This window comes from Arthrobacter sp. Edens01 (assembly GCF_001307035.1).
Taxonomy (GTDB): Bacteria; Actinomycetota; Actinomycetes; order Actinomycetales; family Micrococcaceae; genus Arthrobacter_B.
This window is the reverse complement of the sequence record NZ_LKIU01000005.1, coordinates 309,896-367,566: the sequence shown is the minus strand read 5'-3', so window position 1 is coordinate 367,566 and position 57,671 is coordinate 309,896. Positions and strand designations below refer to the sequence as shown.

General features: G+C 66.5%; 46 protein-coding genes (1 of these 46 cut by a window edge). 16 read left to right on the top strand and 30 right to left on the bottom strand.

Going from position 1 to position 57,671, the window contains the following annotated elements; translation table 11 throughout:
• Positions 1-70 precede the first annotated feature (70 nt).
• Positions 71-517 (bottom strand): TraR/DksA family transcriptional regulator, encoded by a 447-nt coding sequence (locus AO716_RS07810; protein WP_082413430.1) that lies wholly within the window; start codon positions 515-517, stop codon positions 71-73.
• Positions 518-831: 314 nt separating this feature from the next.
• Between AO716_RS07810 and AO716_RS07805 the strand changes: the two genes are divergently transcribed.
• On the top strand, positions 832-1,080 hold the full coding sequence (locus AO716_RS07805) for a hypothetical protein (RefSeq protein ID WP_055240367.1): 249 nt from the start codon (positions 832-834) through the stop codon (positions 1,078-1,080).
• A gap of 35 nt (positions 1,081-1,115) precedes the next feature.
• On the opposite strand, the gene AO716_RS07800 is transcribed toward AO716_RS07805, so the two are convergent.
• From AO716_RS07800 to AO716_RS07780, 5 genes are read right to left on the bottom strand one after another with little or no spacing between them, the layout of a single operon-like run.
• Positions 1,116-1,784: an ABC transporter ATP-binding protein gene (locus AO716_RS07800; RefSeq protein WP_055240366.1), complete on the bottom strand. Its 669-nt coding sequence runs from the start codon at positions 1,782-1,784 to the stop codon at positions 1,116-1,118.
• Positions 1,774-2,676 carry an ABC transporter ATP-binding protein gene (locus AO716_RS07795; RefSeq protein ID WP_055240365.1) on the bottom strand — a complete coding sequence of 301 codons (903 nt, stop codon included), beginning with the start codon at positions 2,674-2,676 and terminating at the stop codon, positions 1,774-1,776. The genes AO716_RS07800 and AO716_RS07795 overlap by 11 nt, the downstream gene beginning before the upstream one ends.
• Positions 2,673-3,539: an ABC transporter permease gene (locus AO716_RS07790; RefSeq protein ID WP_082413429.1), complete on the bottom strand. Its 867-nt coding sequence runs from the start codon at positions 3,537-3,539 to the stop codon at positions 2,673-2,675. Before AO716_RS07790 ends, AO716_RS07795 begins: the two co-directional genes overlap by 4 nt.
• Complete coding sequence (locus AO716_RS07785) at positions 3,532-4,551, bottom strand: ABC transporter permease (RefSeq protein ID WP_235472034.1); 1,020 nt, start codon at positions 4,549-4,551, stop codon at positions 3,532-3,534. The genes AO716_RS07790 and AO716_RS07785 overlap by 8 nt, the downstream gene beginning before the upstream one ends.
• Before the next feature lie 3 nt (positions 4,552-4,554).
• Positions 4,555-6,156, bottom strand: a complete 1,602-nt coding sequence (locus AO716_RS07780) for an ABC transporter substrate-binding protein (RefSeq protein WP_055240364.1) — start codon at positions 6,154-6,156, stop codon at positions 4,555-4,557.
• A 148-nt stretch (positions 6,157-6,304) separates the two neighbouring features.
• On the opposite strand from AO716_RS07780, the gene AO716_RS07775 reads away from it, so the two are divergent.
• Positions 6,305-6,682, top strand: a complete 378-nt coding sequence (locus AO716_RS07775) for an ArsR/SmtB family transcription factor (RefSeq protein WP_055240363.1) — start codon at positions 6,305-6,307, stop codon at positions 6,680-6,682.
• Here AO716_RS07775 and AO716_RS07770 read toward each other — a convergent pair.
• Together AO716_RS07770 and ligA are read right to left on the bottom strand one after the other, a co-directional pair.
• Positions 6,679-7,479, bottom strand: a complete 801-nt coding sequence (locus AO716_RS07770) for an inositol monophosphatase family protein (protein ID WP_055240362.1) — start codon at positions 7,477-7,479, stop codon at positions 6,679-6,681. The two genes, AO716_RS07775 and AO716_RS07770, sit on opposite strands and share 4 nt — an antisense overlap.
• Entirely contained in the window at positions 7,476-9,722 is a 2,247-nt protein-coding gene (ligA, locus tag AO716_RS07765; protein WP_055240361.1) for an NAD-dependent DNA ligase LigA, read from the bottom strand. Before ligA ends, AO716_RS07770 begins: the two co-directional genes overlap by 4 nt.
• Before the next feature lie 174 nt (positions 9,723-9,896).
• Here ligA and AO716_RS07760 point away from each other — a divergent pair, with 174 nt between their 5' ends.
• A complete protein-coding gene (locus AO716_RS07760) occupies positions 9,897-10,340 on the top strand; it encodes a YciI family protein (protein ID WP_055240360.1) in 444 nt (147 codons plus the stop codon).
• Positions 10,341-10,344: 4 nt separating this feature from the next.
• Complete coding sequence (locus tag AO716_RS07755) at positions 10,345-11,634, top strand: RNA polymerase sigma factor (protein ID WP_082413428.1); 1,290 nt, start codon at positions 10,345-10,347, stop codon at positions 11,632-11,634.
• Here AO716_RS07755 and AO716_RS17255 read toward each other — a convergent pair.
• The 7 genes from AO716_RS17255 to AO716_RS07720 form a co-directional block, all read right to left on the bottom strand.
• The gene (locus AO716_RS17255) at positions 11,631-11,858 is read right to left on the bottom strand and encodes a hypothetical protein (protein WP_152969909.1); all 228 of its coding nucleotides are present in this window, start codon (positions 11,856-11,858) and stop codon (positions 11,631-11,633) included. The two genes, AO716_RS07755 and AO716_RS17255, sit on opposite strands and share 4 nt — an antisense overlap.
• 289 nt (positions 11,859-12,147) lie before the next feature.
• The gene (locus AO716_RS07745) at positions 12,148-13,026 is read right to left on the bottom strand and encodes a hypothetical protein (protein WP_152969908.1); all 879 of its coding nucleotides are present in this window, start codon (positions 13,024-13,026) and stop codon (positions 12,148-12,150) included.
• 679 nt (positions 13,027-13,705) lie between these two features.
• Positions 13,706-14,188: a hypothetical protein gene (locus AO716_RS17250; protein WP_152969907.1), complete on the bottom strand. Its 483-nt coding sequence runs from the start codon at positions 14,186-14,188 to the stop codon at positions 13,706-13,708.
• Between the two features lie 2 nt (positions 14,189-14,190).
• Positions 14,191-17,046 (bottom strand): hypothetical protein, encoded by a 2,856-nt coding sequence (locus tag AO716_RS07735; RefSeq protein WP_055240356.1) that lies wholly within the window; start codon positions 17,044-17,046, stop codon positions 14,191-14,193.
• Between the two features lie 52 nt (positions 17,047-17,098).
• On the bottom strand, positions 17,099-17,482 hold the full coding sequence (locus tag AO716_RS07730) for a DUF6507 family protein (RefSeq protein ID WP_055240355.1): 384 nt from the start codon (positions 17,480-17,482) through the stop codon (positions 17,099-17,101).
• A 3-nt stretch (positions 17,483-17,485) separates the two neighbouring features.
• The gene (locus tag AO716_RS07725) at positions 17,486-17,791 is read right to left on the bottom strand and encodes a pore-forming ESAT-6 family protein (protein ID WP_055240354.1); all 306 of its coding nucleotides are present in this window, start codon (positions 17,789-17,791) and stop codon (positions 17,486-17,488) included.
• A gap of 38 nt (positions 17,792-17,829) precedes the next feature.
• Entirely contained in the window at positions 17,830-18,165 is a 336-nt protein-coding gene (locus AO716_RS07720; protein ID WP_055240353.1) for a hypothetical protein, read from the bottom strand.
• A 233-nt stretch (positions 18,166-18,398) separates the two neighbouring features.
• On the opposite strand from AO716_RS07720, the gene AO716_RS07715 reads away from it, so the two are divergent.
• The 6 genes from AO716_RS07715 to AO716_RS07690 are packed head-to-tail and all read left to right on the top strand — an operon-like array spanning position 18,399 to position 26,584.
• A complete protein-coding gene (locus AO716_RS07715) occupies positions 18,399-18,803 on the top strand; it encodes a hypothetical protein (protein WP_055240352.1) in 405 nt (134 codons plus the stop codon).
• Positions 18,779-20,125 (top strand): type VII secretion integral membrane protein EccD, encoded by a 1,347-nt coding sequence (eccD, locus tag AO716_RS07710; protein ID WP_055240351.1) that lies wholly within the window; start codon positions 18,779-18,781, stop codon positions 20,123-20,125. The genes AO716_RS07715 and eccD overlap by 25 nt, the downstream gene beginning before the upstream one ends.
• Positions 20,126-21,154, top strand: a complete 1,029-nt coding sequence (locus tag AO716_RS07705) for a MinD/ParA family protein (RefSeq protein ID WP_055240350.1) — start codon at positions 20,126-20,128, stop codon at positions 21,152-21,154.
• Complete coding sequence (gene eccCa, locus AO716_RS07700; protein WP_055240349.1) at positions 21,151-25,152, top strand: type VII secretion protein EccCa; 4,002 nt, start codon at positions 21,151-21,153, stop codon at positions 25,150-25,152. The genes AO716_RS07705 and eccCa overlap by 4 nt, the downstream gene beginning before the upstream one ends.
• Positions 25,149-25,562 (top strand): hypothetical protein, encoded by a 414-nt coding sequence (locus tag AO716_RS07695; RefSeq protein WP_152969906.1) that lies wholly within the window; start codon positions 25,149-25,151, stop codon positions 25,560-25,562. The genes eccCa and AO716_RS07695 overlap by 4 nt, the downstream gene beginning before the upstream one ends.
• Entirely contained in the window at positions 25,562-26,584 is a 1,023-nt protein-coding gene (locus tag AO716_RS07690) for a DUF6177 family protein (RefSeq protein WP_055240347.1), read from the top strand. The genes AO716_RS07695 and AO716_RS07690 overlap by 1 nt, the downstream gene beginning before the upstream one ends.
• On the opposite strand, the gene AO716_RS07685 is transcribed toward AO716_RS07690, so the two are convergent.
• From AO716_RS07685 to AO716_RS17015, 14 genes are all read right to left on the bottom strand, one after another.
• Complete coding sequence (locus AO716_RS07685; RefSeq protein WP_055240346.1) at positions 26,581-27,594, bottom strand: RDD family protein; 1,014 nt, start codon at positions 27,592-27,594, stop codon at positions 26,581-26,583. The genes AO716_RS07690 and AO716_RS07685 overlap by 4 nt on opposite strands.
• A gap of 60 nt (positions 27,595-27,654) precedes the next feature.
• Complete coding sequence (locus tag AO716_RS07680) at positions 27,655-28,359, bottom strand: hypothetical protein (RefSeq protein ID WP_055240345.1); 705 nt, start codon at positions 28,357-28,359, stop codon at positions 27,655-27,657.
• Between the two features lie 126 nt (positions 28,360-28,485).
• Complete coding sequence (locus tag AO716_RS07675) at positions 28,486-30,093, bottom strand: serine/threonine-protein kinase (RefSeq protein WP_055240344.1); 1,608 nt, start codon at positions 30,091-30,093, stop codon at positions 28,486-28,488.
• A complete protein-coding gene (locus tag AO716_RS07670) occupies positions 30,090-31,505 on the bottom strand; it encodes an FHA domain-containing protein (protein ID WP_055240343.1) in 1,416 nt (471 codons plus the stop codon). Before AO716_RS07670 ends, AO716_RS07675 begins: the two co-directional genes overlap by 4 nt.
• On the bottom strand, positions 31,505-32,389 hold the full coding sequence (locus AO716_RS07665) for a PP2C family protein-serine/threonine phosphatase (RefSeq protein WP_082413427.1): 885 nt from the start codon (positions 32,387-32,389) through the stop codon (positions 31,505-31,507). The genes AO716_RS07670 and AO716_RS07665 overlap by 1 nt, the downstream gene beginning before the upstream one ends.
• Before the next feature lie 56 nt (positions 32,390-32,445).
• Complete coding sequence (locus tag AO716_RS07660; RefSeq protein ID WP_055240342.1) at positions 32,446-34,923, bottom strand: transglutaminase-like domain-containing protein; 2,478 nt, start codon at positions 34,921-34,923, stop codon at positions 32,446-32,448.
• Positions 34,920-36,110: a DUF58 domain-containing protein gene (locus AO716_RS07655; protein ID WP_235472099.1), complete on the bottom strand. Its 1,191-nt coding sequence runs from the start codon at positions 36,108-36,110 to the stop codon at positions 34,920-34,922. Before AO716_RS07655 ends, AO716_RS07660 begins: the two co-directional genes overlap by 4 nt.
• A gap of 19 nt (positions 36,111-36,129) precedes the next feature.
• Positions 36,130-37,101 (bottom strand): AAA family ATPase, encoded by a 972-nt coding sequence (locus AO716_RS07650; protein WP_055240340.1) that lies wholly within the window; start codon positions 37,099-37,101, stop codon positions 36,130-36,132.
• A gap of 46 nt (positions 37,102-37,147) precedes the next feature.
• Positions 37,148-43,249: an Ig-like domain-containing protein gene (locus tag AO716_RS07645; RefSeq protein WP_055240339.1), complete on the bottom strand. Its 6,102-nt coding sequence runs from the start codon at positions 43,247-43,249 to the stop codon at positions 37,148-37,150.
• 1,140 nt (positions 43,250-44,389) lie between these two features.
• Entirely contained in the window at positions 44,390-45,454 is a 1,065-nt protein-coding gene (locus AO716_RS07640) for an adenylate/guanylate cyclase domain-containing protein (RefSeq protein ID WP_229780353.1), read from the bottom strand.
• A 70-nt stretch (positions 45,455-45,524) separates the two neighbouring features.
• On the bottom strand, positions 45,525-46,088 hold the full coding sequence (locus AO716_RS07635) for a PH domain-containing protein (RefSeq protein ID WP_055240338.1): 564 nt from the start codon (positions 46,086-46,088) through the stop codon (positions 45,525-45,527).
• A gap of 28 nt (positions 46,089-46,116) precedes the next feature.
• Positions 46,117-47,004 carry a biotin--[acetyl-CoA-carboxylase] ligase gene (locus tag AO716_RS07630; RefSeq protein WP_055240337.1) on the bottom strand — a complete coding sequence of 296 codons (888 nt, stop codon included), beginning with the start codon at positions 47,002-47,004 and terminating at the stop codon, positions 46,117-46,119.
• A gap of 62 nt (positions 47,005-47,066) precedes the next feature.
• On the bottom strand, positions 47,067-47,918 hold the full coding sequence (locus tag AO716_RS07625; RefSeq protein ID WP_055240336.1) for an SDR family oxidoreductase: 852 nt from the start codon (positions 47,916-47,918) through the stop codon (positions 47,067-47,069).
• Positions 47,919-48,409: 491 nt separating this feature from the next.
• On the bottom strand, positions 48,410-48,727 hold the full coding sequence (locus tag AO716_RS17015) for a hypothetical protein (RefSeq protein ID WP_160317919.1): 318 nt from the start codon (positions 48,725-48,727) through the stop codon (positions 48,410-48,412).
• A gap of 696 nt (positions 48,728-49,423) precedes the next feature.
• Between AO716_RS17015 and AO716_RS07615 the strand changes: the two genes are divergently transcribed.
• From AO716_RS07615 to AO716_RS07595, 5 genes are all read left to right on the top strand, one after another.
• Positions 49,424-51,019, top strand: coding sequence for an acyl-CoA carboxylase subunit beta (locus AO716_RS07615; protein WP_055240335.1), 1,596 nt, complete (start codon positions 49,424-49,426; stop codon positions 51,017-51,019).
• Positions 51,016-51,288: an acyl-CoA carboxylase subunit epsilon gene (locus tag AO716_RS07610; RefSeq protein ID WP_235472033.1), complete on the top strand. Its 273-nt coding sequence runs from the start codon at positions 51,016-51,018 to the stop codon at positions 51,286-51,288. Before AO716_RS07615 ends, AO716_RS07610 begins: the two co-directional genes overlap by 4 nt.
• A 69-nt stretch (positions 51,289-51,357) precedes the next feature.
• The gene (locus tag AO716_RS07605; RefSeq protein WP_055242002.1) at positions 51,358-53,025 is read left to right on the top strand and encodes a DUF885 domain-containing protein; all 1,668 of its coding nucleotides are present in this window, start codon (positions 51,358-51,360) and stop codon (positions 53,023-53,025) included.
• A gap of 231 nt (positions 53,026-53,256) precedes the next feature.
• Positions 53,257-54,702 (top strand): dicarboxylate/amino acid:cation symporter, encoded by a 1,446-nt coding sequence (locus AO716_RS07600; protein WP_055240334.1) that lies wholly within the window; start codon positions 53,257-53,259, stop codon positions 54,700-54,702.
• 88 nt (positions 54,703-54,790) lie between these two features.
• A complete protein-coding gene (locus tag AO716_RS07595; RefSeq protein ID WP_055240333.1) occupies positions 54,791-55,414 on the top strand; it encodes a Maf family protein in 624 nt (207 codons plus the stop codon).
• 395 nt (positions 55,415-55,809) lie between these two features.
• On the opposite strand, the gene AO716_RS07590 is transcribed toward AO716_RS07595, so the two are convergent.
• Entirely contained in the window at positions 55,810-56,763 is a 954-nt protein-coding gene (locus AO716_RS07590; RefSeq protein ID WP_235472032.1) for an endonuclease domain-containing protein, read from the bottom strand.
• A 191-nt stretch (positions 56,764-56,954) separates the two neighbouring features.
• Between AO716_RS07590 and AO716_RS07585 the strand changes: the two genes are divergently transcribed.
• A protein-coding gene (locus AO716_RS07585; RefSeq protein WP_055240332.1) for an acetyl/propionyl/methylcrotonyl-CoA carboxylase subunit alpha crosses the window boundary here: on the top strand, positions 56,955-57,671 show its start. It continues 1,068 nt past the right edge of the window; the window shows 717 of its 1,785 coding nt (coding positions 1-717); the start codon lies at positions 56,955-56,957; its stop codon lies off the right edge, out of view.

The following is a 57,671-nucleotide window of genomic DNA, read 5'->3' as shown; positions in this document are numbered from 1 at the left end:
GCCGCAGGAGCACCTTCCCCGCCGGTGGTGACGGTCGGCACATCCTCGCCGGTGGCTGGATCCCGAGCGGTCAGCGACGCCTGGCAGCGGCTGCACAGGCTACGCAGAAGCGGGCCTCGGGCCGGATTTCCAGGCGGGCTTCAGGGATCGGTTCCCCGCAGCGTTCGCAGATACCGTACGCACCGTCGTCCAGCCGCACCCGCGCGTCGAGAAGCTCAACGAGTGACGCTTCCAGTGCGGCCAGCATGGAGACTTCGTTAGCCCGCTCCACGGAGACCGTGGTGCCTTCGGGATCGTGCTCGTCATCCGCCGGGGTGTCCTTCGCTGCGGCGGTGACTTCCCTAATGTCCGCCAGGACTGTGTCTATCTTGGCGCGGGCAGAATCGATGTGATCGTCGATGATGGCAGCGAAGCGGGCGGTGTCCAGGTCTTTGGGCGTTTGGGGCTTCGGTTCCTGGACACGCGTGGTGACCGCTGGTGCCAGTTTGCGCGATGCCGCTGTGACTTTACGTGGCATGGTGCGTCCTCCCGGTGTCCATGGATCTCGCTGAGTTCCATCAATTATCCGCGCGGGACCCACGAAAACCTGCACCTGCAGAGCGCGCTTTCCTCAGGGCTTAATCCTCCGGCTGTGGGGCGTGACGCCTGTTCCGGGAGGGGAATTTGGGGCGAAGGCTCAAGTTTGGCTCAACTCCTGCTCAAGGAATCCACAATTCTTTTCCTAAGCCTGAATCGGCTTTGATCCCCACCCCCGCCGGAAGCATTTGAGCGCTATTCTCACAGCACCGTTCCAGCTTGTTCCGGAACGAAGGTCTAGCACTGGGGGTAGGCATGCAGAATGAAATCAGGCTCGCGCCGGGAATGATTGTGCGCTGCGAGAAGGGCATCAGTTCCGTGCGGCTGCGGGTCATGGGAGCTTCACGCTGCGACTGCAGCAAGATGGGCGTCATTGTCCAGGTCATGGAAGACGCCGTGGTGGACAACTTCCACTACTGGAAAGGCCACGTCATTGTGATGGACCGGGACAAGATCACGGTGGATTCAAAAACCGCCGTGCCGTCCTGGACCGGCGCTTACTAAGCCGGTGGCCCGCGGGGCCGGGATGCCCCTGTAGCTCATCGTTCCCCGGAAGCAGCAGACAGCGCCGCCAGGCTGGTAACGGAAGTGCACCACGCCTCAAGGAGCGGACGGTCATGGCTCAGGGCCAGGACCCCCATGCCGCGGGACTCAACCTCGCTGCTGATGACGCGAACCAGCGACGCAGTGGTGGCGGCGTCCAGCATTGCGGTCGCTTCGTCGCAGATCAGATAACCGGGCTCTGCCGCCAGTGACCGCGCCAGGCACGCCCGCTGGAGCTGTCCATCGGAAACCTCGCTGGGGTACCTGTCCAACAGGTCCGGGGTCAGCTGCACCTGCGCGGCGAGTTGCTCGACGCGGCGTGCCCTCCCGCCCCGGCTTGTTCGCCCTGCCCCTTCCGCGATGATCTGCCGCAGCGTCAGCCTGGGACTGCAGGAGGCCCGCGGAGACTGAAAGAGCATCGCGATGCCGCAGCCGTGTCCTTTCTGTTTCCAGGGCCGCTGCACCGGTTGTCCGTTGCACGTCACCGTTCCCTCCCCCGCCGGCAGGAGGCCGGCCAGGATACGGGCCAGCGTGGTCTTGCCGCTGCCCGAGGGCCCCGTGAGGCCGATCTGCCCTCCGGCCGGGACGCTGATGGTGACGTTGCGCAGGACAGGCGTGCCGCCGTAGCTGAATCCGGCGTTCACCGCGCTCAGTTCAGCGGGCATAGCCGGCCTCCGCTGCCGCCGCGAGCCGCTCGGCGTAGCTGTACTCCGGGGGAAGGTCCGTCAGCTCCGGGGAGGTGCCGGGCATCGCCTGAAGTCCGTTGGCGGGCAGGGCTGCGAGCAGATCCCGCGAGTACGGATGGGACGGAAGCTCCAGGACTTCGGACGCCGGGCCGGACTCCACGATGCGCCCGGCATACATGACCGAGACTTCGTCCGCAGTGCCTGAATCGGCCAGGCGCTGCAGATCGTGGGTAATGAGGACGACGGCGGCGCCGGCGTCGGCGACGCGGCGCAGCAGCCCCAGCGTCAGCTGTGCCAGGTCAGGGTCCAGGCCGGAAACCGGTTCGTCGGCCAGCAGGACGTCCGGACCGCCGGCCAGGGCAAAGGCGATGGCTGCCCGCTGCAGCATGCCGCCGCTGAGCTCGTGTGGAAACGCGTCCAGCGCCTGCGCCTCCAGGTTCACCTGCGCCAGCAGATCCTGCGGGTTCCTGGCTCCGCCCAGTTCGCGGACCGTTTCCCCAAGCTGGGATCCGACGGTCCGCACGGGTGTCAGGTAGGTGGCCGGAGACTGGGGAACATAGCCGATGACCCGCCCGCGCAGTTTGGCCGCACGGGCGGCTCCGTCCCGCCCCGCCGTCAGCGGGGTCCGGGTGCCGGAGGCATCCACATAGTCCAGCTCACCGGCGGCCATCGTTCCCGGCGGCAGCATGCCGAGGACGGCGGAGGCGAAGGTAGTCTTCCCGCAGCCGGATTCACCAACAAGGGCATGCACCCCGCCCCGGTATGCGCTGAAGGCCACGTCGGTGGCTGCGTGGACCCAGCCTGTGCCCCGCCGCGTGCGGCTGGGAATGCGTACGGTGTGCCCCTCGGCGCGGATCGCGATGCTGTTCATTGTCTTCCTTCCGTCCGGGAGAGGAGTCCTTTCCCGCAGGCGGCCACAGCCAGGGTGGTAACCAGCAGGAGCAGTGCCGGGAAAACCAGGGCCCACCAGCCGCCGAGCATCACTTCCGACTGCGCTTCCTTCAGAAGCGTTCCCAGGGATGCCTGGTCCGGAGACAGGCCCAGCCCCAGGAAAGAGAGCGTGGACTCGTGCCAGATGGCGTGCGGGAGCAGCATGACAGTGGCCACTACCCCCTGTGCCAGCGTCCCGGGAAGGAAATGCCGCCGCAGTACCTCTCGCCGGGTCGACCCAAGGAGGTAGGCAGCCTCCACGTATTCCCGGCTGCGCAGGGACAGGACCTCGGCGCGGACAATCCTCGCGACCTGCGTCCAGTGCGTGAGCGCAATGGAGGCGATGATGGCTGTCACGGAGCCGCGGAACATCGCAACAATGACCACCCCCAGCAGCAGGTGGGGCACAGCGTTGATGCCATCGACCACCCGCATGACGATTCGGTCCGTCCGGCCGCCGAGCGCCGCCGACACGGCCCCTATCAGCATCCCGAGTCCCATCGAGGCAAGCGCACAGAGAACAGCGATGAGCAGTGAGACACGCAGCCCGGAGGCAAGCCGGATGAAGAGGTCGCGGCCCGCGTGGTCGGTTCCGAAGGGGTGGGCGGCCGACGGCGGCAGCCGGGCGGAGCTGAAATCGGTCAGCTTTTCGTCCGTGCCGGCAAGCATCGGAACAAAGACGGCGTAGGACGCAATCAGCACCAGGACAGCCACACCCAGGATCGTGCCGGCTGCACGGAGTCCCCGCCTCCGGACGGCGGGGCCGGTGAGACGGAGATCTGCAGCTTCCACGGTGCTAGACATCGGCGGACACCCTCGGATCAATCCAGACATACAGCAGGTCTGCGACCAGCGAACCGGCGAGCACTGCTGCGGTTGTCAGCACCGTCAAGGCCGCCAGCAGCGCGAAGTCCAGGGCCTGCGCCGAGGAAACCACCGCTGCCGCCAGCCCCGGCCAGGAGAACACCGTCTCCACCAGCACCGCCCCCACGATGACTTCCGGCAGCCGGGTGCCGAGGACGGCGATGAACGGAGCGAGGGCGGCAGGCATGACGTGCCGGCGGACGACGGTCCTTTCGGACAGTCCGCGCAGCAGGGCTCCGCGCACGGCGTCGGATGCGAGCGCCTCCCTGGTGGAAGCCCGCAGGGAAAGTGCCAGCCAGGGAAGCTGTGAAAGCGCCGTAGCCGTAACGGGGAGGATCATATGGCGCAGCACCTGCCCGGCAGTTGGCTCCGTGCCCGGATCGCTCAGCCCTCCCCCGGGCAGGAGCCCCAGGCCCAGGGCGAAAACCATAAGCAGCCCCAGCGAGATCACGAACGGCGGCAGCCCCTGGAGCAGGGTTGCCGCCGCTGCCGTGATCCGATCCAGGAGACCGCCCGGGCGGCGGGCGCACCGGGCAGCCAGCAGCAGCGAACCGACGGCTGCCAGGAGCAGGCCGGTTCCCGCGACCAGCAGCGTCCAGGGCAGCCGTTCAGAAATCACGGACGCCACCGGCTGGCGGAACACACGGGAGTAGCCAAGGTCTCCTGACAGCGCGGATGTCACCCAGTGCCACCAGGCCTGGATCCACGAGGTGCCCAGCCCGAGGGATTCGGACAGCACCTCGCGCTGTTCCGCGGAGGTCTGTGCAAAGCGGTCTCCCAGGTACGCGGCAAGCGGATCGAAGGGCGAGATGCTGGCGAGCAGGAAAACGAGAAGGGAGACGCCCACGGCCACCGGCACGCCCAGGCCCAGACGCCTCAGGACGATCACCCGCGTCTGGCGCAGGCGCCTGCGCCGTCGCGCCGGCCGGGACGCGGCTTCGATGCCCGGCACGGGTTAGTCCCGCGTCCAGTGGCGGAGACTCCACCAGAAGCCCCAGCCGACGTCGTGGGCGTGTGGTTCCAGCACGGTCTGGACGTTGTTCCAGCCCTGGTCTTCCTGGACGTAGTTGTGGTCGATGAAGGCCAGCATCACGTAGCCGGGATCCTGGATGTAGAGGTCCTGGACGGCCAAATAGTGCTTCGTGCGTTCGTCCGCGTCCAGGCTGCTGCGCGCGGCCTCAAGGTGGGTGTCCATTTCCGGGCTTCCGGTGCCGCCGGGATTGGCAAAGGGCGAGCCGCCCTCAAGCGGGCTGTGGAGGGTTTCGAAGAGCTGTGTGTCCAGGTCATATGGCTTGTCGCCGCCGCCGAGCAGGATGCCCACTTCTCCGCGCCGCTCCTCGATGACGTTCCAGTCCGTGCCGAGAAGCGTGACGTCTACACCGAGTTCGGACATGTTCGAGGCAAACGCGAGCGCAAGGTCCCGCCGCAGTGTGTCAGTGGCGTTGTAGGCAACCTCAAACCCGGCGCGCTCTCCGTCCCTGGTCCGGATGCCGTCTTCGCCGCGCAGCCAGCCTGCATCGTCCAGCAGCTGACCGGCTGCCTCGGGATCGTAATCGAACACCGCGTCCGGGTCGAAGGCTTCCCCGTAAATGTCAGCCACCGGAGTATGGGCGGGTTTGCCGCGCCCGCCCAGGACATGGTTCACCATGCCCTGGCGGTCAGCAGCCATGTTCATGGCCATAACTGCGGCCGGGTCAGTGGCAAAGACACTGTCCGCCGGCAGCGACAGCCCACGCCAGTCGGCCGTCTTGACGGCCTCGTAAATGTATCCGGACTTGCCCTCATACTGGGCTGCCAGCAGCGGCGGCAGGACCGTACCGTCGATTTCCCCGGACTGGAGCCGCTGGGCCCGCGAATTGTCATCCGGGACGTGGATGATGGTGACGGTTTCAACTTCGGGAGCGCCGTTCCAGTGATCCTCATTGGCCGTAAGGACCGCTTCGCCCGGGCGGAGCGACGTGAGCCTGTACGGTCCGGTTCCCACTGGATCCGTGTTGAGGGTGGACTCTGCCGCCAGTCCCGGAGTCAGCCGTTCCGACGGTGCAATCCCCAGCAGCAGCCGGCTGGGGAAGCCCGCATAGGGGTATTTCAGGGTGAAGGTGACCGTGCCGTCCTCAGAGGCTTCGACATCCTGGAGCATGTCAAAGGACGTTGCCAGTTCGGATGCCGACGCCGGATCTACGACGGCGCGGTAGGTCGCCGCGACGTCCCCGGCGTCCAGGTCCGTGCCGTCGGTGAACTTCACCCCGGAGCGGACGTGGACTGTCCACTGCGTTCCTTCGGCGTTACTCTCCGGCATGCCTTCCGCGAGCCACGGCGCGAGCTCCGGAAGCGCCGAAGACCCGTCCTGGGGAGACAGGCGCAGCAGGCCGTCGTAGATCTGTGACTGACCGCTGTCTCCGTGACCGCCAACCGGGTTGAACTGTCCGGGTTCGTTTGCATCCGCCAGGATGATTCCGGTGGTCTCCCCCGGTGAGCCGCTGCAGCCGGCCACAACTCCGCAGACCAGTATGGTGCCGGCCGCCAAGGTCCTGCTCTGATGCTTTCCTGCTGGCATAGGGAAACCCCTCAACGTATGCATACGTGTGCAGCTATTGGTGGATCAATTCTCGATTCCTGCGCCGGGCACAGCTAGGGTTCAGGCATCGAAGGGGCGCTTCAAACCGAAATTGGTTTCGCAGCCGCAATCTGTAAGGGAAGGGTTCATGGGATCCGCTACCGGCAAGGCTCCAGAAGACTCCGCAGCGCGCGCACTGGACGCAGTGGACGTTGCGGCGTGGTGTACCCGGTTCGAGTTGATCTCAGATCCCACGAGACTGCAGCTGCTGCTCTGCCTGCATTTCAGTCCCGGCATCACCGTGACCCGGCTGGCAGCTGCTTCGGGGGTTTCCCAGACGGTGGTAAGCCAGTCCCTGCGCCGGCTGCGGGACAGGGAATGGGTCCAGGCGGCCAAGGTGGGGCGTGAACACCGCTACCGGATTGTGGACGATTCCCTTCACCAGTTGCTGCACGTCATTGGGGCGCCGCATTCGGACCACAGCGATCAGCATTCACGCACACACGGCGTGCCGGGGCCTGCCTAAGCGGGCGGCACCAGCCAGGCCGTGGTCACGGCTGCCAGCCGCTCGGCGTCGTCCATTTTTCGGTCCGGCGAGCCGGGACGGCGAACCGTCAGGCCCGCTTCCTCGGCGATAAGCGCGCCGGCGGCGAAGTCGTGCTCGTTCAGTCCCCGCTCCACATAGGCGTCCAGTGTTCCGTCAGCCACCATGCACAGGTCCAGTGCCGCCGAGCCGAGCCGGCGCACGTCAGCGTAGCCGTCCATCAGGTCCGCGAGCGCTGCATACTGTTCGGTGCGCACCTCCGGTTCGTAGGAAAAGCCCGTGCCCAGCAGCTTGCCCGTCCGTTCGGGGTCCGGGCCGTGGAGCCGGCGCAGGCTCCCGTGCTCGGCCAGCCACGCGCCATGGCCCTTCGCTGCCCAGTAGACGCGCACCAGCGCCGGTGCGTGGACTACCCCGGCCAGCCACCCGCCGTCGGCGTTCACCGCGGCCACCGACGTGGCGTAGAAGGGAATGTTGCGGATGAAGTTGGTGGTTCCATCCAGCGGGTCCACCGACCAGCGGATGCCGGAGGGATCCTCGGGAACGCTGGCTTCCAGCTCTTCCCCGGTGACCGTGTCAAAGGGACGCATCCGGTTGATCACGTCCCGGACGGCGTACTCGGCCTCGGTGTCATAGGCGGTAACCCAGTCTCCGGAGGCTCCCTTGTTCTCGACGTGCAGCCCTGCCTCCGACCGTTTGGCCAGCACAGCGGCTCCGGCGGCGGCTGCCTGCCGGGCGACGTCGAGCAGTTCCAGCGGGTCAGGGGCGGGTGCTTCGGTCATGGCGTGGTTTCCTCGTCCTCTGCATTGTCTTCTGCGTTGTCCGCTGAATCCGAGTCCAGCGGTCCGCTTTCCAGCAATTGGCGGAACCCGTCTTCGTCGAGTACGGGAACTCCCAGCGACTCTGCCTTGTCCAGCTTGGTGCCGGCGTTCTCCCCCGCCACCAGATAGTCGGTCTTCTTCGAAACGGAGCCGGAGGCCTTGCCGCCGCGGGTGATGATCGCTTCCTTGGCTTCGTCGCGGCTGAAGTTCGGCAGGGTGCCGGTGACGACGATTGTGAGGCCTTCCAGGGTGCGGGGCTGGGATTCGTCCCGTTCATCAGCCATTCGGACGCCCGCACGGGCCCAGGAATCGACGATTTCAACGTGCCAGTCTTCGGCGAACCATTCCTCCAGCGCCGCGGCGATGGTCGGGCCCACGCCGTCCACGTGCGCGAGCTGCTCTTCGGTGGCTGCCCGGATGTTCTCCATGGAGCCGAACGCAGTTGCAAGGGCGCGTGCCGCCGTCGGGCCCACATGCCGGATGGACAGTGCCACCAGGACCCGCCAGAGCGGCTGGGACTTGGCCTTTTCAAGTTCTTCGAAAAGCTTACGGGTGTTGGCCGACGGCTCGGACGGCTTTTTGGCGGTTCCCTTGGTGTAGAAGTACGGAACCAACTCGGTACCGACTACTACGCCCTTGGTGCGTTTGGGCCGTTCGATCCGGACGTCGGCCAGGTCTTCGACCTTGAGATCGAACAGACCGGCCTCGCTGGTCAGCGGCGGGTTTTCGGGTTCGGCGGGCGAGGTCAGTGCGATGGCCGCTTCCCAGCCCAGGGCTTCAATATCGAACGCACCGCGGCCGGCCAGGTGGAACACACGCTCGCGCAGCTGGGACGGGCAGGAGCGGGCGTTGGGGCAGCGGATGTCGACGTCGCCCTCCTTCGCCGGCTTCAGCTCGGTGCCGCAGGAGGGGCAGTGGGTGGGCATCACGAAGTCGCGTTCGGAACCGTCGCGGAGTGCGGCGACGGGTCCCACGATTTCGGGAATGACGTCGCCTGCCTTGCGCAGCACCACGGTGTCGCCGATCTTCACGCCCTTGGCCTTCACCACGTCCTGGTTGTGCAGGGTGGCCATCTCCACGGTAGACCCGGCCACCTTTACCGGCTCCATGATGCCGTAAGGGGTGACCCGGCCGGTGCGGCCCACGTTGACCCGGATGTCCAGCAGCTTGGTGTTCACTTCCTCCGGCGGGTACTTGTACGCCACGGACCAGCGCGGCACCCGGGAGGTGTGGCCGAGCGCGCGCTGCAGCGCGAAGTCGTCCACCTTGACCACAATGCCGTCGATCTCATGGGCCAGGTCGTGCCGGTGTTCGCCGTTGACGGCAATGAACCCCAGGACCTCGTCATAGGTGTCCAGCACCTTGTAATAGGGCGAGGTGGGCAGGCCCCAGGCCTTGAGCAGCTCGTAGGTTTCGGACTGGCTGGCGGCTCCGAGGCCTTCCCGGGCGCCGATGCCGTGCACGTACATGCTCAGCGGGCGTTCCGCGGTGACTTTCGGGTCTTTCTGCCGCAGCGACCCGGCGGCAGCGTTGCGCGGATTCGCGAACGGCGCCTTCCCGGCGTCGACCATTTTCTCGTTGAGGCGGGTGAACTCCTTGGAAGGGATGAACACCTCGCCGCGGATTTCGACCTCGGAGGGAAGGTCCTCGCCCTCAAGGCGGCGCGGGATGGAGGCAATCGTGAGCACGTTGTGGGTGATGTCCTCACCGGTGGTGCCGTCGCCTCGGGTGGCGGCCCGGACCAGCTCGCCGTTGCGGTACAGCAGGTTCACCGCCAGGCCGTCGATCTTCAGTTCGGTCAGCCACCGGACCTTCGACCCCGGCGCGATGGACGCGATGGAGGCCTCGGCCCGCTTCACCCAGGCATCGAGCTCATCCAGCGAGAAGACATCTTCCAGGCTGTACATCCGGGAGAGGTGTTCCACCGGCGCGAACGCCGCGGATACTTCGCCGCCGACTTCCTGGGTGGGGGAATCGTTGGTCACCAGTTCGGGGTGGAGTGCCTCGAGCTTCTCGAGCCTGCGGTACAACTCGTCGAACTCGGCGTCGGAGACCAGCGGGGCGTCCTCGTTGTAGTACGCGAAGCGGTACTTCCGGACCTGGTCGGAAAGGGTCTCGTACTCTTCGCGCAGGCTGTCGCTGGGAGGGGTGTCCGTGCTGACGGCGTCGACGGCTTCTTCGGGGGATGTCTTGGCTGTGCTCACCTACCCAATCTTGCCGTATGTACGACGGCGGCGGGAGCTATGCGGGACCTGCCGGCTGCCGCGCGTCCCCGGCTCGAGAAATAAATTCCCAATGGCTGTCGATATCCGTGCGGCCCGTTCGACGGCATAGTAGGAGCAGCACGGAGCGCTCCCCCTAGAGATCAGGAGAATGCCATGAAATACATGATGATTATGCGGACCACTGATTCGGCCGTTGAAGCTTCCAAGGACATGCCGTTTGAAGAAATCATCAACGCCATGGGCGCCTACAACGAGTCGATGATCAACGCCGGCGTCCTGCTGGCTGGCGAAGGGCTGGCTGAAGCGACGGAGGACGCCAACTTCCTGGTGGACTTCGCCCAGGATCCCCCGCTGATCACCGACGGGCCGTATGGAGAGACCCACGAACTTTTCAACGGATTCTGGATCATCCAGGCTTCCTCAAAGGAGGAAGCTGTGGAGTGGGCCAGCCGGTGCCCGCTTGGCCCAGGCGCGAAGCTGGAAGTCCGGCGGGTAACCGATGCCTCTGACTTTGAGGACTTCGCTGACAACGAGTACATCCAGAAGGAAGAAGGCTGGCGCGAGCAGGAAGAGAAGCTGCGCGCAGAGAACCCCTAGCGCCATGGCGGATGCAGGTAGCGGGGTCCCGGCGGATGAAGAGACGGCTGGTGAGGAAGCGGCGGCCGCGGCAGTCCGCCACCGGATAGACGCCGTTTGGCGGATTGACGGTGCCGGGATTGTCGCGGCCCTGGCCCGTGCCACCGGGGATCTGGGTCTGGCGGAGGACGTTGCCCAGGAAGCAGCGGCTGAGGCGCTGGCCTCCTGGCCAGCTGGGGGCGTGCCGCGGAACCCGGCTGCGTGGTTGACCTCCGTCGCCAAGCGCCGCGCGATTGATGCCTGGCGGCGGGCGGAGCGTCTCGAGGAGCATTACGCGGATCTCGGCAGGGAGCTCCGGGACGAAGCCGCCCCGGCGTGGGATCCGCTGCCGGACGACGTCCTGAAGCTGGTTTTTGTTGCCTGTCATCCGGTGCTGTCCCGGGAAGGGCAGGTCGCGTTGACCCTTCGGATTGTGGGCGGACTGTCCACCGGGGAGATTGCCCGGCTGTTCCTGCTTCCGGTGGCCACGGTCCAGCAGCGGATCGTCCGGGCAAAGAAGACGCTGGCAGCGGCAAATGTGCCATTCGGTGTTCCGGAACCGAATGAATGGCGCGACCGGCTCGGCGGGGTGCTCGCGGTGATCTACCTCCTGTTCACGGAGGGATACGCTGCGTCCGCCGGACAGTCGTGGATGCGCCAGGACCTGGCAGCAGAGGCACTGCGGCTGGGGCGGCTGCTGTCCCGGCTCGTTCCGCAGGAGCCTGAGGCGCTCGCTTTGGTGGCCCTGATGGAGTTCCAGGCATCGAGGTTCCGTGCCCGAACCCGCGCGGACGGGTCCCCAGTGCTGCTCGACGAGCAGGACCGCACGCTGTGGGACCGAGCACAGATTGAGCGCGGAAGGGCTGCCATGGCCCAAGCTGATGCTCTGGGGCGGGGCCGCGGAAACTATGCGCTGCAGGCCGCGATCGCGCAGTGCCATGCAGTTGCCCCGAGTGTCGAGGGTACGAACTGGCGGCGGATCGTGCTGCTGTATGAGGCTTTGGGCCGGCTGTCACCGTCTCCTGTGGTGGAGCTCAACCGTGCGGTGGCGGTATCCATGGCGACCGGTCCGGCAACAGCTCTGGAGATGGTGAACCGGCTTGCTGCCACGGGTGCGCTCCGCGGCTCGCATCTGCTGCCCAGCGTGCGGGGTGAGCTGCTGTCCCGCCTCGGCCGGGTCGAAGAGGCACGGACTGAATTCAGTGCTGCTGCTGCGCTGGCGCGCAATGACCGGGAGCGGGAGGTTTTAGAGGGCCGCGCCGCTGGAATGCCTTAGCGCATCAGCAGATCGTGCTCGGTCAGAACGACGTCCGATAGGTCTTCCCAACGAAACTCTCCGTGGTACTCACCCGGTCCGGCGATAGTGATTTCCGGGATCTCTCCGCGGCGGATCTGGTCCTCTTTCGGGCCGCCATCGACAAAGGCATACACCGTCCCCTCGCGGTATTTTTGGATGCCTACCCCGAGCCCTTGCCAAGTTGCTAGCACTGAGATGTCCACCAACCGGTCCAACTCTCTTTCAGAGACTATCCGGGTCCAGGACAAGGGCCTGCCCCTGTCATCCGCATCATCAGACGGCTGCCACTGTTCCCCCGGGGATTCTTCGGCAGGCGTATAAAGAAACAAGCGTCCATGACCCAATGAGTTGGCCCGAAACCACTCACCCTGCAAGACGCCGTACATTCCCGGGACCCGCATTCCGTTGGGCAAGTATCGCTGTGCGCGCCGGTACTCTGGCTCGGGTGTCCTCTCCTCGCCTGTATCGGGAAGAGGTGGTACCAGCCGTAATCTAGTCACCGGGCCACCCCCGGAACGCCAGGGACGGCAACCGATTCTGGACCACCTGAACATCCTGCACCTGGGAGGCCGGCACCACTGTCCAATACACCCCGGCATCAGCCTTATTCAGCCCCAACGCCTCAGCCCGGTCCGCGTTATGCCCCGTATAGAACAACCGGTACACCTGCCCATCCTCCCCCTGGGCGGCATCCGTAATCCGGAACGGCTCACCCTGCCACGAACACGTCGCCAACAGCTCATAGAAGTCCTGGATCTCCCCCAGCCCCACCGTCCGGCGCCAGACCCCCTTCGGGGTCTGCTCAAAACCCTCCACCCCAGGATCCGACGCAGCCGCCACTTCAACGGACCGGCCTTCATTCACCAAATCAGCACGGAACACCTGCCCCTGCCACACCGCCGACCAGCCCATAATGTGCGAGGGGGTATGCGCACCAGGCCGGGAAATCCCCGAGGTATCGGACACACCCCAGCCGGTCGCCACCTCAAAATAGACCGCAATCAGTTCCTCGGGCTGCCCGGCCCGGATCCTCCACAGCTCAGCTCCCGGCGGAAGCGCACACTCATCCAGGAAATACACCGGCACCACACCACCGGACCACCCCGCGAACCCCGTCCCAGTAAACGGCGGACGGTCCACAAACTCCGGACCCGCAGCATCATGCACATAAACGGACAACGGCACCTGGAACCGCAGCACATCAACATACCCGGCACTCCGGTCCCACGGCGACCCCGGGAAATCCAGGCCATGAACGGCAAACAAGTCCTCCGGCGTCCGCGCATTCACCGCATCCCCGGCGTTCACCACAAACCCCGAAACCGTGTCCCGGTTACCACCCACCAGGAACTCAACCTGCGCCGGACTCAAAGCCTTCTGCAAAAAAACCAAATTCAGTCTCCCCCTTGTCATTGCCCCGCCCTCTCGCAGGGAGCACCTAGCCGGCATCCTTACGCCAGCGCACTACGGATTTGATGTCGTGGACCATCTCAGCGGGTAGCCAACCAAAAACACCTTGGCGAGACACACGTTCACTCTCAATGAAGGTTTGAAAGCCATGGTGTTCCATAAGGTCCATTTTTTCTTCGGTCCAGAAACCCCTGTCGGCTACTAGCGCCAGGTTCCCGTCAGCATCTTCCCCGACGATTTTCTACCTCTTTCACTGGCCTTAACTCACCGGAAGTTCGGATTGCGTGGATATCTTTCACTTCGTCGGGTCGGAACACCCAGCGTGTACGCGACTGCAGGCCTGGCAAAATCGTTTGGTTGGTCATGCTTCGTCCACCCGGACCCGGGGCTTTCACCTCCTTCTTGGACCAGATAGATAAGCCCGCGTATTGGTTCCGTCGACCGAAGTTCATATACGCGCCCATTCCAGGTGCCGTACTTGCCGGAGAGCCTTGTTCCATCGCTTGTCCACATGACTAGAGGCTAATCCACTTTCGTTTCAGGGCATCGTAGATACCAACCAGCGCCTCTCTGCCTTCCCTCCGCCCCGTCCCGCAATGGCATATTTCTTCGATTTGCAGTTCCGGGGTATGGATAGAGACTACTTGGAACCGCTTCTCTGATGGACCTCAGACTTGATATTGTGAACCATTTGTGCGGGAATCCACCCAAAAACTCCTTGGCGCCCCACAGGCTCACTATCCATGAACGTCTGAAAGTCGTATTTCTCCATCAAATCCATTTTTTCTTCCATGGAGAACCCTCCATCAGCCACAACCGCGAGGCAGCCTTTATCGTCCTCGGCAATAATTTCCACGGGTCGTCCAGGCCCTAACTCACCAAGAACACGCACGGAATGAATATCCGTGACCTCATTCGACGGAACTCTACGACGATGGGAGAATGGAGTTCTAGCAAAGCGATTAGGCAGGACTTGGGTATGCCAATCCGAGCCCGGCGAATCTCCGCCATCCTTTACCAGGGTCAATGTGCCATTCTGTGGGCGTATTGACCAAAGCTCTATTTCCTGTCCATTCCATGTCCCGTAGTTACCCGTAAGTTTTGTTCCATCCTTTTTCCACATATCTACAGGCTAATCCAACCACGCATGTCATCGAAAACGCCTACAAGCACTTCGTTGCCCTGTCTATCGATCCTCCACATTTCAGCACCGTTCTGCATTGGGACGCCACCATCTACCTTCAGTTCCGGGATAAGGGGAGTGTGTTCCACCCGGCTGGTGGGTGTGCCCCACCCGTTGTTCGGCCATTCAGCAGAATCACGCCGCGGGTGCCCGTCCTCGTGGATGAGGGCCGTCTCCCGTTCCCAGTCCGTATCCTGCAGCTCCCAGTCCCGAGTCGTGGAACTCCCAGCCGCTGCCCGTTCGGCTTCTCCAGTACGGTCCCGGCGCAGCTCCTCAACCCTGGCGTGGTTGGAACCATCGGGGATGACTATCTTTCCCCCGTTTTCCGCGTCGACAGAAAACCGCACGGCATAAACTTCCTGCGTTTCACCTGCCTTGAACGGCATGTTTACTGGTTGAATGGCAACACCGTCCCTATCGAGATACTTGTAGTCCAACCGCAGTCCGAGAATGATCTCGTCGACGGTTCGCAGGCCAGCTGTATCCGAGGCCTGGGAGATGAAACTTCCCATGGTGCCAGGGTAAGTGTCCGTACCAGCCATCACTTTGGCAGCGTCCTCGGCGGTCAAGATCTTCTGGAACGGCTGGCTCGTGTCACCACTGCCCAGCAGATGCCGGACGTCGTGCACCAGGATTGCCTGTGCATCGGTCAGGTCGTAGTAGTAGCGAGTCGGGATTCCCCGCAGTGCGTTCTCCAGCGGGCCGGCACCGGGGCGAACAGGTCCGCGGGTCTCGCCGTCGAAAGCCTTCTCCAGCAGGTCAGCAACCTGTGTCTCCACCACATGCGGCGGCAACTTACTGTCAGAACCGCGCAGCCCGTCCAGGGCCTGGAACTCGGACGGCGGAAGATGGGTCGCAAGGAAATCGTCGGTGTTCTTCCACGTCGCGGGATCCAGGGAACGCTGCAGCTGCGCAATCTGGTCGTTCCGGGTCGAGACAGTATGCGTGCGGTCCCCGAGGTCCACCTTCTCGACCCGGCCTTCAGCGTCGTAGTGCACAACGGGTTTGGGCGCAGGTGCATCCATGGCATCCGGCCCCTCAGCTGACGCGGACGAATCTGCGTCACCGTTCCGCGGGCCGCTGGCAGCGTCGTCAACCGCTGCAGCACCAGGCCGCACATCGTCGGCATCGCCCTTCGCACCCGGGCGGGCGTCGTCGACGTCCACGTGAGCCGCTGGAGCAGACGTTTCCGTGGTCCTGCCCGACGGCGTGTGGTCCTCCGGCACTGCATGCCCGGGCTTACCCGACGACGGCTCAGCACCACCAGTACCGTTGCCGCGCACCGGGGCATCCGGTGCGGATGACCGGCTAGTACCGGAGGACTCCGGCGCGTTCGTGCGCACCGGGGCATCCGGCGTCGTCGTCGAATGCGGGACCGTGGAACCGGCACCCGAACCGGCACCGGTGCGGGCCGGTGGAGTGTCGGGTGTGAAGGCCACGACGCGGGGGCCCGCCCCGCCGGCACCGGCCAGCGCCGGAGTCCCGAACCGGCCGTGGCCGGCGTTGGCCAGCACGGTATCCACCTTGTTCAGGGCTGAGTTCAGTGCCGCCCGGCCTGAGTCCAGCGCTGACTTGCTCGAATCGATCACGAACTGATCCGCCGCCTGCCACGCATCTCCGACCTTGCCGACGGTCACCCGGGAGGTATCCACCACCGTGGTGATGGCATTGATCTTGAACGCCTGCGCGGCGTCGGTGACCTTCACCGTCACCCCGGCCACCTTGCCGATACCGGTGGCATTCACCACGGCCGAGACCTTGCCCGAGGCATTGGCTACATCGCCGATCTTCCCCGCCACGGAACCGACCTTCGCCGTTGCACCGGCACCAGCCGTCAGCAGGATCGACGCCAGGTCGAACGACGTCGCACCGGCAGCGTATGCAGGATCGGTCTGCCACTCATCCCAGTGGATGGCAGCCTTGCCAACAGCCAGCAGTTCATCCCCCGCCTGCTGAACACGGTCACTGTTGCCACTGGCGTGCAGGGCAATCTGGACAACAGGGCTGGTCATGATGGCCAGGTTGACCGCGAGGTTACCCAGGCCCTTCCAGGTCTGTTCGAAGGCCTCCGCACCGCCGAGCCCAACCATGTTGCCGAGCCCCGTGACTGTGCCGGTTACGCCGCTCCAAACACCCTTGCCAAAGGAGGCAACGCCGTCCCAGGCGTCCCGGTACCAGGGTTTGTCCCATTCGGTGGGCTGTCCCCACGGAACGTTGCCCCCCACCGCTGCGGCGTCGAGCTGTTCCCCGCTAAAGCCGAACTCCACTTCACCGGTCCCGGCGCCTTCTTCGGTGGTCAGCACATACTTCGGGCCGCCGTAGATCGCGCTGATCGCGTTGGCGCAGACGCGCTGGGCTTCCTGCAGATCCGAATACAGGCGGTTGAGATCGCCGATGATGTTCTGCTCGGCCTGGATCAGGCCTTCGTCGTCATCCCAGTCGTCCTGGCTCCGGCCACGGGTACGGGAAAAGAAGTTGGCAGCGTCGGCTTTAACCGCGTCCAGCCGCAGCTTTAGGGCATCCACGGTGTCCGCGTAGGCAAGGACAGCTGTATCGACGGTGCCAACGTCCGAATCGAGATCTGCGGCGGAGGACGTAACCGGGCGGAAGGCGTTGAACACTACTTCGGAACCGGCAATGTCATAAACATCCGGTGACTGCAGATGTCCCCAGGCAGTAGCGGATTCCTCAGCGGTGTCCACGACGTCGCCGACGGCGCTCACCAGAGCCGCGGCCGCTGCGCGGATCACTTCCGGATCCGGCAGCACAGCCTCGAACGCTGCGATGTCGATGCTCAATGGTTTCCCCCGGTTTGAACTGGATACGAGTGCTGCTGGGCCTGCGGCTGGCCTAGACGGCCTGCGGTCCAGGCCCGTAGTGGGCTGCAGGTTCCGGCGCCGGCGGCGGAGCGTCCGCCGCAGACTGTGCGGCACGCATGGACGCTTCGCGGGCATCGGCGGCCATCTGCGCGTCGGATTCGAGCAGGATGGCCAACACGTTGTTGACCGCGTTCACGGCGTTCGAGGAGCGTCCGGCAATGTTCGTGAAGGCCGGGTTGATCAGCTTCTCTGTGAGGGCTCCCAGTTCAGCGGCCACCGGCTCAGCCATGCAGGCCGTGGCCAGCTCACTGATCTTCTCCCCCACGGCAGCGAATTCGGCACCGTATTCCTCCAGCAGGGGTGCTACCTGCTGGAGGACTCCCGATACGGCGCCGGGGTTGACGTTGTAGCTCACCGGCTAGCCAATGTTCTGGACAGCGCTCCTGGCGCGGGAGCCGGCGCTGGACGCGGTCTGGTCGTTGAGGTTCAGCGTCTGCTTGACCAGGGCAATGATGTTGCGGGTCTCGTTGGCGGCGTTGCGGAAGCGGTTCTCCACCGCCTGGTACTCCTCGGAGACGCCGTCGGCCTGGAAATCGGACATGGCCGCGTTCACGGCTTTCTCGCGTTCGCCGATCAGGGACTCAAGGCGGGCAACAATGGCCTGGATGTCTCCCTGTACGGCAGCGGAAGTATCGGTGTCATAGCTCAAACGGTCCTGGGACATGGCAATTCCTTCTCTAAGACTGTGTAAAAGGGCGGGAGTTAGCGTGAGGAGCCGAAGCGTGCGGCATCAAAGCTGGCCGCGCCCTGCTGCTGGGCTGCGTTGTCCGCTGACTCCTGGTCGCCCATCTGGAAGGAACGGTCCATTTCCGACTGGCCCATCAGGATCGCCGACAGCGAGCTGTTGAGCTCGTTGGCAATCTCATCGGTGCGGGCCTTGAACTCATCGAAGCGGACCCGGCCCTGGCCGTTGAACTTGCCCTGGAGCGGGGTCACGGCGTCCATGAGGTTGCGGACCAGCTGGCCCAGGTCCTCATTGGAGTGTCCCGTCTGCTGCGTCAGTGTGCCGAGGGTCGAGGACCCCATATCGAATTTCATTCGTCTACCACCTCCGGCACCTGCGTGCCAATCGTCCGGTCATTCCCCCCGCTGCCGTCCTGCGACCGCCCAAAGCGGCCCGGCTTCCGCGCGGTACCCCCTTATACAAGCCGCACTTCCTGAGCCCCGCAATGGGGAGAACTACCCATGTGGATAACCGCCCGGCGCCGCCGGGAATAGGGCCGGGGCATGTAAGGATATGTAGCGTACTTGTGATTGGGGGAACATGCATCATGGCAAGCGACTACGACAACCAGCTCATTGAGTCCGTTGCTGTCCGCCGAAACCGGCTGCTCACAGCCCTGCTCTACGGGGGAAACCCCAACGAACGCCGCTGGGCGGACACCGTGAAGCTGTTCCTGTTCAGCGTTGCCGTGGCGGCCCTAATCGCAGCTGTCTGCGTCGGCTACTCGTTCGTCACGAACCTGCTCGAGCAGAACCGGGCCAAGCAGCAACAGCAGCAGCAGCAGCAGCAAAGCACCGCAGCAGGTCCCCTGATCGACGGCGGGAGCGCAGCAGGTGCCGCCGGCGGCAGTCCGGTCACCAAACACACAAGCGTCACCGAACACACAATCATCGATCACCTGAGCCACGAGACAGGAGCCTGGCAGCCATGGCGCATGCCTACACACGGGTAACGCTGGTGGGCCGGCAGCGTCATCTGGATCTGCTGCTGCCCTCGGACCAGCCGGTGGCGGCGCTCATGCCGCAGGTGCTGGATCTCCTGGGCGATGAACCCGCCGCGGACGTGGCCGCCAAGGTCCTCGTCACCCCGGACGGCTCCGAGCTCACTCCCACGGACACCCTTGCCCAGGCCGAGGTGCTCGATGGCACCGCACTTCAGCTCTGCAATGCTTCCGAGGCCCCGCCCGCTCCGGTCGTCTACGACGTCACCGACCTGGTCGTCGCCGAAACCGAGGCAGTTCGCGGCCGATGGACCAGGACCTGGAAAAACGCCACCGCCGGTATCTTTGCAGCAGCCGGTCTCTGGGCAGGTGCCGAACTGATCATCGCGGCGGTCGCTCCGGAGGCAGCCTGGTGGCTGCTCGCCGCGATCTCAGTGCTGGCCGCGGCCGCAGGCATCCTGGTCTGCCGCCGCAGCCCCTCCTCTCCCGCAGGGCCCGCCGCCATTGGGGCCGCCTGGCTGGCCGGACTGGGCTCCGCCCTTCATGCAGCCGGATTCCTCGGCGGGACCGACGGCGACTACGCGCGCGCCGGACTGCTTCTCGCCGGGTCCACCACGGTGACGCTCCTGGCCCTTGGTGCGGCGAACCGCCGGCCCAAGGCCATGTACACCGGCGCACTGGCAACAGCTCTTACTGCAGCGGTCTGGAGCGCCTCGGTGGTTCTCACCGGCACAGCTGTCCAGGCAGCAGCCCTCGCCGGGATCGCCAGCGTACTGCTGCTCGGTCTGCTCCCCGGCCTGGCTCTCGCCGCTTCCGGCTTGGCGGCGCTGGATGACCGCAGGGCCAAGGGCGGCCAGGTGGGACGCCCGGATGCCCTCGAGGCCGTCGCCTCGGCGCACGGCGGACTGGTAGCCGGCACCGCGGCCGCCGCAGCTTCCGCAGCCCTCGCGCTGTGGACCCTCGGCACGGATACAGCCCAGCAGGCCTGGTCGCTGCCGCTGCTCGCAGTGCTCACCCTGGCGGTATTCCTGCGTGCCCGGGCCTTCCCACTGGCCCCGGAACGGCTGGCACTCTACGCTGCCACCGCCGTCGGGCTGGCGGCCCTCGTGGCCGGCAGCAGCCGCTGGTTCACGGACCAGCCCTGGGCCACCGGGGTGGTTGTGCTGGTGCTCACGGCCGCTGTCTGGATCGCATTGTCCCTGAACCTTCCCGACCATGCCCAGGCGAGGTTCCGGCTGGCGGCAAAGCGGCTGGAAACCCTCGCGATCCTTGCCTCCGTCCCGCTCGCGGCCGGAATGTTCGGTATCTTCGCGCAACTGCTGGAGAGCTTCTAGATGACACAGATAACTCCCGGGAACGGTTTCGGGGCGCCTGCCGCAGCCCAGGGCGACGGCTTTGAGTCCACGCCCCAGCGACTGCGGCGCACGCTGCGCACCCGCCCGGCGGAAGGACCCGCACGCCGGCTGCTGCTGCAGGCGGCGGACATGTTCCGCGGGGACGACTACCCGCAGTCCCTCGCAGAAGCCGCTGCCGGTGTGCAGCGTCCAGTGACAACCGGCCGGCGGATCGCGGTGACGGGTTTCCGCGGCGGTGCCGGACGGACCACGGCCGCAGCCCTGCTGGCACGCACCTACGCGTCCCTGCGCACCGACGCCGCAGCAGCGGTTGACCTGGCTGAAGCCGGAACGCTCGCGCTCCGCCTTGCGGCACCGCAGGCCCCCTCCCTGGACGCCGCGGCAGCCCGCCTGGCACGCACCATCCCCGGTTCGCTCGCCGAGGTGCGGAACGTCGTGGCCTCCCCCGGGCCGGACAACCTGCTGGTTACCGGGCGGCGGTCCGCTGCGGGAACCCAAAAAGCCACGGACGACGACGCCACCCATCTCTCCCGGGTACTCTCCAGGTATTGCCCGGTCACCCTCTTTGACTGCCCGGCGGGCCTCGGATCCGACGCCGTTCACTGGGCCCTGGCCGAATCCCATCTGGCCCTTTTCGTCACTCCGGCCAGCGTGGCCGGAATCGACGATGCCGGGCAGGCCGCCGAGCTCTGGCGCACCAACCAGGCCCTGGCACAGGTGCCCCTGCTGGTGCTGCTCACCCGTTCCTCCCGCAGCCCGTTCAAGCCCGTGGCCGAAGCCCGCAGGCTCGCCCGTTCCGGGATAGACACCGCAGTGCTGGACTATGACGCCCATCTGGCCGCCGGCGTCGAAATCCAGCCCCGCCTGCTGTCCCGCGCAGCGCGCCTGCAGTCCGCCGAACTGGCTGCCCGGGTACTCGCGGCTGCGTCTTCCGCGCCCGGCCGGCCCGGAAAGCCCGCCGCCGCCAGGCAAGCCGAAACCGGTTCCGGGAGGAGGGCCCGGGTATGAGCGTGAAACTGCTGCACCGCCCCGCCCGCACCACTCCGCCGGCCCGCAGCATGGAAGCGTTCACCCTGGACGCGCCGCCGCAGATCGAGGGCGGCAAGGGCGGGATGAACATGATGTCCCTGGTGCCGCTGCTCGGCGCCGGCGTCTCCATGACCGTGATGATGCTCTTCCGCGGCTCGCCGCTCGCTGCCGTCGGCGCGCTCATGATGATCGTGACCATCCTCGCCTCGATCGTGATGATGGTCAGCCAGCGCGGGAAACAGGGACGCGCCCGCCGGGAACAGCGGGAGAACTACCTCGAGTACCTGGAGCGCTGCCGCACCACGCTCCGGGTCCAGGAACAGGAGGCAGCCGCTGTCGCGCGTGCGGCCAACCCGCCGCCCGAGGCGCTCTTCGACATCGTCCGCAACCACCGCCGGGTCTGGGAACGCCGCCGGCATAACGAGGACTTCCTCCGCACCAGGATTGGCACCGGCACCCGGAGCAACCGGGAAATCACGATCATGGATTCGGGGTCGGCACTGGCCCGCGATGATACCTTCATGACCGCCGAGCTGCAGATCCTCAAGCGGCGCTACGAGGCGAGCCCCGACCTGCCGGTCACCGTTCCGCTGGACGGCGCCGGAACGGTCAGCGTGGTCGGCTCCCGGGAATTCGTGCTCCAGGTCTCGCGCCTGCTGCTGCTCCAGTCCGCGGCGTTCTCCTCACCCGAAGACCTGCACCTGGCGGTGGTCTCCCCCGAACAGACCCGCGCAGACTGGGAGTGGGCCACCTGGCTCCCGCACCTGGCGGACCAGGACAAAACCCACCGCACCGGTCCCGTCCGGCGGATTGCGCCCAGCATGGACACGCTGGCCGACCTGGTCCAGGACGATCTCTCCCGCCGCTCCAACATGGCCGCTGAGGCCCGAAAGAACTTCCTGCGCGGCGGAATCGGCTCAGCACTCCCGCGCCTGCTGGTGGTTTCGGACAGCTACGGGACGCTGCCGTCCGAGCTGCCCTTACCGGACCGGCAGGCCGCTCCGGGCCAGCTGGGCATCACCACCCTCCACCTTGCTGGAGACAGAGGACAGGAGCCGGGGGAAGTAGCTGTCCGCATCTCTGAAACCGACTCCGGGTTCCTGCTGGAGAACTACCGCGAAGATCCGGTCCAGCCGCGCCTGGATACCGGCACACTGGATTCACTTCCCGTGGCGCTGGCCGAGTCACTCGCCCGGACCCTGGCTCCGCTGCGGCTCTCCCCCGATTCCCTGGAACACGAGAGCACCGGCAGCTCCGAAGGATTCCTGGACATGCTTGGCCTCTCCCCCCAGCTGGATGAAGCAGACATCCGCAGGCTCTGGCAGCCGCGCAGCGAGGTGGACTTCCTCCGGGTACCGCTCGGGGCTGACGACCGCGGCCGTCCCGCGCTGCTGGACCTGAAGGAATCTGCCCAGTTTGGCCACGGTCCGCACGGCCTCTGCGTCGGTGCCACCGGCTCCGGCAAGTCCGAAATGCTGCGCTCCCTGGTGGTCGGCCTGCTGGCCACACATCCACCGGAACTGCTGGCCATGGTCCTGGTGGACTACAAGGGCGGCGCCACGTTCGCGCCGTTCGCCGACGCGCCGCAGGTCACCGGCGTCATCACCAACCTTTCCGACGATGTCAGCCTCATCGAACGCGTCTACGCCAGCCTGTCCGGCGAAATCCAGCGCCGCCAGGAAGTCCTCAAGGACGCCGGCAACCTGGCCAACATCACCGACTACCAGCTGCACCGCAAACACCGGCAGGGCCAGGGCGAAGAGCTCCCGCCGCTGCCGCACCTGGTGGTCATCATCGACGAGTTCGGCGAGCTGCTCACCGCACGCCCGGACTTCATCGAACTCTTCCTTTCCATTGGCCGCATCGGGCGGTCCATCGGCGTGCACCTGCTGCTCTCCAGCCAGCGGATCGAAGGCGGCAAGCTGCGCGGCCTGGACACCTACCTCTCCTACCGGATCGGCCTGCGGACCCTTTCCGAATCCGAATCAAGGACCGTCCTGGACACTCCGGACGCCTTCCACCTTCCGCCCGTGCCGGGCTTCGGATACCTGAAGGTGGATACCACCACCTACACCCGGTTCAAGGCCGGGTACGTCTCCGGTCCGCTGGAAGATGCAGCGGCCCCCGCAGAGCAGGACGTGGACGAACAGCCGCCGGTCCTTGAAGTTCCCCGCTACGCGGCGTCGCTGGAGTCCTCCCGGGACGGCGGCGCTCCGGCGCCGGCCTCGACGTCGTCATCCAAACGCACCACCGGACCCACCGTGCTGTCCACGCTCATGGACACCCTGGCCCGCTTCCCGCGCGCCGTGGACCCGATCTGGCTGCCGCCGCTGCCCCGTGGCCTTGCCCTGGACACCGCGGCCGGCGGAGTGCTCACCACCAGCCAGGGCCTGCGGCTGAACGCCGGCGGGAACCTCTCCATTCCCATTGGCCTGCTGGATGACCCGGCGAAGCAGTGGCAGGGCATCTGGAACCTGGACCTGGCTGCCAACGGCGGGAACGCCGCCATTGTGGGCGGGCCCTCGACCGGCAAGAGCACCGCGCTGCGCACCATCGCGGCATCGCTCGCCCTGACCCACACGCCGTCCGAAGCCGGTATCTACGCCGTGGACCTGCTCGGCAGCTCGCTGCTCCCGCTGGAAGGACTCCCCCACGTGGGAGGGGTGGCCGTGCGCACCAACCGGGAAGTTGTCCGACGGACCGTGGACGAGGTACTGGGCATGCTCACCCAGCGCGAACGGATCTTTGAGAAGCACCAGATCGATTCGCTCGGAACACTGCGCACCCTGCACGCCCAGGGCCGGATTCCCGAGCTTCCCAGCGCGGACATTGTGCTGCTGGTCGACGGATACGGGCAGCTCTCCGACGAGTTCGAGGACATCGAAAAGTCCGTCCACGCCTTGATCTCCCGCGGCGGCGGCTACGGCATCCACGTGGTGGTCACCTGCTCGCGCATGAATGAAATCCGGATTGCGCAGCAGAGCTTCTTTGGGAACCGGATCGAGCTGCGCCTGGCCGATCCCGGCGAATCCGCGCACGGCCGCAAGCTAGCCGAGGCCCTGAGTCCCGGTACACCGGGCCGGGCACTGACCGACCGCAAACTGCAGGGCCACATCGCCCTGCCGCGGATCGACGGCGACCCGGATGAGGGCTCCGCAATCCAGGGCACACGGGATCTGGTGGCAGCCGTAGCCGCCTCCACCGACGGCCGGGCGATGGCGGTCCGGGTGCTTCCTGCCGTCGCTCCTGCGGATCCCGCAGCGGTACCGTCCGTTCCGGGCCTGGTGCCGCTGGGACTGCGGGAAACCGATCTGGGCACCGAGAACCTGGATCTCCAGGGCCGCGAGCACCACCTGGTGGTCATGGGCGATGACGCCTCAGGCAAGTCCAATGTGCTTCGAAGCGTGGTTCGCACCCTCGCCGCCCAGCACACCGCCGAGAACATCGTTTTTGCCGTCTTCGACCCCCGCCGTGCCCTGGCCGGCGAGGTCCAGGAAGACTATCTGGGCGGCTACGCGACCAGCGCGGCACTGGCCGAGAAGCTGGCCGCCGCCGTCGCCTCCGAGCTGGAGAAGCGGGTGGGGGCCTCCCCCGAGGAGGTCGCGGCAGCCCCGCGCGTGGTCCTGGTGATCGACGACTACGATGTGCTGACTGCGGGCGGTTCCTCACCGCTCGCGCGGCTGACCCCGTATCTGCCCCTTGCACCGGAGATCGGGCTGCACGCAGTGCTGTCCCGCCGGGTGCGGGGCGCCAGCCGCGGCATGTACGAATCCTTCTTCACCGCGCTGCGGGACTCCGGCAGCGCCGCCCTGATCCTCTCCGGCGACCGGACCGAGGGCGGCCTCATCAACGGTGTCCGCGCCCGCACGCTGCCGCCCGGCCGGGCCCAGCTGATCCAGCCCGGACGTCCGGTGCAGATGCTCCAGCTGTTCCTCAATGATCCGGCCAGCGCTGTGGCACCCGTGGGTGGCCAGTGAGCGCGCGTTGGGTGGTGGTCAGCACCGGCGAACCGGACCGCCGCACCGTGGTCCAGGCCCTGGCCGAAACCATGCCGGAGAAGAGCATGCGGGAGGCCGCTGCCGGGGAGGTCCTTGAAATTCTGGACGGGGACAGCGTCCCGCTGGCCGTGGAACTCCCCCGCCTCATTCAGCTGCCGGGCGAGATCCTGCGGCTGCACCCCGGCGCAGAGGTCAGCGCACCGGCCGGATCCTCTATTCCGGAGTTCTTCACTGCCGAGGGAACCGGATCCGATGCACCGCTGTGGTGGCTCGAGGTCTATGCCACCGGCGGGGTGCCCGACGGCGGCAGGCTGGCTGACGCGCTCAGCCACGCGTTGGCGCGGCTGACCGGCGGCGTGGTCCTCATGCCTGACGGGGTGCGGTCCTGATGCACGACTCTGCGTACGATTTCCTCACTGCATCCACCGCGATGGTTTTCTGTGACCAGCCGGTGGCTGCCCTGAGTCCCTGGCTCGCCCGGGCCCACGCCGGAGCGGTCGAGTCCGGCCGCCGCTTTGTTCTGCTGACTCCTTCCGCTTCCTCCCTCACGCTTCCGCTGTCCGCCCTCTTCGACGGCGACAGTGCGTCCTGGATGGCAACCGGCTCCGACGGCGGGTTCTTCGACGCCGTGACCGGCCAGGCCCAGACCTGGGACGGCGGCACCCTGCAGCCCGCCGGAACTGTGGCGGACGATTTCCTCGCCGCGGAACGGAGCCCCAGCGCGTACTTCCACGTCCGCGCCGGTGTGCTGCACCCGGCGTCGCTGTCCACCCGGGCCGGAACGTTCACCGAACGCGTCTTTGAAGCTGTCACCGGAACTTCGCCCGTGGGCTGGGGACTGTATGAACCGGTAAGCGAAACATGGGACGCCGCTGCCTTCTCCGACTACTGCTACGGCCGTGCGCCGCTGCCCAGCCGTCTGGTTGTCCTGGGTTCCGCACCCGGCGCCCCCGGCAGTCCTGGGTTGGCGGCAGGATCTATCGCCGTCGTCACCGTGGAGCGCACCCGTTCCGGTGTGGTGGAGAGCGTCGAATTGCTGGCCGGCGCCCGGGCCCCTCTCGATGACGCTGGGCTGGACACCTTCCTCGCGGCCATGCACCGTGCCCGGGCGCGTACGGCAGTGCTGGCCTACGGCCTCGGATACCGCGATCTGCTGCGCCCGGCCCGGTTCACCGGAACTGCTGTTCCCGGTGCAGCGCTCTTTGGTCCGGAAGCCCTCGCCGGTCGACCTGCTTCATCCGCACTGGCCTCAGCCGGTCCCCGTGCGAAGCTCATCGGCACCGCACCGGCCCAGTCCCTCGGCGTGCGCTACGCCTCCGAACCGGTGCCAGGCGAACCGCACCCGCTGGAGGCCTACGCGCAGCTCGCTGTGGAGCTGGCGCCCGAGCCGCGGCGCCCCGTCAGGGACTAGCCGACGGTGAAGTGGCGGTCACCAAAGTAGACGGTACTGCCCGACGGCGCGAGCACGGGGCTGTGGGCGGCCAGTGCTTCGTGCCGGCCGTCCGGAGCCACGATCGAGCTGCCGTTGGTGGAGCCCCGGTCTGTGATCCACAGCCCGGTTGAACCGTCTGACTGCAGGTGCAGGTGGGTCTTGGACACGGACCGCCCCATATCCGCGAAGTCGATCAGCTGGTTCACTTTTTCGCCGATGGCAGGCGCGGGGTTGCGGCCCAGCAGTGCGGTGCCGGTGACCCGGACGGCGGCGCCGTCGTCGAACACCAGGCGGCAGCCGGTCCCCTGCCCGCGGGAGACGATACGGGTCAGTTCAACGTCTTCTTCCTCTTCCGGTGCAGCACTGCTCACCGCTGTCTGCGTTGCGGCTGCGCCTACTCCGGGCACACTGCTGATGGGAGCTGCTGGCCCAGCCGGTGCGGCAGGCGCCGGCGTCGAAGGTCCAGGCACCCAGCCGGTGGCCGGCGCTGCGGTCGGGGCTGGTACGGCGGCCGGGACCGGTGCCGGGGCTGCTGCACCGGCCCAGCGTCCGCCGGTCAGAAGCGGATCGCGGCCGGCCCGGATGTCGACCACGAGTGTACGGGCGGCCTTGTCATGCCAGCCCTGGCGGCGGGTGGGATGGTCCCAGAGGTTGGAGACCGTCATGATCCAGGGGCCCACCACTGTGAGGGCTGAGACGGCAAGGAGCAGGTTCCGTACCAGGACGGCAGCAAAGCCCGGAGCCAGGCCGTCTTCATTTACGGTCCGAAGCCCCAGGACCCGGTTACCTGGAGTCTGCCCGCTGCCTGCTTCCCACAGCCAGGTCCAGGCCAGGTATGCCGCAGCGCCGGCAGCGCACAGCCCAACGGCCAGCCGGCCCGGAACCAGCACTGCGACCAGCGCGAGAACCACCAGTGGCACGCTGTCCACCGCACGGGCTGCCAGCCGCTGGCCTGCCGTGGCGTTCACAAGATTCGGGTTGGTCACCATTGCCTCTTCGTTCCTAGCGTCATTTCTCTCCGCGTGCCCGGGGTGGGAACAGCTCTCGCTTTAGGCCTCAGGGTCAGCGGAGACCTGGTCCAGCAGAACCAGGTCAGCAGCGGTCACCAGCTGGGATGTCACGGCATGTTCCACCAGCCGGGCACGCCGGTTCACCGCCAGTTTTCCGGGCCCGCCGCGCAGCCCGCCCACTCCCACGCGGTCCAGCTTGTCGCACACGTTGTCCAGCTTCCGGTTGAACCTGGTCTGGGACCAGCCCAGCCGGGCAGCAGCATCGGCGGAGGTAGGGAGGGAACTGTAGCCGGTGCCGTCGCGCCTCAGGAGGGGTTCCGCCAGCGCTACGATCACCGCACGCTGAGACTCGGTGAACACCACAGGCCCGATCGTGGTTTCGCCGGAGCCGGATCCGTTAAGCGGGTCCGGCCTGAACGCGGGCGTCTTGAGGTGGACATCGAATTCGTACGTGGTGGGGCCGGCGGTGAAGATGACCCGGGTCTGTTCGAAGACCAGCGGGATGCGGGCACCGGGCGCAACCCAGGCCTGCATGCCGCCGCTGGAATCGGAGATGGTGGCCGAAATACGGCTTCCGATATTGGTCAGCCACCAAATCGAGTGTTCCTGGGAAATGGTCAGGAACTGCCTGTGCAGGTAAGGGTTGTCGTCAATGGCGAGATCCCCTTCCCGTCCAATCCGGAATACGGACCCGTCCTCGGGTTCGTACCATTCCCCGCTAAAGTCGATCGCCAGATCCCCCAAGATCCCTCTCCTTCGTAGCGGCCCCGGAGCGCGGCGCGCAACGGAGACCTTTTCCGGGCAGCACAGTGCTGGTGCGTCCCAGAGGCTCATTATGTCCCATAGTGGTGCCCGCCGCTGGCCCCCGCACTAGTCTGTGCACACGGCAGCCGGCTCTGATGCACGTCCGTTCGCGCGTGCCACCTGGACTTCAATGCAGGTCTCGGTCCCGGTGGCCGGGAGGACGGCTTCGGGCTGTGAGGTGCGCACCAGATCACCCTTGGCGGTGGCGGTGACGCTGCGCCAGAGGTAGATGTCCCCCTCCTGCGGTTCGGGGTTGGTCCAGGTGAACACAGCTGTGCCGGAGTCTTCCGTTCCTGAGAGTCCCGACGGCGGCGCCACGGCGCCGTCCAGTCCACCCAGGGCGTTCGACGGCGGCTGGACCGGCGGCGGGGGCTCCTCCCGCGGCGCGGACTCCGGCGGCAGCAGCAGCGCGACCGCTGCGGCTGCCACGACGGCTGCTCCTCCGAGCGCGGCGAGGACCCTGATGCGGCGGGAGCCCGTTTTCCGGTTATCCGCTGCGTTCCCCGGGGCTGCCGGTGCGGCCGGTGTGCCGTTTCCCGCTCCAGCCGGGCGGGGCTTCTGGTCGACAGCCGCGGCCGCCGGGGCTGCCGGGGCTGCAGCGTTGAGGATCTGTCCGGGAACCCCGGCAGGTGCCCGCAGTATGGTTCCCTCTGCCTCTTCCTCCAGCAGCCCTCCCCCGTTGTTCCTGCGTGGGCCGGAGCCGCGGAGGGTCGGGGGGAAAGTCGTTGCGGACGGGTCGATGGAGACGATTCGCCGGACACGGGTGCGGTCGTCGTCGTCTGACTCTGCCTGCTGGCGCCCTGCGTCTTCGAGCACGGCAAATTCGGTCACGGCCAGGTTGAGTTCAGCTTGGGTCCGCTGCAGTGCCAGGGCGAACGCGTAGGCCGAGGAGTACCGCGATTCAGGACTCTTGGCCATCGCCGTGGCCAGTGCCAGTTCCATTGATTCGGGAACGTCGCTGCGTCCGGTCGGCGTGAGCTGCTCGGAAATGATGCGGTCCATCAGATCCCGCTGCGTATTCCCGCGGCCGGGACGCATAAACGGGGACCGCCCGGCGAGCAGCGTGTAGATCGTAGCGCCGAGGGAATAGACGTCGGCGCGGACTCCGTCCACCCGGGACCCGGTCAGTGCTTCCGGCGGAGACCAGGGGATGGACATGCCGACGTCGCCTTCGTCGTCGGCGTCCATGGTCCCGGAGATGCCGAAGTCCGTCAGGGCTGGGCGGTTGTAGTCGGTGGTCAGGATGTTCGCCGGTTTGATGTCCCGGTGTGCGATCCCGGCACGGTGTGCTGTCTCCACTGCGGAAGCTACCTGGATCCCGACGGCGAGCACCTCGGCCAGCGGCAGTCCGCCCTGCCGGTACCGTGCGTCCAGGCTGGGCCTTGAGCAGTATTCCATGGCCAGGTACGAACGGCCCTCGGCCGTCTTGTCGGCCTCGTAGATGGTGACGATGTACGGGTGGCTGGACAGTTGCGCCATGAGGTTGGCTTCGGCTTCGAAGCCTGCACGGGAAGCGTCCTCGCGCAGGTCGGAGAGCAGCACTTTCACCGCCACCCTGCGGCGGGGGCGGTCCTGCTCATAGAGGTAGACATCGGCGAAGCCGCCCGATCCCAGGTGCTGCAGGAAACGGAATCCTGGAATCTCGGGCGGCGGCGCGGGTGGCCGCTTGGTCATGCGAGCCCTTCGAACCGGAGCGTGACGCCGTCGCCAAGCTCAGCGATGTCCCCGTCCAAAAGGATGGCTGCTTCTCCCTGGGCCAGGCGGCGCGGCAGCGCTCCTTCACGGATGAGCACTGTTCCGTTCGTTGAAAACAGGTCCTTGAGCATCACGTGCCACCCCTCCAGCCTGACTTCGGCATGGGACCGTGAGATGTCCCCGCTGTCGCTGGGTACCTGAACCATCCTTGGCAGGGCGGCTCCGGCTACCCGCGACGCCGAAGGCTGGCGTCCGATAATGATGTTCCGGTCCAGCTCATAGGTCTGCCCTGTGGACAGGCGCAGGATTCCCAGGCAGGGCCGCTGCACCGGGCGCGGCTCGCCGGAGATCTCCGATCCGCAGGTCCGGCAGGCCGCCGCGGTAGGCGGGTTCACGTGGCCCTGCGGGCAGGTACGCGCCAGGACCGTGGGGCCGGTGTCCGTGGACTGCCTGTTCCCAGGCGCAGCGCCCGGGCCCTGTGGCGCCCCCGGAGCTGAACGGATCGTCTCGCCGTCGTCGTCCAGGTCTCCGGTGCCGGAAGCGGCTGAGGCGGGTGTGCCGGGCAGTGCCGTGCCTGGCTGGGGGCTGAAGCCCATCACAGTGTCCCCGTCGTGGTCTTCGGGCACCGGCGGGAGTGTTTCGGTTGGTTCCCCGTCTTCCAGCGCCGGAAAGTCACCGGTCACTTCGGTGGCAGGGTCCGCGGCACCTGCGTCAGCACCAGCGTCTGCTGACAACGGCGGCGGCGTCAGTTTGAGCCACGGGACAGCATCGCTGAGGTCCGGACCGGACGACGGCGCGGGTGCGGCGACCGTCGGTGCGGGAGCCGCCGGTGCCGGCGCGGCCGGTTCGGCAGCTGCCGGTGCTGGGGCCGCCGGTGCCGGCGCGGCCGGCTTCGATATGGGTGCCGCCTGCCCTGCCCGCGGGGGAGCCGCCGCTGCAGGCAGTGCCCCAAGCTCAAGCTCTACGCTGTTGGCCGGGGCCATCCCCTCACGGAGAACAAGCACTGGTCCGGCTGCGCCTGCAGGCTCGCCTGACGCCTGCACCGTGAGACGGCCCGATGCCGGAAGCACCTGCTCGCTCCAGGTCCGCAGATTCTTCCCGGTCGTGACTGCGGCGCCGTCCACCAGCAGATCGAGCGGGCCGCGCAGCAGGACGTGCACCTGGCCGTCCACCGAGAGCAGCCCGAAGGAGGGAAGCCTGCTCAGCGAACCGGACAGTCCTCCGGTGACTGCCTCGAACACTTCGTCCAGGGAAGACCCGTCCTGAAGGGCAGCCCAGACTTCATCCACACGTTCCTGGCTGCTTTCCGCGGGCAGCATCGCCGTCCGGCTGCCGCGGGTCAGGACCAGCCACGCCGGCTCAGCGGCCTGCCGATACCGCAGTCCGTCCATCACTGCCCGTTTTCTGCCGGTCCCGCCGCCTCGGAGCCGGCGGCATTTCCTGAATCGGAGTTCTCCGGCGCACGGGCGTTGTCCACTGCCGGGCCGGGGAGCGTGATGGCACCGGAATCCGGGTTCCCTGAGCCGGTTTCAGCGTCGATCACCAGCACGGTGACGTTGTCCCGGCCGCCGGCGCGCAAAGCGGCCTGTACCAGGGCGGCACAGGCGTCCTGCGGGTTGGACACGGAGGAGAGGATCTGGAAAATGTGGCCGTCGCTCACTTCTCCGGTAAGTCCGTCGGAGCAGACCATGAGCCGGTCTCCCGGCTCCACTGGAATCAGCCAGAAATCGGCGTTGGTGTCATTGCCGGTGCCCAGTGCCCGCGTGACCACGTGACGGCGGGGATGCACCAGCGCTTCCTCCGGGGTGATCTGGCCAAGATCCACGAGCTCCTGGACCTCGCTGTGGTCGACCGTGATCTGTTCCATGGCTCCGCGGGAAACGCGGTAGGTCCGTGAATCCCCTACGTTGAAGACCAGCCAATACGGACGGGACTCTTCCTGAACCAGGATGGCGCCGGTCAGGGTGGTTCCGGCCCGTCCGCCGGTGGCTTCACGGATCTGGCGGTCGGCTTTGGCCAGCAGTTCCTCAATCTCGGCAGCAGGGACCTCAGGCAGGTGTTCGCCCACCAGCCGCGAATCGGCAAGCGTCCGCACGCAGATGCTGCTGGCTATCTCACCGGCTTCATGTCCACCCATGCCGTCTGCCACGGCGAACACCGGGTCAGCCGCAATCAGCGAGTCTTCATTCAGTTCCCGCCGCAGGCCGCGGTCTGAGGCATACCCAAAGACCGCTTCGAGTTCCAGGGGCTCAGATGTCTTTTCGTCGGAGTTCATTCACGCCCTATCCGGAAGCTGCTCACTGTAGTGATCTGTCTTACCTGTTCTCTCCATTACCCTAACGGACTGGAAGGCCCCTGGGCATCGCCGCGGCGGCGGGTCATACGGCCGGCTGAGCCGCGTGCGTTCGCCGCGAATTCCGCCACCCGCCGTCGTCCGGTCCGCCGAGGCTGCTGAAGCCGTGATTCAAGCCTGACCGAGCGCAGTGAATAGCGGGCGCCCTGGCGCTGCCAGAAGCCTGCGGTGCCTGTCAGGGACTCCCTCACGGCCTCGACCTCCCGCCAGTAGTCCTGCACTTCTTCCTCGCTGGGATTTCCCGGACCGAAAATGCCTGCATCGGCGCGGCGTGCCAGGGATGTGGTGGCACCAGCGCGTGTGGGAAAGGCACGGCCCAGGGCTGCGGCTTCTTCCCGCCGGGTCCTTCGGCCCGTGACCGCCACGCCCAGATCGGCTGCCGCCCCAAGCACCTCGCGCCAGCCTCCGGCAACCCGCTGCGCAGTTCCTCCGGAAGTCCGCCGTTTGCGGCTGAGCCTGCGCTTGAAAAGCAGGATCGCCAGGAGCGGTCCGAACAGGACCAGCAGCGGCAGGGCCACGATTGCCGCAATCCGAAGGAACCCGGAGACTGTCTCCCACAGGTCTTCGTCCTTCTGTTCCGCGTCCTGCGGATCTGCTGCGGTGTCCGGGGGCAGTTCCGCCGGTTCCTGCGGCGGAGGCGGCGGCTGCAGCACCTGCGGCTTGGGCGTTGACTTGGGCTGCTGCTGCGGGGGCACAGGCTCATTGTCCTCATCCGGGGTGGGGAAAAACGGTACCCAGCCCACCCGTTCAAACTGGACTTCCACCCAGGCATGCACATCGTCGCCGGTAATTTCGATCTTCGCGGGCGCCCCGTCGAGCTCGTCCCAGTCCGGGTAGAAGCCCATTACCACCCTGGCCGGGATCCCCAGCTTGCGGGCCATCAGGGCCATGGCCACGGCGTACTGTTCGTCGTCGCCAACCATCTGCTCGGCATCAAGGAGACTGACCATCCGGGCGGCGCCGTGCCCGGGCAGCGACGGCGTCTGGCCGTCCTTGCCGTTGCTGAAATAGCCTTCCGTCGCGAGGATCTGCTGCAGCTGGCGAACCCTCTGGATGGGGGTGGTTTCCTCCCCCGCGAACTCCGCGGCCTTTGCCCCGATGATCGGGGGTTCCTGCTGCAGCCGCGGCATGGCGGACTGGGCGAAGCCGTACTGTGCCAGCTGCGCGTCGTCGTACTGGTCCGGGAAGACCACGTCTGCGTCATACGTGTCTCCGGAGCGCACGCCGGCGGTGGAGAGCAGTGTGGCGGATCCGGCGTCGTAATACAGTCCGCCGGCAATGTCCCGTGCCCTGTCGCCTGCCGGGTCCAGGGCGCGGATCTTCCCTCCGGCAGGCAGCCAGGCACCGGTGTAATCCTGGATGGTGAACCGCAGGCTGGCTTCCGTTCCGGTGTCCGAACCCGCACCCAGCGTGCCCGCGTCACCTACCCGGGCAAAGCCGCCGGCAGCCTGGCCGCTCACGTTGTAGACCACGCCGTCATAGGCATCCATCGCAGCAAGCCGAATCCGCTGGCCCTCCGGCAGGCCCTCCACGGTGAACAGTGCGGTCTCCGCGTTGTCCTTAACGTAGCGGCGGAAGTCGGTTAGCGGGCTGGGAAAGTTGAAGAGGTCCACAGGCGGCTCGACGACGTCGCGAAGCACTTTGCGCTCGGCGTCGACGCCCAGCAGCGGGGCTGCGGCCAGGGACAGCGCTGCTGCACCGGCGAGCACAGCGGCACCGTAGATCCGGCGGCGCAGGCGGGCAGCCCGGGCCGGCGCTGATCCAAGTGCTGCCTGCGGAGCCGCGGAGGTCTCCTGCACCGAGCGGCGGCGGTAGGACAGGAATACCAACAGCCCGGCTGCAAGCAGCAGCGCACGCAGGCCAGGCAGAGGGACGTCCTTGGTGCCGAAGGCGATGCCCGCGGCAAACAGCCCCAGTACGGGCAGCGCGGGCCAGTAGGCGCCCCTGGCCCGCCAGCACAGCAGGCCTGCTGCAAGCGCCGCAAGCAGGCCAAGCAGGAAGGGGACTACCAGCATGCCCCCGGCGGTGCCAACGGGTGCGGCAACGGTGAGCAGGTCTTTCCAGGCAAACACAGCGCCCAGCACCAGCACCCGCAGGGATGCGAGGGTAGGCAAAACGCCTGCCGCGGACTCTACCGGCGCAGCCAGTGCCGAGCCGAGCAGCAGGTAACCACCTGCTGCTGCTCCGGTGACGGTCCAGGGCCCCCACCTCCGGGCGAGCGCTGCAGCAGCCGTGAGCAGTCCCAGCACCACTCCGCCGAGTCCGGCCGCCAGGTAACGCGGATCGCCGCCGAAGCTTGGACCGAATCCAAGCACACCGGCGCCCAGCAGGACCGCCAGGGCCCCCGCTTCCAGTGCCCGGCGCAGCTGGGCGGACCTGTCCCCGCCGACAGGTTTCTGCGTGCGTTCGCGGTTCCGTTCCCGGGAGCGGACACTTGCCCTTGTTTCTGTGCTCATGCCGTTCCCTTCCGGATCAGCGCCGGCAGGTCATCAAGGCTGCCGCACGTCAAAACGGTCAGGTCTGCGATGTCCCGGCGCCCGGGTGGTTCTCCCTCGGCGCAGCGGACGGCCAGGCAGCGGATGCCGGGCGGAATGGCGGCGGCCGCCGAGCGCAGTTCCGCTGCGGTGGGGGTTGTGCCGGTGACAAGGATGACAACTGAAGCGTTCGGCACGGCATCTGTGGTGATTGCAGCCAGTTCACGGGTACCCTCACGGCGGTCGGTTCCTTCGAGCCGGGTGAGACCGTCCAGCAGCATGCTCCCGCTTCCGCTTCGCAGGATTCCGTCCTGTGTGAGCATGCTCAGGTCCCGCTGCTCGCGCAGAGCCTGCAGCCCCAGGGAGCCGGCGGCGGATATTGCCAGTTCAAGGTCTGCGGCGCTGCCGTAGTCGGCCAGTCGGGTGGAGAGCGCCACGGCCAGGTGGGATCGGCGGGTTTCCTCGAACTGGCGCACCATGAGGGTGCCGGTGCGGGCCGTGGTTTTCCAGTGGATGTGCCGGCGGTCATCGCCCGGAACATACTCGCGCAGCGCGTGGAAGGAAACGTCAGCGGTGCTCAGGTCCCGGGTGGGCAGCCCTTCAAGGTCCTTGATGAACCCGGTGGCGGAACCCTGCAGGTTTACCGTCCGCGGATGCACAAAAAGGTCCACGGGATCCGTCCAGCGCAGCCGGCGGCCCAGGAGCCAAAACGGATCCCGCCGCACTGATTCGACGGGACCAACCACAATCACGGCACGTTTCTGCGTCGGGATCCGGAAGAGTTCCTCGTGTTCGGCTCCCGGCGCCATACGCGGCAGTTCGAAGACAGCGGTGGAGGACCCCACGGGCAGTTCCAGCAGGGCCGGCAGCAGCAGCCGCGCGCCGGGGTTGCGGACGGTCAGGGACCCGACGGCGTCATCCCCCACCGCCACCCGGGTGCGCGCAAGGTCCAGGTGGACGGCATAGGCCTGCCGCCCCGTGACAAACGCGACGGCGGATGCCAGCACCAGGGTCAGGGCCAGTGCCGCGATCAGCGCCTCGCGCCAGCCCAGCACGCCCCCGGCCAGCCAGAACGCAGCCGCCAGGGCAGCCGTGATCCAGCCCAGCGATGTGACGCTGCGGGATGCTGCCGGCAGGGCACGCCGGAGGGCAGCAGGGAGCGCGGAGATTTGCGGCACGGTGCCGGGCCTAGGCGTTCACACGCTGCTGCGGCGCGGCGGTGGAAGCCAGGACCTGTTCCAGCACGGCCGAGGCAGTCGCTCCGGCAAACTCAGCTTCCGGGTCCATAACCAGGCGGTGGGTAAACACGCTGGGGGCGAGCGTCAGCACGTCGTCGGGCAGGACGTAGTTCCGGCCTTCCGAGGCGGCCCAGACTTTCGCGGCCCGGACCATGGCCAGCGCGCCGCGGACGCTGACGCCAAGCCTCGTCTCGGGTGCGTCACGGGTGGCTGCGGTCAGGTGTGCAATGTATTCGAGCACGGAGGTGTCGGTGTGCACGGTCGCGGCGAGGTCGGCCATGTCCCGCACCGCCGCGGACGTGATGACAGCGGCAAGCGCCGTGGTCCGGTCCCGGGTGGCGGAGCCTGCCAGCAGCTCCACTGTTGCGGCGTGGTCCGGGTAGCCCATGGACGTCTTGATCAGGAACCGGTCCAGCTGCGCTTCGGGCAGCCGGTAGGTGCCCGCCTGCTCGATTGGGTTCTGGGTGGCGATGACCATAAACGGGCGTTCCTGCGTGTAGGTGGTGCCGTCCACGGTGACGCGGGATTCTTCCATGACTTCCAGCAGTGCGGACTGGGTCTTGGGCGAGGCACGGTTGATTTCGTCCGCCAGGACCACGTTCGCGAAGATCGGGCCGCGGTGGAATTCGAACGCCTGGGTTTTCTGGTCGTAGATGGTGATGCCGGTGACGTCGGAGGGCAGCAGGTCCGGGGTGAACTGAATGCGGGACGTGGTTCCCTGCACGGTGGCGGCCAGGGCGCGGGCCAGCATGGTCTTGCCGGTGCCGGGAGCGTCTTCGAGCAGCACGTGGCCCTCGGCGAGCATGGACGTGAGGATCAGCCGAACGGCCTGGGGCTTACCCAGGACCGCCTTGCCGACGTTGGTGACCAGCTGGGCGAAGGTCTCGGCGAACCAGGCGGCCTGTTCTTCGGTCATGGACATGGTGGTGTTTCCCCTAGGTGGTGCGGACGAGGTGGTGGAAGCCGGTTCAGCATCGGCCCATCCCGCCGGGCGGGTTGTTGCCGAAGCTGGTGTGCGTGCCCTTGATGTGCAGGCCGTCGTTTTCCGGGCGGCCGGAGTGCTGGCGGTACCAGATGGCTCCGCCGCCGCGCACGATGTAGCAGCGGGTGTCGATGCGGTCGCCGTGGTAGGCCCAGTGGTTTCCGAGGCAACGGCGGTCGCCCGTGTAGTTGGTGGAGCCCACAGGGTCCATGCAGGTCCGCCGGTCTCCCGTGGAGAGCTGGTTGCCCACCGTCAGGGTCCAGGTGGCCGGCGGCGGTTCGCTGCCCGTCCGGGCGGACGCGGACACTTCGGGTCCGGGGGTTCCCTGGGAATTCAGGACCCGCACGCGGATGCCGTGGTCCTGGTTGTAGCCGTCACCGACGCTGCGGCTGCCGGAAACTCCCACGTTCTCCCAGCCGCCGCCGTTGACCGAGATCTGGACCTGCGCAACATCGTGCGCGTTCTGGTCGGGCGGGCCCCAGGACAGTGTGGCGGTCCGGCTGCCCTGTCCCCCGTTAGACCCCGACGCCGACGGCGTTCCGGGGCTGCCGAACACCTTTACCGCGCCCGAGGCCGCTGAAGCAGGGCTGTCATAGGAGGAGCCGTCGGAGTTCACCACTGCTGTGAGCTGTGCGGTGACGCTGGCCCCGTTGCCGAAACCGGTGATCTCCTGTCCGTTGCTAACCATCATTGACCGGCCGTCGCTGAAGCTGGCGCGGTAGCTGATTTCCTCGGCGCGCGCACCGTTGCGTGCGCTGGCAGAGAGCGGTGTAAACGTAATGGTGAGCGCTCGTCCCTCGGCTCCGGTGCGCGACGCCGCCAGTGCCGGAGCTGCCGGTGCGTCCGGTATGCCTACAGCACGGCGGGGTGCAGAGGCGGGCCCCCACTCGCTCCAGCCCGCCTTGTTCCTGGCGCGGGCCGAGTAGGAGTAGTCCTGCTCCGAGTTGTCCACGCGAATGGTCATGTTCGAGGTGGCGCCGGCCTCATGTGTACGGACCAGCGTTGAGCCACGGAACTCGCGGAGCTGGTAGGCGGTGACGTCGGCACCGTTGGCAGCGGCGTCGGGCCAGTCCACATTGAGCTGGCTCTGCACGCCTACCGGGTTGGCCCTGGCCGTCGTCGGTGCACCGGGAGCTGCGGGAGCTCCGGCGGGTACTTCCGGGGAGGAATAGTCACTGAAGCCGGACGGTTCCGGTGCGGCGTTCCGTGCCTGCACGCGAACCCGGTAGCTGGTGCCGTTGGACAGCCCGGTCCAGGTGGTGCGCGTCATGGATGCAGGGACGGTTTTCTGTGCGGTGCCTCCGGGCGGTGCCGGAGAAATCTGCAGGTCGTAGCTCTCAATGGGCGACCCGTCGTTCGCCGGTGCCGTCCAGGAGATGTCCAGCTGTTTGTCCCCAAACGCCAGGACCGGCGGGGCCGGCTGGGCAGGCTGCGTGTCCGGGCGGGCGGCAGCGGACTGCGGGGACGGGTCGGAGGTACCGTTGGCGTTCGTGGCGGTGACTGCGAACGTGTATTCGACGTTGTTTGTCAGCCCGGTAAGTGTGCAGGTGGTCGCCCGGCATTCCTGGGTGAAGCCGCTGCTGCCGGTAACGGTGTAGCCGGTGATGGGCGAGCCGTTGGCGGCAGGCGGGTCCCAGGCGAGGACCACCGTGCGGCTCCGGGTGCTTTCCACAACGGGAGTCGACGGCGGATCCGGGCGGCCCTGGACGGAAAGCCGGATCTGGGCCGACGCCTGCCGGTCGGCCTGGCCGGTCTTGTCCTCCACCCGGTACTGCACGCTCATGCTGCCCACGAACTCGGCGTCGGGGGTCACCACGATCGAGTCCCCCTGCACTTCTGCGGTTCCATTGCCGTCAGCGGTCGCTTCCACGATCTGCAGCGGAGTATCAGGGAAGGGATTGTCGTCGTTGGCCAGCACATCCACTGTTACCGGACGGCCCTGGACAGCATCGTCCACTGAATCGTCGGAAGCCACCGGGAGTGGTCGGGTGGAGGCGAGGACAGTGAGGTCCACACGCCCGGGCACCGGGTCGCTGCGCCCGTCCGTAACGGTGACGGCCAGCTGGCCCAGGGTGCCGACTGCGGCGTCGTCCGCGGCGGCGACCTGGAGAACAGTGCCGGAAAGCCTGGCTTCAAAACCCTCCGGAACCGGGCCCGCCAGGGCGAATGAAAGCCTGCCGGCGTCCTCCGGGTTGGGATCGGACGCCAGCGGCGCCAGGTCCAGCCTGAGCGCGTCCTCACCCTTGGCGGCTTCCAGCGAACCGGGGCTCATGGCCGGGGGCAGGTTCTGCTCCGGCAGCGGGGTCACGTTGACCAGGACCGTCAGGGTCGCTTTGAGCCCTTCGGGATCATCCGGCCCGGTACCATCCGTGACTTCGAAGGTGATTGACCCCATGCCGACGTAGTCTTCGTCGGCGGTGTACGCGAGTGTGTCTTCGTCAGTGACCCAGGTGTCCCGGTTGGAAGAGCCGATGGCGCTGACCTTCGCGGTTTCGGTGATGCGCGGTGTCCTGCCCTCCCGCACGTCCACAAGATCCCGCAGTTCAAGGTTCAGGGTGTCCCCCGCCTGCACTTCCTGGACGGCGCTGCTGCGCAGCGTGGGGTACTGGGCGCTCAGGCCCGGCACCCAGAGCACTGCGGTGGCCGTGCCGCCGTCCATGTCCTGCACGGTGTAGGGAATGGCCTGGGCTTCCTCGAGCAGCTCCACCCGCACACTGTCCCCCACCACGGAAGCCGTGGTCCGGGACGGGTCCACGGAAACCTCCAGGTCTTCGGCTACGCCGTCGGGATCCTCGTCATTGTCCAGGACGGCGGCATCCACGGCAGTCCGTCCACGGATCTCTGAGACTTCCACCCGGTCATCCCGTGCAATGGGGGCCAGCAGTTCGGCGTTCGGGTCTGAGACAACGGCGACGTTGCCGTTGGCGGTTCCGCCGCGGTTGTCCCTCACTGCGTAGCGCACGTTGTAGGTGCCCGCTTCTTCGGGCACGGTGAAGCGAACCCGCGGCCCGTCGGCCCGGACCTCCATGCCGGCAGCCTGGGTGGTGACGCCGTCGGGGACCAGGGAGATAGGGTCGCCGTCGGGGTCCGAGTCGTTGTCCAGGACCGGAACGGCAACTTCGCGTCCGGGACGCACAGTGACGGCGTCGTTCACGGCCACGGGCTTCTGGTTAGCCTCCGCAGCGGGAGCGATGCCTACCCGGACTGTTCCCGAATTCACCAGTCCCAGCCGGTCGCGCACCGTGTAGGTGAACGAGTCGGTCCCGGCACCGGAGGCAGAGGCGGTGTAATCGATGTAATCCGGCCCGGGAACAGCTGCTCCCTGGGCCGGAGCGGCCGCAATACCGTCCAGGAACACCGAGTCGCCGTCGGCGTCGAGGCCGTTCAGGGGAACGGGGATGCGCACGGTGGTTCCCGCAATCGCCCGGCCTTCCAGGTTCCGAGGCACCGGCGGGGTGTTCTTCTCGTCATCCCGGGGACGGATGTTGACGCGCACCTGCGCGGAGTCGCTCTGCCCGGTGGAATCCTGGACCTCGTAGATTGCGTACACCGTCTTGGCAGTGTCCCCCGCGACGAAACGGAGCGTGTTTTCGGAGACGAACAGCTGTCCGTCCAACGGATCGATGCCCTGGGCCAGCACCGGGTTCAGGGTCAGTTCGTCGCCCGTCGGCGAAGAATCGTTGTCCAGGACGGGAATGTCCACAACGTCTCCCACCCGGACGGTGGCGGTGTCCGCCGAGGCGGAGGGAGGCAGCAGCGTCTCCGGCGGTTCAACGGGCAGCACGCTGACCTCGCCGCTGGCACTGGCCGTGCCGTTGGAGACGGTGTAGCGGATGGCGCCCTGCTGCTGAAGTCCGCGCACGTCGTGGATCTGCAGGATGTTGTGGTCCAGCACCTCCACGTCCAGCGGTGAACTGGCTCCGGCGTTGACCGACTGGACCACCAGCACACCGCCGGTCGGGTCGGTGTCATTGCCCAGTACATCCACCAGCACACTTCCACCGCGGGGCAGCAGTGCTACGTCGCGGACTGCCACCGGGGCGCCCTGCCGGCCGGACTCCGCGGCATCAACGCGGATGAGGCCGCCGGCGCTCTGCGGACCGTTGGTCACCAGATATTCGAGGTAATAGGTCGACGCCGCAGCCGGGGTGAAGGACACCGCACCGGTCTCATAGTTGGGGACCAGTTCCGAAGCGTCTTCTTCTTCGGCATTCACCCTGGCCAGGCTGAGCTGTCCGCCGGCCGGATCCAGGTCATTCTGCAGCGGGTAGAACGTCACGGCTTCCCCGACGGTGGCGGTGAAGTGGTCGAAATTAGTTACCGGCGGCAGCACCCCTGCGGGACGGACATCGAACGTCACGGTACCGGCGGCGGTTTCAGATCCGTCGGACACAGTGACGGCAACGTCCTTGACTCCCTGGGTCTTGCCGATGTCGCGGAAGGTCAGGAGTCCGTCGGAGCGGGTGCGTACCTGGTCGCCGTCCGCGGTCGGTTCCGCTGAGACGAGAACCAGGTCGTCGCCGTCGGGATCCATCCAGTCATTAAGGATGTTCTGGCTGACGGATTTGCCCTCTTCCACCAGGATCCTGGTGGACCGGCGAGCTTCAGGGGGACTGTTCTCTCCGGCGCCCAGCACCTGCACGGTAGCGGTGGCGGACGCGGTTCCGCCGCGGCCGTCCGCCACCTCGTAGCTGAAGGAGCTGGTACCGGCCGCCTCGGGCGGCACCACGATCTGCAGACCGGCGCCGTTGTAGATTTCCTGGACTGTTCCGGCTGCCGGCTGCTCTCCGGCGGGCCGGACAGTGAGCAGGTCGCCGTCCGGATCGGTGTCGTTGTCGAGGACGTTCAGGATAGTGGTCCGCCCGGCACGGACGCCGAAGCGGTCGTCGGATGCCACCGGGGGACGGTTTTCCGCGGTGCGGTCCGGGAGCGTGTTGACCGGGTTTTCGCTGGCAGATTCTTCTTCGTCGTCCGATGATTCCTGCTTGGGCGGGATGACGTCCCCCCAGTTGTCCACCAGCTGCATGTTCTCCAGCACCAGCCACACGTTGCCGCCGTTGATGTCATTGAGCACCACCACGGAGCGGTTGACTCGGAAGACCAGCTCGGAGGAAGCACCCACGCCCGGAATGTCCTCGCGGACGTCGTCCTTATCATCTGCGCAGTCGCGCAGGTACGTACCTGCCCCGGTCCAGGCTGCGTGCACACAGCCGTCGACAAGCACCGGCGGCGCGGGGGTACCGGCGTCGCCAATCTCGGTGACAGTGGCTTCGGACCCGTTCAGCGGCTGCTTGATCAGGGACGTTCCCGTGGCCAGGACAACGAAGTCCGCCTCGGGGCCGGAATCCTGAAGCTGCGCGCCGCGGGTGTCTGCGAAGCCAACGCTGCGCCCGCCCGGGAGCAGCAGGGTTCCCGATTCGGCATCGAACGCCACCGGCTTGTTCCCCACCGCGGCCACCTGAACGTCGCCAAAGCCCTGAAGCTCCTCGACGTCCGTGGTTTTCGGTTCACCGTAGCTGCCGTCAGCGGCTACGTCATAGGTATGGATCCGGCCGCCGCGCGGGTCAGCGATCACCGCCGTGCCTTCGGGCGATACATCAGCGGCGGCACCAGGCGAGTTCTCCAGCACCGGCTCTGCCTCGGTTTCGCTGAAGAAGGGAAGGGACCCGGTACTGGTCAGCCAGACGCTTCCGGTCGCCGGGTCGGTTATGGCCACGGCGGTGCCGCCCTGGCTAAGGACGGCCGACGCCGGGAGCTGCACTTCGGTGCCGCGTGCCACGTTGGCCACGTCTACGGGCGAAACCTTGGCCTGGTCCGAGTTGGTGTGGAAGACCGTTTTTTCGTGCTGGGTGACATCGAAGCGGTCGCTGTTTGAGGCATAGGCGCCGTCGAGCATCCTCGAAGGGTAGTTGAGGTGGCCCACCATGCCCTGGGTCTGGTTGGTGACCCAGACACCGCCGTCGTTGAGGTCCACGTCGGCGCTGGCGAAACCGGGGTAAAGGATCGCGGTGGCGACCAGTGCGCCTGCTGCTGCAACGGCGGCGCCGGCCGAGATGGCTTTCCGGTGCGCACGCAGACGCGCGGGCACAGCCCCCCTCAATGCTGACACGTGCTTCCCCCTGTTGCGGTTCCCCAAGACCTTGCCGGCTTCCAGCGCCCTGTATGTACGGTGTCCAGTCGCACGGCAGTGGCAGAACGGCAGGCAGACGGACTTAGTGTCGCATATAGCTAAGGTTCCTGCCCAAAAAGTTAAGGTTGCTGTCTAATCCTGGTGGGCTGTGATTCCGGATGGTGCTGAATCCGTGTGTACGGGGCGCTGCGGCTGGTGTCGGGGCCGGATGGTGTCGGGGGCCGGATGGTATCGGGGCCGGGCCGGTCGGGGTGGGGCCGGTCGGGGTGTGGCCGGTCGGGGCCGGGCCGGTCGGGGCCACCGAGGCTGTGGCTGCTCTTGGCACGCGGCTGAAGGAGCCGTGACTCTTCCGTCCGCAAGGTGCCGACTGCGGAGGTCTGCCGGGCTGGGGCGTTCATCCAGTGGTGAGATAAGGCCGTTTAGGAACCCGTCACAGAATCCTTTGCTGCAATAACGTCGTTTTCAGGTTGTGAAAGCGACGTTATTGCGCCACAGGACGAACGAGCGTCTTCGAAAATGGCGTTATCGCGACAATGGATAACAGAGGCCGATCCGCCTAGCCTCCGACCCGGAGCACAGGAAGATCCACCCGGCAACACTCGCCCAGGACCCCTGCCGGGTGCGGCCGCGCAGCCGCGGTGCTTTCCCTCCGTCTTGGGACATGCCTGCCACTTTGGGACTTTCCTTCCGTGGCGCCGCGCAGGAAAGTCCCAAACCGGCAGGGAAGTCCCTAAGCTGGCGGAAAATGGAGTCCGAGGGTGTCCCGTTAGGGAGGATTGTCCCAAAAGGCAGGGAAATGCCCGCGCCAAGGTGCCCCAAACGGAGGCATCTCCCAAAGTGGAGCAAATGAGCCCGGGGATCCAATCCCACACCGACGTCGCCGCCGCCGCCGCCGCCGCCAAGGACCGTAACCGCAGGCCAGCGTCCAGCTCAGCTCGGCAGCGGGCCCGGATGAACGAACGAACCAGACGAAGTCATACGCATACGGCCGCCGAGGAACGTCGCCGCCGCCCTGCATCCGGTCCAAGCAGCCCGCACACGACCAGGAATGACCGGGTCAGCCCGGCAAACGTCCCCGGTCAAGCCGCCGGGAAACCCCTAGTCCAGGACCAGCCCCGGACCGGTGCCGCGGGCCAGGGTCACCGGGTGGATCTCCCCGAACCCGCGCACGTTGCGCGGAGAGTGCGGAATGAGGATGAAGCGGTCGTTGTTGCGCAGCGCTGCGGCGGTGGAAGCGTCGGTCAGCACGGTGCCGGGCTCAGCGAGCGAGGTCAGCCGGGAAGCCAGGTTCACGGTCGGTCCGTAGATGTCCCCGAGCCGGGAGAGTACCCGGCCCCACACCATGGCCACACGTGCCGACGGCAGCAGCTCATCCTCGGTGAACGCCTTCGCCAGAGCCAGGGAGATTTCAGCTCCGGCTTCAGGGGTCTCGGCGTTGAAGAGCACTTCATCGCCGATCGTCTTGACCAGCCGGCCGCCGCCCACGGAGATGATCTCGGAGCACTTGTGCTCGAAACGCTGCACCATCTGCGCCAGGGTCTTCTCATTCATCTGGCGCGAGAGGCTGGTGTAGGAAACCAGGTCAGCAAAGCCGACGGCGCGGGCCAGCGGCAGCGGGTTGTCGTCCGTTTCCCCTTCATGGCTGGCCAGCCCGGCTTCGGCACGGAGCGCGAGCCGCTGGATCGCGGCGTTCAGCTGCCGTTTCCAGGCATAGACCAGCGTCTTTTCAAGCGGCTCAATCAGGTCTGGAAGCGCGGCCACAAGCTTCTTGCGTGCCTCGGCGTCGGTAATCCCGCGCTGAACCACCATTTCTTCGACCAGGGCTTCGATCTGCCACACCACCATGCGGTCGGTCATCTGACCGATGGACCTCATGATGGAGATTGCCGCTTCTTCGGTCAGCTGCTCGTCACGGACCAGCTGGATCACGGTGCTCAGCGCGTCGCGGTCGGCCTCGGTGAAGAACACGGCGTCGTCGTCAAGGTTTGGGAAACCCATGGCCCGCCAGAGCTTGCGGGCAGAGAGCAGGGAGACGCCGGCGCCGGCGGCGGCCTCGCGCCGCTTGAGCGTGCGGGGCCCGCCAATCAGCTGCGCCTCAAGCCGGCGCACGTCTTCACGGTCGATCGTTCCCGACGCGTCCGGATTGACTGGTTTCTCCGGCATCGGCACCGCATTCATCGACAGTGTCAGCGGCTCGGGCTCGGCGGCACCGTCCGGTGCGTCCTGGCCCTGCTCACTCATCGGTGCTCCATTCGTCTTCGTAGACCGCGCTTCCTTCAATATCTACACCATCGAACATAACGGTCATCGGCAGGTCTTCTATGGTGGCCAACACAATCGACTTGAACCTGTGCACTTCCGGAACCGACGGGTAGTCGATAACCCTTCCTCTCCCCAGGTCCACGCGCAGGGTCCCGGCACGCTGCATGCGTTGCAGTATCCCCTGCCTCGCTTCCAGCTGATAGACCGAGGCGAGGGGAAGGTCGTGTTCGCGCCGTCTCAGTACGCCGCGGCGGTGGATCATCCTGCGGTTGGTGAGAACGTAGCGGGTCGTGTTCCAGCGCAGCACGGCCGGGACGGAAAACCTCAGCAGGACCAGAAACACCAGCAGAACGACTGCGGGACCCAGCACCGGCGCCCAGTCCAGCAGCTCTGACGGAGCACTGTCCCTGCCCAGATAACCGAGCACAAATCCGCCGGCAGCACAAGCAACCACAGCGAGCAGGACAGGTCCAGCCAACGGCCCTGCGTGGGGCCGTGCTGAAACGATCACCTGCTCGCCCGGCTCCAGCCTCATCCGCACCGGAACCCGGTGAATCGAATACTCATGCCTCTGATGGCCTCAAATGGATGACGTCGGCAGCGGTAATCGTTTGGCGGATGCCGGCGTCGGAGTCGATGACTACCAGTCCACCGTCGGAAGCAAGTTCGAGGGCTCGGCCAACGACTTCGCCGCCGCCGGGCAGGTGCGCGCGGACCGTCTGTCCCAAGGTCACCATCCGCTCGGCAATGTTGTCCCGCAGGGATCCGTCGCCGGACCAGGGTGCCGTGGCGTCGCCGTCAACGGCGCAGAAGGCGCGGTAGTCCAGGTTCAGCTGGAGCAGGAAGTCCTGCAGCAGGACGTTCCGGTCCGTGGTTGAGGCGTATTCCATCAGCAGGCTCGTGGCCGTGGGGACCGGCTGATCCTCATCCGTCAGTGAGACGTTCAGGCCGGCACCAACCACGACGGCGGGAGGGTTGCCTGAGCTATCCGGGACCAGCTGCGCTAGGACCCCGGCCAGTTTGCGCCCGTCAACCAGTACGTCATTGGGCCATTTGAGGCGGGGGGCGACGCCGGTCCGCGCTGCCACGCTCTTGGTCAGCGACAGCGCTGCCAACAGGGACAGCCACCCGTAGGACTGCGTGGGAAGGGGCCGCCCGGCAGGATTGACCGGACGCAGGAGCACGCTGACGAAGAGTGAGGAACGTTCCGGAGCCTGCCAGGAGCGTCCCAGCCGTCCGCGCCCTGCGGTCTGCAGCTCAGCCGTCAGCACGGACATGTCCGGATACTCGGACGGCACCAGCCGTGCGAACTCTGCCAGATCAGTGTTGGTTGAACCGGTTTCGGCAATAACGTCCAGGCGTGCCAGCGGGCCGACGGGTGCTACGAGGCTTGCACGGAGACGCTCCGGCTCCAGGGGCGGACGCTCCATGCTGGAGTAGTGCAGGTGCATACTTCCGATCTTACGCGTCCCCTCCCCCACTCCCTTTGGGACCCGCTGGCAGCGCTCCCGGGTTAGAGGAAGAAATCGGCCATCAGCTTGTCTTCGGGGGCGCCCAGGCTGTACTTCGTGAAGTCCGTGACACCTTCCTGGCGCAGCACCTCTTCATCCGTATAGAAGTTGCCGGTCGACTCACGGCCGGAGCGCGTCAGGATGGCATGCGCGGCGTCGGCCATGATGTCCGCGCTGCGGGATACCCGTGCCAGTTCGGAACCGCCGGGCATATTCCGGATGGCAGCGGTGTCGATGGAAGTGCACGGCCACAGCGAGTTCACGCGAATGCCGTCCTTCTTCAGCTCTTCCGCAAGGCCCAGCGTGGTGAGGGACATGCCGTACTTGGCCATGGTGTAGGCCAGGTAATTGCCGGCCCATTTGGGGTCCAGGTTCAGTGGCGGGGAAAGGGTCAGGATGTGCCCGTTGTCCGATTCGCGCAGGGCCGGCAGCGCAGTCTTTGACAGCAGGAAGGTTCCGCGTGCGTTGATGTCCTGCATGAGGTCGTAACTCTTCATGGTCACGTCGTCGGTATTTCGCAGGTCGATGGCTGACGCATTGTTCAGCACAATATCGATTCCGCCGAACTGCTCCACGGTGGCAGCCACGGCCCTTTCCACGTCTTCGTCGCGGCGCACGTCGCCAATGATCGGCAGGGCCTTTCCGCCGGCAGCTTCCAGCTGTTCCGCCGCGGTGTAGACGGTACCTTCCAGCTTCGGGTGCGGTTCACCGGTCTTGGCGAGCATTGCGACGTTAGCCCCGTCCGCAGCCGCCCGCAGCGCAATGGCCAGGCCGATTCCCCGGCTGCCGCCGGACATCAGGATGGTGCGTCCGGCCAGCGAACGAGGGGAAGAGGATGCTGTGTTCGAAGTCATACGGACAGGGTAATGCACCCGCGGGAGAAAATGTTACTCACCAGTAACATCCGCGGGTGCATCCCGGTTTGGGCTAGCTGTGGTTGCCCCGCGGACGCATCGTCAATGCGAGGGCTGCGGCGCCGGCAATGAGTGCGCCGAGCGCTACAACCATCAGCCCCAGGGATGAGGAAGAACCTTCGATGCCGGTATCAGCAAGGGCTGTCTGGGTGACGCAGCCGCCGGGGCCGCGAAGGGTTCCACCCGGCGCCGTTGTTACTGCGCCCCCGGTGGTCCCGGCAGTTGACCCGGCTGTGGTTCCGGCCGTAGCCCCGTCATCCCCTGCAGCCGCACCGCCTGGGCCTGATGTGCTGCCTGCAGCAGCGGGACAGACGCAGGAGGACGAATCAGCGGCAGCGCCGCCCCCGGTTGCCCCGCCGCCGGTTCCGGTCGACGCGGTCGTGCCGGTTCCGCTTTGGGTTGCCGTGCCGGTCGGCGTACCGGTGCCCGTATCAGTCGGGGTTGGGGAGGTCGTCTCCGGGGTCGGCGTTGTGGTCTCCGGCGTTGGAGTTGTGGTCTCCGGAGTCGGGGTTGTCGTCTCCGGGGTTGGAGTTGTGGTCTCGGGAGTCGGGGTTGTCGTCTCCGGCGTCGGCGTCGGCGTCGTCGTCTCCGGAGTCGGCGTCGTCGTCTCCGGAGTCGGGGTTGTCGTCTCCGGCGTCGGGGTTGTCGTCTCCGGCGTCGGGGTTGTCGTCTCCGGCGTCGGCGTCGTGGTCTCCGGCGTGGGGGTCGGAGTTGGGGTGGGCGTCGGGGTCGGGGTGGGGGTGGGACACGGAGGCGGAGCCTTGCAGCCGTTGGCCAGGACCGCCTGGTTGTAGGGGTCAGCCCACGCGGCACTGCCCGGATAGTCCTCGAACGGCGGAATGATGTCCCCTGCGTGGGAATCGTGCCCCTGCTTATACACAGATGCCGGGTCCACAGTGATTGAAACGTATGGGTTGGAAGCGGACGACGTTGCGTGGCAGAGGGTTACCTTCCCGCCCGGAGGAGCCCCCACCTGGGCTGGTGCAGCCGCCCCCTGGGCCGGCCCGGCGATGCCGAGGAACAGCAACGCAAGGATGGCCGTAAAGGAAAGAATGTGAAACCGGAAGCGGCGGATTCTGTGCATAACCTGCTCCTCGCAATCGTCTGTTCTGCGTGTGTCAGAGAGGATCCGGAGACTGGGCGCCTTTCGTCGAGACTACGTGTGCCCCGCGCGCCTAAACAGGGTATGGAGACGGACTCATCCAAGTAGTTCGAAAGTTTCCTGCGAGTGTCCCGCCAGTCTCCGGCTGTCAACCCGCCGGCGGCCTCAGGCAGGCCAAGGCACAGAGACACAAATTGTAGGTTTCCTACACCCAACATGCGTGTTGGTGCTCACTAGACTGGGTGAATCGCCCGCACGCTTGTAAGAAACCTACTGAACCGGCTGTGCGGCCCTTGGGGTGGCGATCCACCTGCCATCCGTCAGACCCAGCACCGGAGAGTAAATGAGCATCGACCAGGACATCGATCTGCAGACGACCGCCGGGAAGATCGCCGACTTCCGGCGCCGCCAGGCCCAGGCCCGGGTGCCCTCCGGCGAGGCAGCCGTTGAGAAGCAGCACGCCCGCGGGAAGCACACCGCCCGCGAGCGCATCGACCTGCTGCTGGACGAAGGTTCGTTTGTTGAATTCGATGCCCTGGCCGTGCACCGTTCCACGGCGTTCGGCATGGAAAAGAAGAAGCCCTTGGGCGACGGCCTGGTCTCCGGTTACGGCACAGTGGACGGCCGGCCCGTGGCGGTCTACAGCCAGGACTTCACCGTCTACGGCGGCTCCCTGAGCCAGGTCAACGGCGAGAAGATCGTCAAGGTCCAGGAGTTTGCGCTCCGCAACGGATGTCCCGTCGTCGGCATCCTGGACGGCGGAGGCGCCCGCATCCAGGAGGGTGTTGCGTCCCTGGCGATGTTCGCCGATATCTTCCGCAACAATGTCCATGCCTCCGGCGTCGTACCCCAGATCTCCCTGATCATGGGTCCCTCCGCCGGCGGCGCCGCCTACTCCCCCGCCCTCACCGACTACGTGGTGATGGTGGACAAGACCTCGCACATGTTCATCACCGGGCCCGACGTGATCAAGACCGTCACCGGCGAGGACGTGGACATGGAGACCCTCGGCGGCGCGCGCCAGCACAACGCCACCACCGGCACCTCCACCTACCTGGCAACGGATGAAGAAGACGCCGTGGACTTTGTCCGCGAACTGCTGGACTTCCTGCCCAGCAACAACCTCGCCGAAGCTCCACTGGCACCCTTCGACCAGGACGAAGAAACCAACGACGGCGACCTGGCCCTGGACGCGCTCATCCCCGACTCGGCGAACCAGCCGTATGACATGCGCACCGTCATCGAACAGGTGGTGGACGACGCCCACTTCCTGGAGATGCAGGCCCTCTACGCCCCGAACGTCATCATTGGCTACGGCCGCCTGGAGGGGCACACGGTAGGCGTGGTGGCCAACCAGCCGCTGCAGTTTGCCGGCACCCTGGACATTGCCGCCTCGGAAAAGGCAGCCCGGTTTGTCCGGCACTGCGACGCGTTCAACATCCCCATCCTGACCTTCGTGGACGTGCCCGGTTTCCTGCCCGGCAAGGACCAGGAGTTCCAGGGCATCATCCGCCGCGGAGCCAAGCTGCTCTATGCCTACGCTGAGGCGACAGTTCCCAAGCTGACCGTCATCACCCGCAAGGCCTACGGCGGCGCGTACATCGTCATGGGTTCCAAGAAGCTGGGCGCGGACCTGAACCTTGCCTGGCCAACCGCACAGATCGGCGTCATGGGGGCGCAGGGGGCGGTGAATATCCTCTACCGGAGCCAGCTTGCAGCTGCCGCAGCCGACGGGCGCGACGTAGAGGAAGCCCGCCAGGATTACATCACCGCGTATGAAGAAGAACTGCTGAATCCCTACCAGTCGGCAGAACTGGGGTACGTGGATGCCGTGATCGCGCCGTCCGAAACGCGGCTGCAGCTGATCCGCGGACTGCGGGTCATGCGTGAAAAGCGTGCCACTCTGCCGCACAAGAAGCACGGGAACATTCCGCTGTGAGCATTTTCGAGCCAGACGGCACCCCCGCTTTCCAGGCCCCGCCCGAGCCCCTGCTGCAGGTTCTTTCCGGCAACCCGACGGAGGAAGAACTCGCGGCGCTCACCGCCGTCGTTATTGGCCTGGGCGCCGGTTCCCCGGACTCTGTCCAGGCCAGCGGATCCGCGTCCGGGCTGGATCCAGCGCGCAACCGCAGGGCATGGACCCGGCGCCGTGCGCTGAGCCTGCAGCCCATGCCAGGGCCAGGTTCGTGGCGGCGCAGCTACCGCTGACGCGCTACGCTCGGACGTGTGACTGAACAGACAAACTCATCAGATACCCTGTCCAACGCCGCCTCGCGCATGCCCACCGCGATTGATGCCGTCGCCGAAGCCTTCACGGAGAACCTCCTCTCCCTGGATCCTTCCTTCGCGACTTCCCTGGGCATTCCCGGCCATGAAACGGAGTACGCCGACTACTCCCCCGCCGGGCTGGAATCCATGGCCGAGGCCATGCGCGAAACCCTTGAGCGGCTGGAAGACCTCCAGCCTGCGGACGACGTCGACCGCGTAACCCTGGACGCCATGCGCGAACGCCTTGGGCTGGCCCTGGAAATCCATGCATCCGGCTGGGATCTGGCCGACCTGAACAACATTGCGTCCCCCGCGCAGGACATCCGGGCCATCTTCGACCTCATGCCCACGGACACCGTGGAGGCCTGGGAACACATCTGCGGCCGCCTGCACAACGTTCCCGACGCCGTCGCCGGGTACATCACCTCGCTGCGCAGCGGTGCCGAGCAGGACCGGATTGCGGCCCGCCGCCAGGTGAAGATCGTCATGGAACAGGCCACGAAGTATGCCGAGGACGGTGGATTCTTCGACGCCTACACCTCCGGCGCCAAGCTTCCGGACGGCTCCGCCCTGCCCGAGCAGCTGCAGGCGGCCCTGAAGGAAAACTCCGACGGCGCCCGTGCCGCCTACCGCTCGCTGGTGAACTTCCTGGAAACGGAGCTGCTGCCCGCGGCGCCGGAAAAGGACGCCGTCGGTGCGGAACGCTATGCGCTCTTCTCCCGCCAGTTCCTCGGCTCAGCCGTGGACCTGGAAGAGACCTATGCCTGGGGCGTGGCAGAGCTGGACCGCATCATTGCCGAGCAGGAGAAGGTGGCGAACCAGATCAAGGAAGGCGCCTCCGTCCGCGAAGCCATGGAACTGCTCGACGCCGATCCCGAGCGCCAGTTGCACGGCACCGCCGAGCTGCAGGCCTGGATGCAGGAACTCTCCGACCGCGCCGTCGCGGAGCTCTCCGAAACACACTTCGAAATCACCGGGCCCATGCGCCGGCTTGAGTGCATGATCGCGCCCACCAACGAGGGCGGCATCTACTACACCGGTCCGTCCGAGGACTTCTCCCGTCCCGGCCGCATGTGGTGGTCCGTCCCCGAGGGCGAAGACACGTTCACCACGTGGAAGGAAACCACCACGGTCTACCACGAGGGCGTTCCGGGCCACCACCTGCAGATCGCCACGGCCACTGCGGCCAGGGAAACCCTGAACAGCTGGCGCCGCAACGTCTGCTGGGTCTCCGGCCACGGCGAAGGCTGGGCACTGTACGCCGAGCGGCTGATGGAGGAGCTCGGCTACCTCTCCGATCCCGGGGACCGGATGGGCATGCTGGACGCCCAGCGTATGCGCGCAGCCCGCGTGGTCTTCGACATCGGCGTGCACCTGGAACTTGAAATCCCCGAGCGCTGGGGCACAGGCACCTGGACCCCGGAGAAGGGATATGACTTCCTGAAGCAGAACATCGCCATCTCCGAAGGCCAGCTGAACTTCGAGTTCACCCGCTACCTCGGCTGGCCGGGACAGGCACCGGCCTACAAGCTGGGCCAGCGCCTCTGGGAGCAGATCCGCGACGAAGTGCGCAGCCGCGAAGGCGACGCCTACGACGCGCGGACCTTCCACACCCGCGCCCTGCGTCTGGGTTCGGTAGGCCTGGACACCCTGCGCCGGGCGCTGCTGGAAAACTAGCGCCTGCCTGAACGCCCGGCCGGGTTTCCGGCCGGGCGTTTTTGCTGCCATGGATGGTTCTCCAATGGGACAATCGTCACAGCCGCCCACGGGAATAAGGGCGGACATCCGCGGTCCCGCGCCACAGAACGGTTTCCCGGGGCTGAATACCAAGGGCACACCCTCGGAGCGCATGTAACATTTCGCAATCTCAAAAAGGCTCTGCTAAGAAACCCCGTCTAGCATCGACGGGTGACATCACCACAGACAACCCCACAGTCCCCCGCCGCCGCCGAGACCCGGCGCAGGCTTCCACGCTGGGCCACCTCCTTTGGTCCGCAGATCATCGCTGCCCTGCTGATCGGCCTTGGCCTGGGCCTGCTAGCGAAGAACATGGGCACAGTCGACGGCGAGCCCAACTGGCTCACCACCACGCTGTCGACCATCGGCTCGAGCTACGTCTCGCTGCTGAAGGCCGCCGTCGTTCCCCTGATCTTCACCGCCGTCGTCAGCTCCATCGCCAACCTGCGCCAGGTTTCCAATGCTGCGCGCCTGGCCTGGCAGACGCTGCTCTGGTTCGCCATCACTGCACTGATCGCCGTCGCAATCGGCATCGCGCTTGGCGTGATCCTGCAGCCCGGCGCCAACGCTGATGCCACCGCCCCTGACGGGTACGACGGCGGCACCGGCAGCTGGATCGGTTTCCTCACCGGCCTGATCCCGGGCAACTTCCTGGGCCTGACCGCCTCCACCAGCGAAACCCTGACGACCACTCTGAACTTCAACGTGCTGCAGGTGCTGGTCATCGCAATCGCCGTCGGCATCGCTGCACTGAAGGTCGGCAAGCCCGCCGCACCGTTCCTGGCGCTGAACGCTTCCGCCCTGGCTGTTATCCAGAAGGTCCTGTGGTGGATCATCCGGCTGGCCCCGCTGGGTACCGTTGGCCTGATCGGCCGCGCCGTCGCAACCTACGGCTGGGACACCATCGGATCCCTGGGTACCTTCACGCTGGCCATCTACCTGGGTCTGGCCCTGGTGCTGTTCGTGGTCTACCCCGTGCTGATCAAGGCCCACGGCCTCTCGGTGCGCCAGTGGTTCTCCGGCGCCTGGCCTGCCATCCAGCTGGCCTTCGTCTCCCGCTCCTCCGTGGGTACCCTGCCGCTGACGCAGCGAGTCACTGAGCGGAACCTCGGTGTGCCCCGTGCCTACGCATCCTTCTCCGTGCCGCTGGGCGCCACCACCAAGATGGACGGCTGCGCAGCGATCTACCCGGCCATCGCGGCGATTTTTGTGGCACAGTTCTTCGGCATTGACCTCAGCATTGGGCAGTACCTGCTCATCGCCGTCGTTGCAGTCCTGGGCTCCGCGGCAACCGCCGGAACCACCGGCGCCGTCGTCATGCTCACCCTGACGCTCTCAACTCTGGGCTTGCCGCTTGAAGGCGTGGCGCTCCTGCTGGCCGTCGATCCGATCCTGGACATGGGACGCACCGCGGTGAACGTGGCCGGACAGACTGTTGTGCCGACCATCGTTGCCAAGCGCAACGGCCTGCTCCTGCCGGAGCTGTACAACGCCAAGCGCAACGGCGACCCGTTCGATGACGATTCGGAAACAATCACCCCGGATCCTTCGGAACTTCCTGCGCAGGAGGACACTTCCTCCTCATCCGTTCCTGCAGGATCCGCGTCCAGGGGGTAAGGTTTTTCCTGCTCGCACTTTCAAAAGAACGGCCGTCCCACTGCTGGGGCGGCCGTTCTTAGTTTTGGCGACCATTAGGCTGGGAGGCGTGATTGAACTGATTCTCGCTTCCGCTTCCCCGGCCCGCACCAAGCTGCTCGACAACGCAGGCATAGCCCATCGGGTTATGGTGTCCGACGTCGACGAAGACGCCGTGACCGCACGCTACGGCCTCACCGACCCGCACGACACCGCGCTGCTGCTGGCCCGGGCCAAGGCTGAGGCCGTGGCATCACTGCCCGAGTCCGAGGGCGCACTGGTGCTCGGCTGCGATTCGGTGTTCGAGTTCCAGGGCGAGGCACACGGCAAGCCGTGGGAGGCCGACGTCGCCCGGGAACGGATCCGGCGGATGAGCGGCACCTACGGTGTCCTGCACACCGGCCACTGGCTGGTGGACTGCCGCGACACGGACGAGGACGGATCAGGTGCCACCTTGGGTGCGGTCAGTTCGGCAGAAGTCCACTTCGCCAAGCTGCTGGACGACGAGATCGAGGCTTACATCGCCACCGGTGAACCGCTGCAGGTTGCCGGCTCCTTTACGATCGATTCCCTGGGCGGTGCTTTCATCGAGAAGGTTGTTGGTGATCCGCATGCCGTCGTGGGGCTTTCGGTCTCGACGCTTCGCCATCTGCTGGCCAGTGCCGGCGTCGGGGTTACTTCGCTCTGGAAGTAGGCCTGCTTGAGGTGGCCGTCGGGCGGGCCGGGGCTGCACCGGGGCCGGTGGGCCGGGCCAGCCGGGGTGAGCTGGCGGGGCTCTGGGGCCGGGCGAGCTAGCGGCGCCGGGGCGAGCTGGCGGCGCAGGGTGCGCTGGAGTGGCCGGTTTCAGGCACGTTCCACGCCGCTGCCCGCCTCCGAAACCGACCGCTGGCAACCTCCGGCCCAACCTTTGTGCAGATAACGTCCCTTAGAGCCCTCTGCGCCCAACCCCCGTGCAGATAATGTCCCTCTGGTTGCCCCAGAGCAGCGATATCGCACCGAGACTTCCCGCGGACCCCTTCTAAGCTGCGTTATCTCACCGAAGGTTTACGTACGTACAGCTCTTTCCCAACCCGTCAACCTCCCAGCGGGTCACCCCTCCGGGATCCAGCCCCCGAGCTTGAGTCCGCGGGCCACCTTCGCCGCAACCCAAGCGCTTCCACGCCGCATATCTCCGCTCGAAACTTTCACCTGATGCCATCCGAGCTCGCGTACCAGGAGGTCCCGGTTGTGGTCCCTCAGCTGCTGTTCGCGGGTCAGGTGGTGTTCGCCGTCGTACTCCACACAGGTGCGGAACTCCGGACAGCCGAGGTCGGCCCACACCACAGGACGGCCGGCTCCGTCCAGCAGTGGACAGCTCGGCCGGAACTCCGGCAGGCCGTTTTTCTGCAGCATAAGGCGAAGGTAGCTTTCCTGTGGTGAGTCCACCCCGGACCGCAAAAGATCGACAGCGAACCGTGCAGTGCGGATTCCCGGCACGCCGCGCAGCTCCGCTACGAAGTCCTGCAGTTCGTTCAGCGCCACCACTGCTTGCCGCGGGTACCCGAAGCTGCGCCCATGTGCCGAAACCAGCCAGTCGCCCGCGGCGACCAGCGCGGGAAGCGGCAGCACTCCGGCGAGGTCAAACCATGTCCTCGCGGGCGACGTGACACGGATCCCCGGCAGGGGGCTGAGGATGTCCCCTGGACGGAGCGCCAGCCGGTGACCCCGGATGTGCCTGCGTCTCGCAGCGGGCTTCGCCGGTTCCCGCGCCAGGTGCAGCACCGACTCGTGCCGGTATGACGCCGGCAGCGGCATCCCGTGCAGCCTCGCCGCAGTTGTGTGGCTGAGGACAGCATCGGGCAGGAGCTCGAGGTACGGCCTCGCCCGGGCCGTGAGGTCCCCGTCATCACCGGCATTGCCGGACAAACGCGGCACGCGGATGCCCCGGCTCGGGATCCGGAGGTCTGATGCCCGCAGCCGCCCCTCACTAAGCCCAAGGTCCCGCGCCTCGGAGATCAGGAAAGGCCCGGACAACGACGGCGGGAGCGGCTTGGGTAGGCGCATCCCCCACTTCTACCTGCTGGTCCGGCGGAGCCGGAGTTATCCACAGACGCAACATGTCTCCGGGCTGGGCGACACCTTTGTAGGGTCCCCACAACGAAAGCCGTCGCCCCACGCAGAAACAGCACGGTTTATGGCGGGAGACAACAAAACCGCGCTACGCTCCCAAGAGATCAAAGGAGCCAGTGCATTTCATGAGCCAGAACACCCCCGCCCCACTGGGCAAGGTCCTGATTGCCAACCGCGGAGAGATCGCCGTCCGGATTATCCGGGCCGCACGCGACGAGGGCATCGGCACGGTCGCCGTCTACGCCGATCCGGACAGGGATGCACTCCATGTCCGTCTCGCTGACGAAGCGTTCGCCCTGGGCGGCAGCACGGCTGCTGACTCCTACCTGGACATGGACAAGGTCCTGGCCGCGGCAACGCGCGCGGGAGCCGATGCCATCCACCCCGGCTACGGGTTCCTGTCCGAGAACGCAGAGTTCGCCCGCAAGGTGATCGATGCCGGACTGACCTGGATTGGCCCGTCGCCCGAAGCCATCGAACAGCTCGGCGATAAGGTCCAGGCGCGGCACCTCGCTGCAAAGGTTGGCGCTCCGCTGGTTCCGGGCACGCCGGATCCCGTCACAAGCGCCGACGAAGTCCTCGCCTTCGCGCAGGAACATGGGCTGCCCGTTGCCATCAAGGCCGCCTTCGGCGGCGGCGGACGCGGCATCAAGGTTGCCCGCACGCTTGAGGAAATCCCCGAACTGTACGACTCCGCCGTGCGGGAGGCCACAGCTGCCTTCGGCCGCGGCGAATGCTTCATCGAACGGTTCCTCGATGCACCGCGTCACGTTGAGACCCAGTGCCTGGCCGATGCGCACGGCAACGTCGTCGTAGTCTCGACACGAGACTGCTCGCTGCAG

What these genes read in the sequence shown, in the direction of transcription:
- AO716_RS07780 (WP_055240364.1), bottom strand. Translation starts at nt 6,156, where the DNA reads ATGCCAGCAGGAAAGCATCAGAGCAGGACCTTGGCGGCCGGCACCATA.
- AO716_RS07615 (WP_055240335.1), top strand. Translation starts at nt 49,424, where the DNA reads ATGAGCATCGACCAGGACATCGATCTGCAGACGACCGCCGGGAAGATC.
- AO716_RS07670 (WP_055240343.1), bottom strand. Translation starts at nt 31,505, where the DNA reads ATGGACGGACTGCGGTATCGGCAGGCCGCTGAGCCGGCGTGGCTGGTC.
- AO716_RS07605 (WP_055242002.1), top strand. Translation starts at nt 51,358, where the DNA reads ATGCCCACCGCGATTGATGCCGTCGCCGAAGCCTTCACGGAGAACCTC.
- eccD (WP_055240351.1), top strand. Translation starts at nt 18,779, where the DNA reads ATGGCGCATGCCTACACACGGGTAACGCTGGTGGGCCGGCAGCGTCAT.
- AO716_RS07755 (WP_082413428.1), top strand. Translation starts at nt 10,345, where the DNA reads ATGGCGGATGCAGGTAGCGGGGTCCCGGCGGATGAAGAGACGGCTGGT.
- AO716_RS07790 (WP_082413429.1), bottom strand. Translation starts at nt 3,539, where the DNA reads ATGTCTAGCACCGTGGAAGCTGCAGATCTCCGTCTCACCGGCCCCGCC.
- AO716_RS07775 (WP_055240363.1), top strand. Translation starts at nt 6,305, where the DNA reads ATGGGATCCGCTACCGGCAAGGCTCCAGAAGACTCCGCAGCGCGCGCA.
- AO716_RS07725 (WP_055240354.1), bottom strand. Translation starts at nt 17,791, where the DNA reads ATGTCCCAGGACCGTTTGAGCTATGACACCGATACTTCCGCTGCCGTA.
- AO716_RS07660 (WP_055240342.1), bottom strand. Translation starts at nt 34,923, where the DNA reads ATGAGCACAGAAACAAGGGCAAGTGTCCGCTCCCGGGAACGGAACCGC.
- AO716_RS07665 (WP_082413427.1), bottom strand. Translation starts at nt 32,389, where the DNA reads ATGAACTCCGACGAAAAGACATCTGAGCCCCTGGAACTCGAAGCGGTC.
- AO716_RS07630 (WP_055240337.1), bottom strand. Translation starts at nt 47,004, where the DNA reads ATGCACCTGCACTACTCCAGCATGGAGCGTCCGCCCCTGGAGCCGGAG.
- AO716_RS07800 (WP_055240366.1), bottom strand. Translation starts at nt 1,784, where the DNA reads ATGCCCGCTGAACTGAGCGCGGTGAACGCCGGATTCAGCTACGGCGGC.
- AO716_RS07810 (WP_082413430.1), bottom strand. Translation starts at nt 517, where the DNA reads ATGCCACGTAAAGTCACAGCGGCATCGCGCAAACTGGCACCAGCGGTC.
- AO716_RS07795 (WP_055240365.1), bottom strand. Translation starts at nt 2,676, where the DNA reads ATGAACAGCATCGCGATCCGCGCCGAGGGGCACACCGTACGCATTCCC.
- eccCa (WP_055240349.1), top strand. Translation starts at nt 21,151, where the DNA reads ATGAGCGTGAAACTGCTGCACCGCCCCGCCCGCACCACTCCGCCGGCC.
- AO716_RS07675 (WP_055240344.1), bottom strand. Translation starts at nt 30,093, where the DNA reads ATGACCAAGCGGCCACCCGCGCCGCCGCCCGAGATTCCAGGATTCCGT.
- AO716_RS07685 (WP_055240346.1), bottom strand. Translation starts at nt 27,594, where the DNA reads ATGGTGACCAACCCGAATCTTGTGAACGCCACGGCAGGCCAGCGGCTG.
- AO716_RS07705 (WP_055240350.1), top strand. Translation starts at nt 20,126, where the DNA reads ATGACACAGATAACTCCCGGGAACGGTTTCGGGGCGCCTGCCGCAGCC.
- AO716_RS17250 (WP_152969907.1), bottom strand. Translation starts at nt 14,188, where the DNA reads ATGTGGAAAAAGGATGGAACAAAACTTACGGGTAACTACGGGACATGG.
- AO716_RS07650 (WP_055240340.1), bottom strand. Translation starts at nt 37,101, where the DNA reads ATGTCCATGACCGAAGAACAGGCCGCCTGGTTCGCCGAGACCTTCGCC.
- AO716_RS07720 (WP_055240353.1), bottom strand. Translation starts at nt 18,165, where the DNA reads ATGAAATTCGATATGGGGTCCTCGACCCTCGGCACACTGACGCAGCAG.
- AO716_RS07770 (WP_055240362.1), bottom strand. Translation starts at nt 7,479, where the DNA reads ATGACCGAAGCACCCGCCCCTGACCCGCTGGAACTGCTCGACGTCGCC.
- AO716_RS07690 (WP_055240347.1), top strand. Translation starts at nt 25,562, where the DNA reads ATGCACGACTCTGCGTACGATTTCCTCACTGCATCCACCGCGATGGTT.
- AO716_RS07640 (WP_229780353.1), bottom strand. Translation starts at nt 45,454, where the DNA reads ATGCCGGAGAAACCAGTCAATCCGGACGCGTCGGGAACGATCGACCGT.
- AO716_RS07635 (WP_055240338.1), bottom strand. Translation starts at nt 46,088, where the DNA reads ATGAGGCTGGAGCCGGGCGAGCAGGTGATCGTTTCAGCACGGCCCCAC.
- AO716_RS07590 (WP_235472032.1), bottom strand. Translation starts at nt 56,763, where the DNA reads ATGCGCCTACCCAAGCCGCTCCCGCCGTCGTTGTCCGGGCCTTTCCTG.
- AO716_RS07760 (WP_055240360.1), top strand. Translation starts at nt 9,897, where the DNA reads ATGAAATACATGATGATTATGCGGACCACTGATTCGGCCGTTGAAGCT.
- AO716_RS07805 (WP_055240367.1), top strand. Translation starts at nt 832, where the DNA reads ATGCAGAATGAAATCAGGCTCGCGCCGGGAATGATTGTGCGCTGCGAG.
- AO716_RS07625 (WP_055240336.1), bottom strand. Translation starts at nt 47,918, where the DNA reads ATGACTTCGAACACAGCATCCTCTTCCCCTCGTTCGCTGGCCGGACGC.
- AO716_RS07715 (WP_055240352.1), top strand. Translation starts at nt 18,399, where the DNA reads ATGGCAAGCGACTACGACAACCAGCTCATTGAGTCCGTTGCTGTCCGC.